The 57,671-nt window shown below is 57.7% G+C and carries 45 protein-coding genes and 1 tRNA gene (1 of these 46 running past the window's edge); 24 read left to right on the top strand and 22 right to left on the bottom strand.

Going from position 1 to position 57,671, the window contains the following annotated elements; translation table 11 throughout:
* The 7 genes from AC2D8U_RS03950 to AC2D8U_RS03920 all read right to left on the bottom strand — a co-directional run.
* On the bottom strand, positions 1-767 hold the 5' portion of the coding sequence (locus tag AC2D8U_RS03950; RefSeq protein ID WP_484617747.1) for a class I SAM-dependent methyltransferase. Its footprint begins 58 nt before the window's first position; the window shows 767 of its 825 coding nt (coding positions 1-767); it begins with the start codon at positions 765-767; its stop codon lies off the left edge, out of view.
* Positions 768-824: 57 nt separating this feature from the next.
* Positions 825-1,112 carry a hypothetical protein gene (locus AC2D8U_RS03945; protein WP_484617746.1) on the bottom strand — a complete coding sequence of 96 codons (288 nt, stop codon included), beginning with the start codon at positions 1,110-1,112 and terminating at the stop codon, positions 825-827.
* Positions 1,113-1,145: 33 nt separating this feature from the next.
* The gene (gene tsaB, locus AC2D8U_RS03940; protein ID WP_484617745.1) at positions 1,146-1,835 is read right to left on the bottom strand and encodes a tRNA (adenosine(37)-N6)-threonylcarbamoyltransferase complex dimerization subunit type 1 TsaB; all 690 of its coding nucleotides are present in this window, start codon (positions 1,833-1,835) and stop codon (positions 1,146-1,148) included.
* 42 nt (positions 1,836-1,877) lie between these two features.
* A complete protein-coding gene (gene yoaA / locus AC2D8U_RS03935) occupies positions 1,878-3,788 on the bottom strand; it encodes a DNA repair helicase YoaA (RefSeq protein ID WP_484617744.1) in 1,911 nt (636 codons plus the stop codon).
* A 136-nt stretch (positions 3,789-3,924) separates the two neighbouring features.
* Positions 3,925-5,457 (bottom strand): sulfatase-like hydrolase/transferase, encoded by a 1,533-nt coding sequence (locus AC2D8U_RS03930; RefSeq protein WP_484617743.1) that lies wholly within the window; start codon positions 5,455-5,457, stop codon positions 3,925-3,927.
* A gap of 226 nt (positions 5,458-5,683) precedes the next feature.
* Positions 5,684-7,204: a sulfatase-like hydrolase/transferase gene (locus AC2D8U_RS03925; RefSeq protein ID WP_484617742.1), complete on the bottom strand. Its 1,521-nt coding sequence runs from the start codon at positions 7,202-7,204 to the stop codon at positions 5,684-5,686.
* A gap of 190 nt (positions 7,205-7,394) precedes the next feature.
* Positions 7,395-10,796, bottom strand: coding sequence for a PAS domain-containing hybrid sensor histidine kinase/response regulator (locus tag AC2D8U_RS03920; protein ID WP_484618381.1), 3,402 nt, complete (start codon positions 10,794-10,796; stop codon positions 7,395-7,397).
* A 173-nt stretch (positions 10,797-10,969) separates the two neighbouring features.
* On the opposite strand from AC2D8U_RS03920, the gene acs reads away from it, so the two are divergent.
* On the top strand, positions 10,970-12,928 hold the full coding sequence (gene acs, locus AC2D8U_RS03915; RefSeq protein ID WP_484617741.1) for an acetate--CoA ligase: 1,959 nt from the start codon (positions 10,970-10,972) through the stop codon (positions 12,926-12,928).
* A gap of 338 nt (positions 12,929-13,266) precedes the next feature.
* Here the strand turns inward: acs and AC2D8U_RS03910 are convergent, their stop codons facing one another.
* Positions 13,267-14,613, bottom strand: a complete 1,347-nt coding sequence (locus AC2D8U_RS03910; RefSeq protein ID WP_484617740.1) for a lysozyme inhibitor LprI family protein — start codon at positions 14,611-14,613, stop codon at positions 13,267-13,269.
* Between the two features lie 381 nt (positions 14,614-14,994).
* Here AC2D8U_RS03910 and AC2D8U_RS03905 point away from each other — a divergent pair, with 381 nt between their 5' ends.
* A complete protein-coding gene (locus tag AC2D8U_RS03905) occupies positions 14,995-15,624 on the top strand; it encodes a GNAT family N-acetyltransferase (protein WP_484617739.1) in 630 nt (209 codons plus the stop codon).
* A 75-nt stretch (positions 15,625-15,699) separates the two neighbouring features.
* On the opposite strand, the gene AC2D8U_RS03900 is transcribed toward AC2D8U_RS03905, so the two are convergent.
* Complete coding sequence (locus AC2D8U_RS03900) at positions 15,700-16,239, bottom strand: type II secretion system protein (protein ID WP_484617738.1); 540 nt, start codon at positions 16,237-16,239, stop codon at positions 15,700-15,702.
* A gap of 345 nt (positions 16,240-16,584) precedes the next feature.
* Here AC2D8U_RS03900 and AC2D8U_RS03895 point away from each other — a divergent pair, with 345 nt between their 5' ends.
* The 3 genes from AC2D8U_RS03895 to AC2D8U_RS03885 all read left to right on the top strand — a co-directional run bounded on the left by AC2D8U_RS03895 (position 16,585) and on the right by AC2D8U_RS03885 (position 19,124).
* On the top strand, positions 16,585-16,971 hold the full coding sequence (locus AC2D8U_RS03895; RefSeq protein WP_484617737.1) for a LysR family transcriptional regulator: 387 nt from the start codon (positions 16,585-16,587) through the stop codon (positions 16,969-16,971).
* Positions 16,972-17,096: 125 nt separating this feature from the next.
* Positions 17,097-17,990 carry a LysR family transcriptional regulator gene (locus AC2D8U_RS03890; RefSeq protein WP_484617736.1) on the top strand — a complete coding sequence of 298 codons (894 nt, stop codon included), beginning with the start codon at positions 17,097-17,099 and terminating at the stop codon, positions 17,988-17,990.
* A 96-nt stretch (positions 17,991-18,086) separates the two neighbouring features.
* Positions 18,087-19,124 carry a linear amide C-N hydrolase gene (locus tag AC2D8U_RS03885; RefSeq protein WP_484617735.1) on the top strand — a complete coding sequence of 346 codons (1,038 nt, stop codon included), beginning with the start codon at positions 18,087-18,089 and terminating at the stop codon, positions 19,122-19,124.
* Positions 19,125-19,466: 342 nt separating this feature from the next.
* On the opposite strand, the gene AC2D8U_RS03880 is transcribed toward AC2D8U_RS03885, so the two are convergent.
* Positions 19,467-21,746, bottom strand: a complete 2,280-nt coding sequence (locus AC2D8U_RS03880; protein ID WP_484617734.1) for a peptidoglycan DD-metalloendopeptidase family protein — start codon at positions 21,744-21,746, stop codon at positions 19,467-19,469.
* Between the two features lie 355 nt (positions 21,747-22,101).
* Between AC2D8U_RS03880 and AC2D8U_RS03875 the strand changes: the two genes are divergently transcribed.
* The 6 genes from AC2D8U_RS03875 (at position 22,102) to AC2D8U_RS03850 (ending at position 30,870) form a co-directional block, all read left to right on the top strand.
* On the top strand, positions 22,102-25,833 hold the full coding sequence (locus AC2D8U_RS03875) for an ATP-binding protein (protein WP_484617733.1): 3,732 nt from the start codon (positions 22,102-22,104) through the stop codon (positions 25,831-25,833).
* Positions 25,830-26,462: a condensin complex protein MksE gene (locus tag AC2D8U_RS03870; RefSeq protein ID WP_484617732.1), complete on the top strand. Its 633-nt coding sequence runs from the start codon at positions 25,830-25,832 to the stop codon at positions 26,460-26,462. Before AC2D8U_RS03875 ends, AC2D8U_RS03870 begins: the two co-directional genes overlap by 4 nt.
* The gene (locus tag AC2D8U_RS03865; RefSeq protein ID WP_484617731.1) at positions 26,459-27,676 is read left to right on the top strand and encodes a phosphoenolpyruvate carboxylase; all 1,218 of its coding nucleotides are present in this window, start codon (positions 26,459-26,461) and stop codon (positions 27,674-27,676) included. Before AC2D8U_RS03870 ends, AC2D8U_RS03865 begins: the two co-directional genes overlap by 4 nt.
* A 67-nt stretch (positions 27,677-27,743) precedes the next feature.
* Positions 27,744-28,418, top strand: a complete 675-nt coding sequence (locus AC2D8U_RS03860) for a GDSL-type esterase/lipase family protein (RefSeq protein WP_484617730.1) — start codon at positions 27,744-27,746, stop codon at positions 28,416-28,418.
* The gene (locus AC2D8U_RS03855) at positions 28,415-29,272 is read left to right on the top strand and encodes a DUF7281 domain-containing protein (RefSeq protein WP_484617729.1); all 858 of its coding nucleotides are present in this window, start codon (positions 28,415-28,417) and stop codon (positions 29,270-29,272) included. The genes AC2D8U_RS03860 and AC2D8U_RS03855 overlap by 4 nt, the downstream gene beginning before the upstream one ends.
* Positions 29,273-29,403: 131 nt before the next feature.
* Entirely contained in the window at positions 29,404-30,870 is a 1,467-nt protein-coding gene (locus AC2D8U_RS03850; protein WP_484617728.1) for a pyridoxal phosphate-dependent decarboxylase family protein, read from the top strand.
* A gap of 610 nt (positions 30,871-31,480) precedes the next feature.
* Here AC2D8U_RS03850 and AC2D8U_RS03845 read toward each other — a convergent pair.
* Entirely contained in the window at positions 31,481-32,620 is a 1,140-nt protein-coding gene (locus tag AC2D8U_RS03845; protein ID WP_484617727.1) for a glycoside hydrolase family protein, read from the bottom strand.
* A gap of 376 nt (positions 32,621-32,996) precedes the next feature.
* Entirely contained in the window at positions 32,997-34,688 is a 1,692-nt protein-coding gene (locus AC2D8U_RS03840) for an amidohydrolase (RefSeq protein ID WP_484617726.1), read from the bottom strand.
* Positions 34,689-34,798: 110 nt separating this feature from the next.
* On the opposite strand from AC2D8U_RS03840, the gene AC2D8U_RS03835 reads away from it, so the two are divergent.
* Positions 34,799-35,686: a LysR family transcriptional regulator gene (locus AC2D8U_RS03835; protein WP_484617725.1), complete on the top strand. Its 888-nt coding sequence runs from the start codon at positions 34,799-34,801 to the stop codon at positions 35,684-35,686.
* Between the two features lie 197 nt (positions 35,687-35,883).
* Here AC2D8U_RS03835 and AC2D8U_RS03830 read toward each other — a convergent pair whose 3' ends face one another.
* On the bottom strand, positions 35,884-36,642 hold the full coding sequence (locus tag AC2D8U_RS03830) for an MBL fold metallo-hydrolase (protein WP_484617724.1): 759 nt from the start codon (positions 36,640-36,642) through the stop codon (positions 35,884-35,886).
* 430 nt (positions 36,643-37,072) lie between these two features.
* On the opposite strand from AC2D8U_RS03830, the gene AC2D8U_RS03825 reads away from it, so the two are divergent.
* The 3 genes from AC2D8U_RS03825 (at position 37,073) to AC2D8U_RS03815 (ending at position 41,097) form a co-directional block, all read left to right on the top strand.
* Complete coding sequence (locus AC2D8U_RS03825) at positions 37,073-38,836, top strand: hypothetical protein (RefSeq protein ID WP_484617723.1); 1,764 nt, start codon at positions 37,073-37,075, stop codon at positions 38,834-38,836.
* A 174-nt stretch (positions 38,837-39,010) separates the two neighbouring features.
* Positions 39,011-39,871 (top strand): M48 family metalloprotease, encoded by an 861-nt coding sequence (locus AC2D8U_RS03820; protein WP_484617722.1) that lies wholly within the window; start codon positions 39,011-39,013, stop codon positions 39,869-39,871.
* Between the two features lie 206 nt (positions 39,872-40,077).
* A complete protein-coding gene (locus AC2D8U_RS03815) occupies positions 40,078-41,097 on the top strand; it encodes an acyltransferase family protein (RefSeq protein ID WP_484617721.1) in 1,020 nt (339 codons plus the stop codon).
* Here the strand turns inward: AC2D8U_RS03815 and AC2D8U_RS03810 are convergent.
* A complete protein-coding gene (locus tag AC2D8U_RS03810; protein ID WP_484617720.1) occupies positions 41,094-41,870 on the bottom strand; it encodes a methyltransferase domain-containing protein in 777 nt (258 codons plus the stop codon). The two genes, AC2D8U_RS03815 and AC2D8U_RS03810, sit on opposite strands and share 4 nt — an antisense overlap.
* A gap of 171 nt (positions 41,871-42,041) precedes the next feature.
* Here AC2D8U_RS03810 and AC2D8U_RS03805 point away from each other — a divergent pair, with 171 nt between their 5' ends.
* The gene (locus AC2D8U_RS03805) at positions 42,042-43,232 is read left to right on the top strand and encodes a class I SAM-dependent methyltransferase (protein ID WP_484617719.1); all 1,191 of its coding nucleotides are present in this window, start codon (positions 42,042-42,044) and stop codon (positions 43,230-43,232) included.
* A 368-nt stretch (positions 43,233-43,600) separates the two neighbouring features.
* Complete coding sequence (cspE, locus tag AC2D8U_RS03800; protein ID WP_484617718.1) at positions 43,601-43,810, top strand: transcription antiterminator/RNA stability regulator CspE; 210 nt, start codon at positions 43,601-43,603, stop codon at positions 43,808-43,810.
* Between the two features lie 71 nt (positions 43,811-43,881).
* Here the strand turns inward: cspE and AC2D8U_RS03795 are convergent, their stop codons facing one another.
* A complete protein-coding gene (locus AC2D8U_RS03795; protein WP_484617717.1) occupies positions 43,882-44,358 on the bottom strand; it encodes a putative ATP-dependent zinc protease in 477 nt (158 codons plus the stop codon).
* 127 nt (positions 44,359-44,485) lie between these two features.
* Positions 44,486-44,839, bottom strand: coding sequence for a hypothetical protein (locus tag AC2D8U_RS03790; RefSeq protein WP_484617716.1), 354 nt, complete (start codon positions 44,837-44,839; stop codon positions 44,486-44,488).
* Between the two features lie 196 nt (positions 44,840-45,035).
* Between AC2D8U_RS03790 and yfcE the strand changes: the two genes are divergently transcribed.
* Together yfcE and AC2D8U_RS03780 are read left to right on the top strand one after the other, a co-directional pair.
* Positions 45,036-45,581 (top strand): phosphodiesterase, encoded by a 546-nt coding sequence (gene yfcE / locus AC2D8U_RS03785; RefSeq protein WP_484618380.1) that lies wholly within the window; start codon positions 45,036-45,038, stop codon positions 45,579-45,581.
* Complete coding sequence (locus AC2D8U_RS03780) at positions 45,578-46,156, top strand: VOC family protein (protein ID WP_484617715.1); 579 nt, start codon at positions 45,578-45,580, stop codon at positions 46,154-46,156. The genes yfcE and AC2D8U_RS03780 overlap by 4 nt, the downstream gene beginning before the upstream one ends.
* A 6-nt stretch (positions 46,157-46,162) precedes the next feature.
* Here the strand turns inward: AC2D8U_RS03780 and AC2D8U_RS03775 are convergent, their stop codons facing one another.
* Positions 46,163-47,290 (bottom strand): MalY/PatB family protein, encoded by a 1,128-nt coding sequence (locus tag AC2D8U_RS03775; protein ID WP_484617714.1) that lies wholly within the window; start codon positions 47,288-47,290, stop codon positions 46,163-46,165.
* 23 nt (positions 47,291-47,313) lie between these two features.
* Complete coding sequence (locus AC2D8U_RS03770) at positions 47,314-48,120, bottom strand: M23 family metallopeptidase (RefSeq protein ID WP_484617713.1); 807 nt, start codon at positions 48,118-48,120, stop codon at positions 47,314-47,316.
* Positions 48,121-48,204: 84 nt separating this feature from the next.
* On the opposite strand from AC2D8U_RS03770, the gene AC2D8U_RS03765 reads away from it, so the two are divergent.
* Positions 48,205-49,551 (top strand): dihydroorotase, encoded by a 1,347-nt coding sequence (locus AC2D8U_RS03765; protein WP_484617712.1) that lies wholly within the window; start codon positions 48,205-48,207, stop codon positions 49,549-49,551.
* A 63-nt stretch (positions 49,552-49,614) separates the two neighbouring features.
* On the opposite strand, the gene AC2D8U_RS03760 is transcribed toward AC2D8U_RS03765, so the two are convergent.
* On the bottom strand, positions 49,615-50,478 hold the full coding sequence (locus AC2D8U_RS03760) for an OmpA family protein (protein ID WP_484617711.1): 864 nt from the start codon (positions 50,476-50,478) through the stop codon (positions 49,615-49,617).
* Between the two features lie 144 nt (positions 50,479-50,622).
* Between AC2D8U_RS03760 and rnt the strand changes: the two genes are divergently transcribed.
* Positions 50,623-51,282, top strand: coding sequence for a ribonuclease T (gene rnt / locus AC2D8U_RS03755; RefSeq protein ID WP_484617710.1), 660 nt, complete (start codon positions 50,623-50,625; stop codon positions 51,280-51,282).
* 59 nt (positions 51,283-51,341) lie between these two features.
* On the opposite strand, the gene AC2D8U_RS03750 is transcribed toward rnt, so the two are convergent.
* Positions 51,342-51,947 carry a peroxiredoxin C gene (locus AC2D8U_RS03750; RefSeq protein WP_484617709.1) on the bottom strand — a complete coding sequence of 202 codons (606 nt, stop codon included), beginning with the start codon at positions 51,945-51,947 and terminating at the stop codon, positions 51,342-51,344.
* A 607-nt stretch (positions 51,948-52,554) separates the two neighbouring features.
* Here AC2D8U_RS03750 and AC2D8U_RS03745 point away from each other — a divergent pair.
* The 3 genes from AC2D8U_RS03745 (at position 52,555) to AC2D8U_RS03735 (ending at position 56,091) form a co-directional block, all read left to right on the top strand.
* Positions 52,555-53,910, top strand: coding sequence for a Na+/H+ antiporter family protein (locus tag AC2D8U_RS03745; RefSeq protein ID WP_484617708.1), 1,356 nt, complete (start codon positions 52,555-52,557; stop codon positions 53,908-53,910).
* A 134-nt stretch (positions 53,911-54,044) separates the two neighbouring features.
* Positions 54,045-55,781 (top strand): DNA repair helicase RadD, encoded by a 1,737-nt coding sequence (gene radD, locus AC2D8U_RS03740; protein WP_484617707.1) that lies wholly within the window; start codon positions 54,045-54,047, stop codon positions 55,779-55,781.
* Positions 55,782-55,827: 46 nt separating this feature from the next.
* Positions 55,828-56,091: a GrxA family glutaredoxin gene (locus tag AC2D8U_RS03735; RefSeq protein ID WP_484617706.1), complete on the top strand. Its 264-nt coding sequence runs from the start codon at positions 55,828-55,830 to the stop codon at positions 56,089-56,091.
* A 68-nt stretch (positions 56,092-56,159) separates the two neighbouring features.
* Here the strand turns inward: AC2D8U_RS03735 and AC2D8U_RS03730 are convergent, their stop codons facing one another.
* Positions 56,160-57,326 carry a DcaP family trimeric outer membrane transporter gene (locus tag AC2D8U_RS03730; protein ID WP_484617705.1) on the bottom strand — a complete coding sequence of 389 codons (1,167 nt, stop codon included), beginning with the start codon at positions 57,324-57,326 and terminating at the stop codon, positions 56,160-56,162.
* A 252-nt stretch (positions 57,327-57,578) separates the two neighbouring features.
* Positions 57,579-57,654 (bottom strand) — tRNA-Lys (locus AC2D8U_RS03725).
* Between the last annotated feature and the right edge of the window lie 17 nt (positions 57,655-57,671).

Raw genomic sequence — 57,671 nt, 5'->3', positions numbered from 1 at the left:
TACCTGGCCCGATCCTGTTCGCCCAGTCGCAGCGAGGGAGGCAGGGTCCAGACCCCCTTGGGGTGGTCTTTGGGATCTTTGGGATTGGCGTTGATCTCACTGGTGGCCGCCAGGTGGAAACCCACGTCTTTGGCCAGAGCGATCACCGCCTCCTGCTCCATATAACCAGAGCGATAGTTTTCACCCGGATCGCCCCTGTGCTCCACCACGCCGAACACGCCCCCAGGGGAGAGTACCTCCCACACCGAGCGAAACACCGTTTCCAACTGCCCCTCTTTCGCCCAGTTATGCAGGTTACGGAAAGTCAGCACCATGTCTGCCGTGGCCTCGATCCCCAACTCGGTTTTCCGCGGCGGATCGAACGGGATCAGGGTCACCGCGCCATAGTGAAATGGATCCGCCTCCAGCTTCTGCCGGTACTCCCGGCCGATGCGCAGACGATAGGTCGGTGTCTTCACACCGGCAGGAGGGGAAAGTTCAAAGCTGGCCGCGGTAAAACGCCCCTGCTCTTTCAGGAATGGCGCCAGGATCTCACTATACCAACCATTGCCCGGCCACAGCTCTATCACCCGCATATGAGGATGCAATCCAAAAAACGTCAGGGTTTCCACCGGGTGGCGGTAAATATTCCGGTCGATATTGGCCTGACTCCGATGGGGGCCATCGACCAGTTGCTGCAAGTGCAACACATGGGGATCCGTCGGCACGGCGAATGACAGGCAGGAAGAAAACAGCAGAGAGACAAGGAGCAGGGTTTGGCGTTTCATGGGCTATCTCCTTAGAGGTGTGTGCCCAACCTACCAGCTTAGCGCTGCCAGGCAAGCTCACACGTAGAGATCGACCCCAACCATCTGTTGCAGCCTCTGTCTGAGGCCATCATCGGCAATGGCTTGGTACAGATCCAGCCCAGCATGTTCAGGCCTGTCCTGCTGCAGTCGTGCCCGGCCACTTTGCCAATCCTGCCAACCTTGTGCATCGGCCGGCAACAGGACCTGCGAGACGGGACGATCCAAAGCCCCCCGCTCTGGCGGGGCTTTGGCGATCTGAGTCGAGCTTCGGCCCGACTCAGGTTTTAGCGGGATCAGACTGCTATGAAGCGGCGTCGTTTGCATCCTGGAAGCTCATTAAGGGCACCTGGTATCAGTTTACTCTCGACCGGGCAGTTTTTTCCAGGCCACTGTGTTTCGCAGGTAAACCGGTTCAACATCCATCACATCCATCGCCCCACCACGGCGCCACTGATCCAGGGCCAATGGCAACATCATCTCGGCCGTGGGCAGCCGACACTCGGTGTTGATGGCAAGACCCGGCTCACTGGCCAACTCTGGGTAGGCTTCAAAACCGGTGCCAACGGCCACCACGTCCTTGCCTACCTGCCACTGCTGCTTCAATTGTTCAGGGGAGAGGACCTGCTCCTCCCCCTTGAGCACGGCGAGGCCGTCCTGTGCCACATAGTGGCCAAAATACACCTCGCCCATGCGGGCATCGATGGCCGCGACCACCTCGGTGGCCCCCTGATCAATCGCGCCCTGGGCCATGGTGGCCAGGTTGGACAGAGGCAACACCGGCAACTGAGCCCCCATGGCCAGTCCCTGCATCATAGAGGTGCCGATCCGAATGCCGGTAAAACTGCCCGGGCCTCGGCCAAAAGCGATGGCATCCAGGTCCGTCAATTTCAATCCGGCCTCGGCCAGTAAACCATCCACCATGGGCAGAATACGCTGGCTGTGCTCTCGGGGCGCTTCGGTGGCCTCGGCGCTTACCACGCCATCTACATACAGGGCCGCCGAGCAGTTCTCAGTGGCGGTGTCGATCACCAGGATCTTTTCAGACATCAACTTTCTCTCAACTTGTCACCCGCCTTACCGCGGGCCACATCAGATCGTATTTAACCGGCTCAGGGCCTGGGCCAGATCCCGGGTACGGCGCATCGGCGGCAGGCTGGCCAGAAACAGCTTGCCATAGGGCCGATGGACCAAACGGGGATCACAGATCACCAGGACACCTTCATCGCCTTCTCCCCGGATCAAGCGACCGACACCCTGTTTGAGGGCGATCACCGCTTGGGGGATCTGCACCTCGTGGAAGGGATCACCGCCCCGCAGCAAGACCGCGTCGCTACGCGCCTTAACCAAGGGATCATCCGGAGAAACAAAGGGGAGTTTATCGATCATAACACAGGACAACGCCTTGCCTCTAACGTCGACCCCTTCCCAGAAACTGGCGGTCCCCAACAGCACCGCATTGCCTAACTGAGTAAACCGGTCAAGCAACATGCGTTTGGAACCCATACCCTGCACCAGTATGGGCCGATCGAGCCGTTTCGCCAGAAGAGCGCCGACCTCGTGCATCATTCGGTAACTGGTGAACAGAAGGAAGGTCCGTCCATCCGCCGCTTCCACTAACTTTTCGGCCACCTCGGCCAAGGGCCCGGCCACCTCTACCCTCCCCGGCTCCGGTAGATAACGCGGCACGCACAACAGCGCCTGTTTGGCATAATCAAAGGGGGAGTCCAAGACCAGCTCGGTGGGCTCACCCAGCCCCAGTTGACTCTTGAAGTGGGCAAACTCTCCGGCCACCGTCAGCGTTGCCGAGGTAAAGAGCCAACTGCCCCGATACCGGCCGTAAAACTCCCGACATTTTTGCGCCACCGACAGGGGACAGGCCCTTAGGGTGAAGTGTCCCCGATGACACTCTACGGTCAAGGAGTGATGGTCCGGAGAGAGAAAATGGCTCAGTCGGGCCAGCAGGGGATCCAGCCGTTCGAACGTCAGATCCAGCATCTCATCCCGTCCCAACTGGCCTTCCAACACTCGCCGGGCAAAACGCAGCCCTTCGTCCAAGGCCGCCAGCGCCGAGGCCACCTGTGGCTTCTCTTTTAGCACCCGCCAGTCCCGTCCGCCGTCGCGCTCCAGCAGATCCAGCAGATCCGCCGTCGCCGCATCCAGCCGGGTGGCACACCCCTGCAATTGGCGGCAGTCACGCAGGCGGGTCAGGTAGGCCCGCGCCATCTCCCGGCTCAGATCCCGGATCTGTCGGCTCGACACACTTTCGGCAAAATGGCTCAGGGCGATGTCCGGCAGCTGGTGCGCTTCATCAAATACGAACAGCTCGGCGGACGGCAAGATCTCGGCAAATCCTGTCTCCTTAAGCGCCATATCGGCAAAGAAAAGGTGGTGGTTGATCACCACAAGATCCGCCTCGGCGGCTTTCCTGCGGGCCCGCTGCAGACAGCAACGATCATACTCCGGGCACTTCTTCCCCAGGCAGTTATCGTTGTTGGAGCCCGCCATTGCAATGGCGATGCTGCCTTCGGGCACGGAGTTAAGCTCGGCAAAGTCTCCGCTGGGCGAACCATTGGCCCACGCACGGATCCGCATCAGGTGATCCACAATCTGGGGATCGTCCGGCAGATCCATCAAGCGACGGCCCAGGTGGTAATGACACAGGTAGTTGGCCCGCCCTTTAAGCAGGGCGACTTGGGGGGGCCGCTCCAACAGGGAAAGGATCGCGGGAAGATCTTTAAAATAGAGCTGATCCTGCAGGTTCTTACTGCCAGTGCTGATCAGGGCCTTGCGTCCACTGAGCAGGGCCGGGATCAGGTAGGCAAAGGTCTTGCCGATCCCCGTGCCCGCCTCCGCCAGCAGAGTGCCCCCACCGCTAATATTGGCCGCCGTGGCAGCGGCCAGTTGCTGCTGAACGGCGCGGGGGCGGAACCCCGGGATCCCCTGGGCCAGCAGCCCCCCCTCGGACAGGGCCAGGGCCACCTCTTTCTCTAAACGACTCATGCTCTTCCCAGTCAAAATTCGCGAGCATTATGGCATACCCCCGGGTCTGGCCCTAATATCGTGGCCACCCAGCGGCGCCACTGGCAGACAGCAAAAAGCCCGCCGAAGCGGGCTTTTGACACTCTACAGCCGAGCCTCACTGAGCCTCGGCTTTGGCATCGATGATGGCCCGGGCCTTGGCGCGGCGAACCTCATTGGCCGCCTCGGCCTCTTGCCGGGCGGCTTTCCCCCGGGCACGGCGCTCTTCTACTTGGTGGTGGCCATTGTAGTAGGGGTATTCGGCACGATTACGACCCCATTGGGAAGGCATGTTATCGCCATCCCACGCATCAAAGGCCGCCTGCAGGCGCTCCAACTGTTCAGGGTGCTGAGCGGACAGCTCATGCTGCTCCTCCATATCCTCCAGCAGGTTGAACAGCACCGGAGACTGGTCGTCACGACGATAATTTTCGTTATGCAGCTTCCACTCTCGATCCCGTACCGCCCAGCCACGGGTATTGGCCCAGAACAGGAAACGGTCATCCAGTTGATCACGCTTGCCAGTCAGCAAGGGCAGCAAGCTTTCTCCTTCCAGTTGCCAGTTCTCCTCCTGTTCAATGCCTGCAGCGGCCAGGAAGGTGGGCAGAATATCCAGAGCGATCACCGGCTCCTCGATCACCTGACCAGCCTCAATGGTGCCTTGCCAGGTTGCGGTGAAGGGAATTCGGATCCCGCCATCCCAATAACTGTTCTTCTCCCCCCGCAGCGGCGTATTGAGGGAGGAGTTATCGTTGAATTTGCCACCGTTATCGGACAGGAAGACAATGAGGGTATCCTCCATCAAGCCTTCGGCTTCCAGCTTGTCGAGGATCTTGCCGATGTTCTCGTCCATGTTGTAGTTCATGGCCACCGCCTTTCGACGACCTTCATCTTCAATATGGGCAAAGCGATCCATATCGACTTGCTTGGGCTCCATGGGACTGTGGATCGCATTAAAGGCGACGTAGAGGAGGAAGGGCTCCTCTTTGTTGCGCTCGATGTAGTCCACCGCCTCATCGCCAAACTTATCGGTCAGGTACTGATCAAAGTTGTCGACCAGATCGCCGTTGCGATAGATGGCCGCTTCCCGCTTGTAGTCAAACTTGGCTTGGTTCATCGGCCCGACATAGTAGGTGGCCGCGCCATTGTTGAAACCGAAGAACTCATCGAATCCACGATTATGAGGCCAGTACTCTTCAGGCTCAGCATCATGCCACTTACCAATGATCCCAGTCCGGTAGCCTTCCTTGGACAGATAGCTGCCCATGGTTGGTACGCGGGGATCCAGACCGACGACCCCTTCGGCATTGCGGGAATAGGGCGCAGTATTATCCAGGTAACCAAAACGCTGCTGATAGCGACCGGTCATCAGGCCGACTCTAGAGGGACCGCAGACCGCAGCCGTCACATAGCCAGCCGTAAAACGGACTCCCTCCATGGCCAGGCGATCCATATTGGGGGTTTCCACATCCTGACTGATGTTCTGGAACCCGGCATCGGCATAGCCGAGATCATCGGCAAACAGGAGGACAAGATTGGGGCGGCGTGGTTCTTCAGGCGCCTCGGGGGATTGAGTGCCAACAGAGCACCCCGCTAAACCCAGCAACGCGGCACTGCTGATCAGGGTCGGCTGCCATCGAGGGAAGGTCATAGAATTTTCCTTACTGCATAGAAATGGAAAGGCCTGGTTCTTGGCTCTTGTTCTTGTTCGTACATGGCTGAATATTTCAGTGCGATGACACTAATCTGGCCGCCACAGGGAAACAAGTGGTTTTACCCAACTGACTAGAGCCACATACATTTTTACAAACAGCAAAGGCCAAAACGAAACAAAAAAAAACCCGCCGAAGCGGGCACGTGATGAAACGTTTCAGGGACTAGCGCATGGCCTTGCTATCAATAATCGCACGGGCCTTGGCGCGGCGCCGCTCATTGGCCTCATCTTCCAGCACCCGGGCCTGGCCCTGAGCACGGCGCTCAAGATGACTGTGCAGCCCATTGTAATGGGGGAACACCTTAGGATCTCTCCCCCAGCGCGGCAACTCATTGTTGGCGTCCCAGGCTTGATATGCCGCCAGCAGTCGTTGCGCCTGCCCTGGATGCATTGCAGACACCTCGCGCTGCTCGGCCATATCCTCACTCAGGTAAAACAGTCTGGCTGTCTGTGCGGAACCGGCTGCTTTGGGCTGATGGAGTTTCCAGTGGCGATCCCGTATCGCCCAACTGCGGCTGTCATTCCAATAGAAGTATCGGTCCGCCAGCCGTTTGCGTTCGCCGGTCAACAGGGGCAACAGGTTCTCCCCTTCCAGTTGCCATTGTGGCTGTGCCTCTACCCCGGCTGCAGCCAAAAAGGTAGGAAGAATATCCAGTGAGATCACCGGCTCATCGATGCGTTGACCCGAGGGAATGACACCCTTCCAGGTGGCGGTGAAGGGGATGCGGATCCCCCCCTCCCAGAAACTGTTCTTCTCGCCCCGTAACGGCGTATTCAGGGAGAAATTATCGTTCGGCTTTCCGCCATTGTCGGACAGGTAGAGGATCAGGGTATCCTCCATCAGGCCTTCGGCTTCCAGTTTGTCCAGGATCTTGCCGATATTTTCATCCATGTTGTAGTTCATGGCCAGAGACTTGCGACGGCCTTCATCTTCGATGTGGGCGAAACGATCCAGATCGACCTGGCGCACCTCCATCGGACTATGGATGGCGTTAAAGGCCACATAAAGGAAGAAGGGCTGCTCCTTATGTCGGTCGATGTATTCCACCGCCTCATCACCAAACTTGTCCGTCAGGTACTGATCGAAGTTATCCACCAACTCGCCATTGCGATAGACCGCCGCTTCCGGTTTGTAGTCGAACTTAGCCTGGTTCATCGGCCCGACATAATAGGTTGCCGCGCCATTGTTAAAGCCGAAGAATTCGTCGAAGCCACGGTTGTGAGGCCAATACGCCTGCTGCTCGGCATCGTGCCACTTACCCACCATTCCGGTCTGATAACCGGCGTCCTGCAGATAGTTCCCCATGGTCCTAACACTGAGATCCAGCCCCAGGGGTTTGTCCTGATCCCGGGTAAAGGGCGCGGTGTTATCGTGGTAGCCAAACCGCTGCTGATAGCGGCCGCTCAACATCCCGGCTCGTGACGGTCCACACACACTGGCGGTAACATAGCCTGAGGTAAAGATCGCCCCATCCGCCGCCAGCCGATCCATGTTTGGGGTGACGACATCCCGGCTCAGCTCCTGAAAACCTGCATCGGCATATCCCATGTCATCGGCGAACAGCAAAACCACATTGGGCCGACGCGCCTCAGGTTGTTCCGCTACCTGCGGGTTACTGCAGCCACTTAAGCCGATGGCCGCTGCCGAGGCCACCAAAGTCCATTGCCAATGGGCGATTGTCATCCCTACATCCCTTAGATCATTGCCACGATGAGCCCAGACCCTCACCGGCCCGGGGCTGCCGTTTAAGCATCCACTTGCGCTACTATCACCTTCATTCCGAAGCGGTGCAATCCTGTGGACGTAAAACGCGATAACGTTTTGTAAACAAACATCAGGGACTGGAATCCCCTTATCGCTCCCTCCCGCTCTATCATGATTTTAATGACGCCGAGATCATGGCCCTCAAAGCGGCTGGCCTCACCATCTTGGCCATAAAGCCAAAGCCTTTGGACTCGACTTCCTCCATCAACTCCTTACGGGTATCGGCGGTGATCAGAATGCCCGGCAGAGTGTCCCCGTACAGCTCCCTTAACCGCTCCATCGCTGCCAATCCGGTCTGGCCGTGATCCAGATGGTAATCCGCCAGCATGATGTCCGGTGCAAAGCCCTTGAGACCCAGCTGGATCCTGGCTTCGCCCAGATCTTTCGCCGTTACCACCTGACACTGCCAACGATTGAGCAAACTGGACAGGCCCGCCAGAATGGCGTCCTCGTTATCGATACACAGCACCTTGACCCCTTTGAGTGGCAAGGAACGGGCCGTCAGGTGTGCCAACCCCACCGCTTCCACCTGGTATTGAGCCAGAGGCACCCGGACGGAGAACATGGAACCGCGGCCCAGTTCGGAGCGCACATTCAAGGGATGAGATAACACCTGAGAGATGCGATCGGCAATGGCCAGTCCCAGCCCCAATCCAACCCGCTCTCCTTCCGTATCGAGCTGACGAAACTCTTTAAAGATCTCGGCCACACTTTCCTGAGCGATCCCACACCCGGTATCAAACACTTGGATCTCCACCTCCCCGCCCCGTTTTCGACACGCCAGCAGGATCCGTCCCGTCTTGGTATAACGCAGGGCGTTGGTCAGGAAATTTTGTACGATGCGCCGCAGCAGGGTCGGATCCGTGTCCACGGACAGATCCCTCAAATGATGACCAAAACGCAGCCCTTCATTGGCTGCCATGGCATCAAACTCCACCATCAATGGGCGCAACACAGTTGTTAGGTTAACCACCTTACGGTTGACCGCCATGGTACCGGCTTCAAGCTTGGAGATATCCAACAGATCCGAGAGCATCTCCCCCGCCCCCTTGAGCGAGCCCGAGATGTAAGCAACGGTTTTACGATCCTCATCATTGAGGGTATCGCCCTGCATCAGGGACGCGGTAAACAAGCGGGCGGCATTGAGTGGCTGCATCAGATCGTGACCCACGGCAGCCAGGAAACGGGTTTTTGACTGATTCGCCTTTTGCTCCGCCGACTTAGCCTCCAACAAGCGAGCATTGAGTTGCACCAGCTCCGATGTCCGCTCGGCGACCCGGGCCTCCAGGTTTTCATTGGCCTCCTTAAGTGCCGCCTCGTGGGCTTTAAAATCGGTGATGTCGGAGAAAGTCATGACGAACCCCCCTCCAGGCATCGGGTTGCCCCGCATACGTATCACCCGACCATCTCTTCGCTGTCGCTCCGACGTATGGGCCGAGCCCGAGCGCATATAGTTAACCCGCTTGGCGACGTGATCATCTACCGCTCCTGGGCCACACCGTCCCAGCTCCGCGTTATATCGGATGATCTCGGCCACCGGCATGCCCATCTGCAGATACCCCTCAGGATACTCGAACAGCTCCTCGTAACGCCGATTCCAGGCCACCAGGTTCAGATCGGCATCCACCACACTGATCCCTTCGAAGGCATGCTCGATGGCACCACGCATCTGATCCTGACTCATCAGGATCTTGGCACTGGCCTCATCCACCAGGGAAAACACCTCGTCCAACGCCAGATCCCGCCCCTGGGTTACGCTGTCGAGCACAGTGGCCGCCGACGAGGCCCCCAGCACCGAGGCGATCAAACGCTCGGTATGCTCCACCATGCGCGGCTGCGCCGCCTTGTTCCAGGTCTCGCGGGCAATGGCCGTCGGAAAATCCCGGGCGAAGGACTGGTAAGCCCTTCCCGGGCCGACAAAGCGGCTGGCCAGCAACAGCAGATCCTGTTGGCTGACATTGCCGTTACGACGCTGATTGTTACGGCTTCGTCCCGGTTGCTGAGTAAAGGCTGAGGCCTGGATCCGCTCACTCATCGAGGCATGGGAAACCATGGAGACCAACACAAAGGTGCCCCAGTTAAGGAGCAGCACCAGCAAGACCTGACTCATATCCTTACTCAGCCCCAATAACTCTATGCCGGTAAGCCCCAGCATCGGCTTGAGCATGACAAACGACCAACCGGCAAAGCCCACTGCCAGCCCCGCCAATACGCCGTTTCTGTGGCCTCCCTTCCAGTACAGGGCCCCCACCAACCCCGGGGCCAACTGAGCAAAAGCACCGAACGCCAGCATACCGATCCTCGCCAGGGAGTCCTCGTTACCTATGGTCTGATAAGCGCCAAAGGCCGCCAACAGCAGGACCACAATGATCACCCGTCGAGCGTTAAGCAGGCGGGCGGAGAACTGATCGAAGTTCTTGCCTCGGATCCGGCCTGCCCGCAACAGCATGGGAACCAGCCATTCATTGCTGATCATGATCGACACGGTCACCACGGCCACAATCACCATGGAGCTTGCTGCTGAGATGGTGCCCAGGAGGGCGATCACCGCCAACCAGTCTGCCTCGATCGCCAAGGGCAAATTGATCACATAGGTGTCAGAGGGCACCAGATCCGCCAGCAGCACTCGGCCCGCCAGGGCCAGGGGAATGACAAAGATGGCTATCGCGACCAGGTAGAGCGGCAGCAACCACCGGGCCCGTTCGATATGATCGCTGTCATCGCACTCGACCACCATTACATGGAAGATCCGCGGCAGACAGACAAAGGCGGCCATGGAGATCATCACCTCCGGTGCCAGCTCCGCCAGATCCAGCTGCATTGGTGGCGCAACACCCAGGCTGCGTGCCTGTTGCAGCACGTCCCAGGGGCCATCGAACACTGAGAAGATCAATACGATCCCCACCGCAATAAACGCCAACAGCTTCACCACAGACTCAAACGCCACCGCCAGGATCATCCCCGGATTGTGCTCGGTGGCGTCCAGCTTTCGCGTGCCAAACAAGATGGCAAACAGTGCCAGGGTCAAAGTGATCGCCAACGCCAACACATTGTCGTTCAGTCGCTCACCGGCATGAAACAGACCCAGCGACACCACGGATGCCTTGAGCTGCAGCGCCATATAGGGCATCAAGCCCAGGGTGGCGATCAGGGTCACCAGGGCCGCCAGCAACTGGGACTTGCCATACCGGGCGGCGATAAAGTCCGCCACCGAAGTGATGTTCTGGGCCCGGGCCACGGTCACCAGCTTTCGGATAAAGCCAAAGCCCACGGTAAACAACAGGATGGGTCCGATGTAGATGGGCAGAAACGCCCAGGGCTCCCGGGCCGCCTGGCCGACCGTTCCCAGGATACTCCAACTGGAGCAGTACACCGCCAAAGACAGGCCGTAGATCCACACCGCCGTACGCCCCCGGATCCGTCCCATGAAGCGGTCCCCGCCCCAGGCGACAAAAAACAGCAAGGTGATGTACAACAAGCAGATAAGCAGAACACTGTAGTTGGAGAGCATGGGCCGTTCACTGGCAAAGTTTCCTTGCCGACAGTGTGCCAGCAAAGGCAACCGGGTCAAAGGATGCACGCACCTGGTAGTACAACTTGGCGAATAGACCATGGTCTAATGGCTGGCTTTCCCCCTGGCTGAAAGACTTGCTACACACCATTGGAACGGAGAGGGAAACCCGAATGACGACGCAGTCTCTCTATCCCGTCAGCCCCCAGCTGGCCGGATCGGCAAAAGTCAACGAAGAGCAGTATCGCAAGATGTACCAGGAGTCCATCGTCAACCCGGAGGGGTTTTGGCGCGAGCATGGACAGAGGATCAGCTGGTTTAAGGACTACAGTAAGATCCGCAAGGTCTCCTTTGACGATCATAACCTGTACATCAAGTGGTTCTACGACGGCACCCTGAATGCCAGCTATAACTGCCTCGATCGCCACCTGGAGCAGCGCGGCGATCAGACCGCCATCATCTGGGAAGGGGATGATGCCAGCGAGCAGCGCACCCTCACCTATACCGAGCTGCATACCGAAGTCTGTAAGTTTTCCAATGCCCTCAAATCCCAAGGCGTCCGTCGCGGCGACGTGGTCACCATCTACATGCCCATGGTGCCGGAAGCCGCCGTCGCCATGCTGGCCTGCGCGCGGATCGGCGCCGTTCACTCGGTGATCTTCGGCGGTTTCTCACCGGACTCCATCGCCAGCCGCATCCAGGACGGCCAGTCCAAGATCGTGATCACCGCCGACGAAGGGGTTCGTGGCGGCCGCGTGATCCCGCTAAAGGCCAACATAGATGTCGCACTGGAAAGCCCGGACGTCACCACCATCGAGAAGGTGATCGTACTCAAGCGCACCGGCAACGAAAGCGTCAATCACGAACCGGGCCGGGATATCTGGTGGCACGACCTCATGGCCCTCTCCTCCGAGCATTGTGATCCGCGGGAAATGGGCGCAGAGGACCCCCTCTTTATCCTCTACACCTCAGGCTCCACTGGCCAACCCAAAGGGGTGCTGCACACCACCGGCGGTTACATGGTGTACGCCTCCATGACCCATGAATACGTCTTTGACTACCGGGAAGGGGAAGTCTATTGGTGTACCGCCGATGTCGGCTGGATCACCGGTCACTCTTACATGGTATACGGCCCCCTGGCCAACGGGGCTACCATGCTGATGCACGAAGGGGTCCCCAACTACCCATCTCCAGCCCGCCTCGGCGAGATGATCGACCGCCACCAGGTCAACACCCTGTATACCGCCCCCACCCTGATCCGGGCACTGATGGCCCAGGGGGCCGAGCAATTCAGCGATTACGACGGCTCCAGCCTGCGGATCATGGGCAGCGTCGGCGAGCCGATCAATCCGGAAGCCTGGCGCTGGTACCACGAGGTCATTGGCAAAGAGCGCTGCCCCATTGTCGACACCTGGTGGCAAACCGAAACCGGTGGCTGCCTGATCACTCCCCTGCCCGGGGCGACCGATCTCAAGCCCGGCAGTGCCAGCCGACCCTTCTTCGGCGTACAACCGGCCCTGGTCGACAACATGGGCAACCTGATCGAAGGCCCCGGCGAAGGCAACCTGGTGCTGCTGGACTCCTGGCCAGGACAGATGCGCAGCGTCTACGGGGATCACGACCGCTTTGTCCTGACCTACTTTAAAACTTTCCGCGGCATGTACTTTACCGGTGACGGGGCCAAGCGGGACGAGGACGGCTATTACTGGATCACAGGCCGGGTGGATGACGTGATCAACGTCTCCGGCCACCGTCTGGGCACCGCCGAGATCGAGTCCGCCCTGGTGGCCCACGAACTGGTCGCGGAGGCTGCGGTGGTGGGGTATCCCCATGACATCAAGGGCCAGGGGATCTACGCCTACGTCACCCTGAATCAGGGCGTAGAGCAAACGGAAGAGCTGCGCCAGCAACTGCGCCAATGGGTTCGCTCCGAGATCGGCGCCCTCGCCTCACCGGATCTGATCCAGTGGGCACCCGGCCTGCCCAAGACCCGTTCCGGTAAGATCATGCGCCGCTTCCTGCGCAAGATCGCCGCCGACGAAGTCAGCGCCTTGGGGGACTCCAGCACCCTGGCCGACCCATCCGTCCTGGACGATCTGATCGGCACCCGGCTCAATCGCGCCACCGATTAGGCCCACAGAAAAAAAGACCAGCTCTAAACGACAAACGGCCCGCGATTCGGGCCGTTTGTCGTTGCTTAAAGTTTTGCGAACTAACAGAGATCTTTCTTCACTGTTAATCAAAGTCGGAAAGTCCGGTATGCGACAGCTACTTGAAATGCAAGCCAGCAATATAAAGTGCCTGTAGCGGAACATCCGCCACAGGCCATAAACAGCTCTGTAGAAACAAACCGCGCACAAATAAGACTAAAGAGAAACGCAAGTCCGAAAGTGCATTTTAACTCTACTGCTCTCAACCTGCCTTATCAGCGCCCATTTTCTCCTACATTACCCTGTGTCGACACCGTCAGCTAGGGCTCGGATGAGTATTTTGGTGTTGCCGTAAGCCTCAATGCGCTGATATAGACCGGACTCTCCCCTCCCAGTCGATATAGGAACATGAGCTGGTCATTGCTCTGGCGCCATCCACGCTCGGCATTACTCCAGTACGCCATGTAAAGCGCATCGCCGTCGACAAAGAACAGGTATTTGGCGCTATAGATGTTCAATGCGGAGTGATAATGGCTAGAGCCTTCAACCCACTTCTTTAGCTCCCAATATTCATTGAGAGGAGTAAAATCTCCCGACAGCATTCTGATGCTTAACTTGTCATCCACAAAGGTAAACTCATCCAGTTGCCCGCTACCGCTGACATCCAGGTAATAGCTCTCGCCGTTTTTCCACTCCGCCACCTTCTCTAGCTGCAAAGCGGAGTATTCGACCTGCACTCTCTGATTGATCGCATGCTCAATGGCATCCAGATTATTCAATACCCAAGCGAATGACGTATTGACATGGCTCCTCTTAGGAGCCTGGTAGCTCAGTTTCGCGACATATCGCCTTGTATAGATAATGTCCAAGTCGCCGTTGACGTAGCCATAAACATCCAGGTTTATCCAACTGTTGGTGCGAGTGAGATTTAGCAGCTTATGGCCTTTGCCAACTTGCATCAACATCAGTTTGCTGCGACAAAAGGCCGACTCGCCACCCTCTAAGGAGGCTAATGGCGTGGCCCTCAACTCACTTGCCTGCTGAGTGATCACAAAGGGCCGCAAGCACTTTGCCCCACCTTGGCTTTGAAATACCAGATGCTCGTCAACGCCATCGCCACTGAGGTCGGCACTGATCTGATAGACACCAATCCGACTGCTCCAATACTCTTTGATCAACGCCTTGCCCTGCCCGCTGATCCGATTGAACGGCTCTGAAGCGACAAACTCATCGTAACTCGTCGAACTGCCCGCCTCGATCAACAGGCCCAATGATCTCAACGGCCCCAGCTCAAAGTTGTTCTGCTCCAACTTCGATGTAATTGACTCTTTTTGATTGAAAAAGGAAGAAGCCGCACTCAGATAAGCAATTTGCTGGCGATATAGGGATATTAAACACCTAGGTTGCGCTTGGGAGCAGGTTTGGTTTCTTACTCGGATCCACTCCTTCTGCTTGGTTTTGATCAATGATTTTTGCAAGTCCTGAGCCACATTAAGCAGAGCCCAATATTGCGATGCCATTTGACTGTCCAGTTCAGACAGCGCCACATTTTCGCAAATAGCAAACTCTATCTTGCTGTAAGCCATCTCACAGTCGAAACTGGCAGAATTAGCGTCAATGGACAGCAAGCCCAATAAAACCAGTCCGAACGCTCTAATATATAACATTGAAAGTTCCCTTTCCGCGGAGCGAACACGGCTCCCTGCGGGTTGATTCGATATCCTAGGCTGCAAACTATCCGATAAAAAGCTGAAGGGGAACGTTTTTCAAGTCAACCTCTCAGTCCGCAATATAACGGCCACAGCCCAAATCTTCCATTGCTATAACAGGAAGTCAGTTGCTTCCACAAGGGGTCGGGACATACAGCGTTTACATAGGAGAAATACAGTGATCCTCTATGCGCTATCGCTGGCGGCACAGGCCCCCTCTGCGCCGCCGACCATGGCGTGACTAAATTTTCACCACACCGCTGCCAAATTGGGAGGAAGATCCCGTTAACATTCCACCAACAGTGACTATACTGCCCCCGTACCCATTTGGAGACTCGTATGCAGGCGGCCGAAACGACCACAGATCCCAGCGGACTCGAACCCAGCCGGATCTACCTTAACTGCCAAACACGGCAAGGCGTCCCCGTGGTGATCCGCAGTATTCAGCCTGATGACAAATACGAGATGCTCGAGATCTACCCCACCCTCTCCCAACGCACCCTCTACATGCGTTTCTTCCGCGTGATCCAGCAACCCAGCCTGGAACAACTGGCGCGCTACACCGACGTTGACAGTGACACCCACCTGGCCCTCGTACTACTGTGGGGGCCGGAACAACGCCTGGCCGCAGCCGGTCGCCTGATCCGTGCAACCGCCGATTCCGATGTTGCCGAACTCTCCTGCCTGGTCGTGGATGAGCTGCAACACAAAGGGCTTGGCCGTCTGCTCAACAGCCAACTCATGGCCATCGGCCGACAATGGGGAGTGACCAAGGTGATCGCCCTGGTCCACTCGGAAAATCACCCCATGCTACGCCTGCTCAAGGGCCTGGGTTACCCCTGTGAACTGGTCTACGACGAAGGGGAATTCACCGTCACCCTGGATCTCCACCATCCGCCGCTCGAAGATAATGCCAGCCACCATGCCACCGTCTCGGCCATGCATCAGGGGATCGACAACCAGTGCTGATAGCAAAGGTTTTGGACAAACAACCTTCCCAGGGCAGCGCAGCACAGTTTACATAAACGCCATCGGCGTCGGCACTCAACAACCGGTAATGACCTTGCCAATCAGTGGCTCACTGCCATCTCCCAGATTGTAATAGTAGGCGTAGCACTGCTCAGCCACGGTGCGGTCCTTAGGCCAGATATACACGCCTCTTCCCCCCAGGGCCTCAGGTAGATCCGCCATGTGGGTGACATTTCCCCGGGTACAGAAACTTGAGATACAGGGATCCGTGATCTCCAGTCCTGTGGTCACATCAGTGATCTCGACAGCCTTGAGTAACGAACTGCGTCCCAGGCCAACCATATAGCCCTGTTCAACCGGCACGATCTCGCCGCCGATATCGATATCACCGGTCGTCACCCCTTGCACCATCGCCTTCATTGAAACAAGCGAGGATGCACCGGAGATCGCCCCGACCAAACCCTCAAGCGACGCCTCTTGAGCATCGCTGCGTAGCGAGAGAAATTTGGGCAGGGCCGTCACCGACAAGATGCCCAGCAACAAGATCACAATAACCAGTTCAATCAGAGTAAAGCCCGTGGCGTGATGAGCACGCCGATCACCGAGTACATTCATGTTCGATTTCCTACAACATCCCTTGCAATCCCAAAAGCAACCCGCCCGAACCCGAACCCGATCGTTGCCCTGGGTTCCTATCCCTGGAACCGTCCTGTCGAGATATCACACAGGCTGACAATGTCAGATTTCGCTGAAATCCCATTCAAGTCAACAGGCGCGGGCAAGCGCATCAATAAAACACACACTCACCCCAGAGCCTCGCAACTCGAAAGGCACCACTCCTTTGGTTGAATAGAGCGCCAGCGAAGCTCAACCTTGTTGAAACTGCCTGGGATGGGCTGATTTCGCCACAAAGGAGTCACTGGGAATTTCAATGACTCTGACCCCTTGAACCGAGTTAGAATGATTTACCCCCTAACTCAACCAATCCAGTTGATGATATCGATAGAGCAGAGCCACGCCTTTACCCTGGTGTTTCAACATGGCTCCTACAGCGCCGCCGCCCGCGCGACCAGCAAGGAGCGCAGTACCATCCGAGAGCATGTAATGACACTGGAGGACACCATAGGCGTGGCCCTGTTTACCGTCGAAGGGCGCAAAGCCACGCCGACACAGGCCGCCCATAAGCTCTATCCACGGGCTGCCAGTGTCACCAAGCAGTTGCGGGCAGCGACACGAGATTCCTGCCAGGGTATCTGCCTGTTTTTCGCGCAGGGGGACGAACTCAACGACGAGATCGCCAGTGCCTTGGCGCTCCTTAACCTGCAGGCAGACAGCTTAGTCATGTGATCGCTGCAAAGCCCTCACGGACACCGAGCATCACGCCGATTCCGAAGCCCTGACGAAAGCAGCATTCGTCAACGGAAAAACAAATCAAAATCAGAACTGATTGCACGACTCAAGGAGTATCGGCCATGTTTTCCTACGAGCTTCTGGTGGCATTTTGTGCCACCTACGAAGAGAAGAGCTTTAGTGCCGCAGGCAGAAAGCTGCACAAAGATCGAACCACCATCCGCGAACAGGTTCGGGCCATTGAGGACACCTATGATGTCTCCCTGTTCGAGATCGTCGGTAAACGCGCACAACCGACCACCGCGGCCGACCATATCTATGCCCAATCCAAGCACCTGCTGCACAGCACCGAGAAGCTCACCCGCTCGTTTGAATTGCTGTTCAATGAGGCCTTGCTGGAGTTAACCATCCACCACGATGGTTTTTTACCCCGATCACTGGCCATCAAGATAGAGCAAGCGATCACGGCACACTCCCCCAACGTTCGGACAAACTGGCTATTGGGTGAAAGAGAGGCGGTGTTTGAACAACTACAGCGCAGTCCCAATGCCATCGCCTTTATGCCCCATAACAACGCCAGCTACTTCCCCCCGAAGGAGATCGCCTTTCGCCATGTAGGCTATAGCCAGATGGGGTTTTATGCCGGTAGTGGCAGCGACTTGCGCAACGTGCCAAGACTGTCCATCGAAGATCTCGCCGCCGAAAAACAATACGTTTGTGAAGACTACGTCCGCTTTGCCCCGGCGCTGTTTCGGCTCTCACCGCAACATCACCTGATCAGTGATCCCGACATGCTGATCGAGATGGTGAAACACAGTGGCTGGACCGTCATCCATCGCGAACTGGCCCAGCTCCATGTGTCCAACGGCACACTCCATGAGCTGAAAATCGACGAGATCGCCACCCCGCCTTCGCTCGGGCTATCCCTGTTTTATCCCCATAAGTTGAGGGAGAACGCCCTGATCGGCGTGATCCAGGCCTGCGCCGAGCAGCATTTTCAACCAAGGACCACTTGATGGGGATTATCGTTCATTGTGCAGTTTGATCGGTCAGCTTTGTGGGGCATGCTTGGGCCAATACCCTAACAATCCCCAGAAAGAGAATTGGTCACCATGAAACCCAACCTGTTAAAAAGCATGATCTGTGGCGTCTTCGCCGTTGGCGCCACCACCGCTGCCGACGCCTGTACTCGAGTACTCTGGGATACTCAAGAACACGGCACCTTCGTCAGCCGCACCATGGACTGGCTGGAGCCCACCGGCGTTACCCTGATCAACTACCCAAAGGGCACCACCTACAAAGCCAACCTGGGCGGCGACTACACCTACGACGCCAAATACGATGTCACCGGCCTGCTGACCTATGGCGCCCTGTCCAACGCCACCAACAGCGCGGGTCTGGGCGGTAACGTTCTGTTTGATAACAATATGGTTGTTAAGGATAGCAAGCAGCCGAGTGATGTTGGCGTGATCCACTACCTGCAGCACCTGATCTCTCAGTTTGCCAATGTCGCCGAAGCGGTTGAGTACATTCAGGCCAACCCGGGCGTGACCGAAACCATTCCGGGTATCGATATGGCGTTGAACATCCATTTCAGCCTGCAGGATGTCTCCGGCGATTCCGCCGTCATCGAATTCCGCGACGGCGGATCCAAGATCTGGCACGGCCCACAATACAACGTGATGACCAACCAGCCGGACTTCGATGTGCACCTGGCCAGCCTGGACCGTGCTCAACGTAGCTGGGGCGCAAAAGAGGAGCAAGGCCTCTACACCAACCTGCACACCGGCGGCAACATCAACCCGGAAGACCGTTTCATCCACGCCTCCTACTACACTAGCCACCTGAAAGAGCCGACCAGTGTGATGAACGGCCTGATCAAACTCAATGGCGTGCCGGTAACCGTTCCTCACGATGCCCCTAACCGTGTCGTTAATGGTGTCATGACCGGTTACGCCTCCGAGTACAACATTACCGAGCACCTGCAGTCCGGCCAGACTCTGTTTGGCTACCAGTGGGGGGATGTGATCTCCCAGCTGCACTTCAACGTCAATGAGATCAGAAAGTCCGGCAAGCAAGTCAGCTTCCGTCTGGATCAGCCGGGCCTGGCCGGCGACATCACCCAGTTGGTCATCGACTCCGCCCAATAACCCCTTTAGGCCCCTGTTGAGCCGTTCGCTTTGCTAAATACAAACCCATAAAAAGGCCTCTGAGCACGTGTTCAGAGGCCTTATTGTTGCCGGCTCTTCCCCCGGTAGAGTTCAAGGAGAGTTCAATGAGTTCAAGGGGTCAGAGTGATCGAAACCCCGAATGACTCCTTTTGGCCAACTTGCTGCCGTTCGATCGGGCTCTGCCTAGCAGCGCAGCAATCCTAAAACCTAGCAGCGCCTTCGGAACAAGAGCCCTCACCGCATCCCCTTCCCGAACAGAAACAAAAAAGCGTAAGCCGGTTAAGGCTTACGCTTTTTTCTCTGTTAGGCCCAACAACTGGCTCAGTCGGCGCGCTGCCGATTGTCAGGCTCCGGTCCCGGGCGCTGGTTAACCTGGGCAATCAGATCCGTCATCTGGCTCTGGTACTGGTACACCTGGGCCAGGAACGCCTGACGATCCTTAGAGGGCACCGAGGTGGCCATGGGGATGTTAGCGGTCATGGAGTCCACCGCCCGGCCGTTAATATGCAGCTCATAGTGCAGGTGGGCCCCGGTGACCCGCCCGGTGGCACCCACGGCACCGATCCGCTGGCCCCGCTCGACACTTTGACCACGACGAACGTCGATCCGCGACATATGCAGGTAGCGGCTTCGGTACTTGTTGCCATGATCGATCACCACATATTTACCGGCAATGGGATGGTTCTCTACCCGGCTGATCACACCATCCCCCGCCGCCAGGATAGGCGTGCCCGTGGGCGCCGCATAATCGGTCCCGTTATGGGGAGAGACCCGCTTGGTCACCGGATGCAAACGCCTTGGGTTGAAGCGGGAGCTGATCCTGTGATTACCGCTGATCGGATGACGCACAAAAGCCCGATTCAGGCTCTGACCATCTTCATCGTAGTAACTGCCGTCATTGTGCAGATAGGCGGTCGAACTCCAGTTACGGCCGAGAAACTCCACGGCGAGCAGACGCTGCTTACCGGTCAGCTCCTGCTCGATGAACTGGGCTTCGCGCAACACGCGAACCTTGTCACCGGCACGCAGTTGGCGGCGAAAATCCAATTTGTCGTTAAACAGACTGGTGATCTGCTGCACCTCACTGCTGCGCAAGCCGGCGCGAGACGCCGCACTGGAGAAACTACCGTGGATCTCGATCTCGCTGGAGGTGGCGATCCACTCACCCTCGAGCAGAGTCTCTTCAACCTCGTAGGTGTCCTTGTGCCGCTGATAGCTGATCTGGTGAGAGCGATCAAACACGACCTCAAGTTTCTCCAGGCTGTTATTCGCTTCATCCACCCAGAATTTCAGATGGTTGCCCGGGTTGATAGTATCCAGGGCCAGATAGGCGTAATCCGCCTCGATCACCTGGTACATCTGTCGTTGGCCCAGGCCAAGACGACTGAAGATCTGACTTAGGGTATCGCCCTTTGCTACCGTATATTCCCGACTTGCCGGGTGCAGGGTCAATGGCAGGTGATCGAACTCACCCAGTTCCAATGCCACATCCAAAAGCTCCGAAGTTACCCCTTCGAACGCGACCGACTCCTCTACCAGGGGTTCCTCTGGAGTCCACAGCCAGCTAAACCAACCGCGCTCGGACTCCACCTCAGGCAGCGCTTCAGAAACGACGTTCTCAGCCTCCTGAACCGACGGTTCCTCCTGCGTCGAAGCAGCAAGCTCTAGCTCAGGCATCTCCACAGATCCCTTCATATCATCAGCCTTGATGATCCCTTCATCTGGCGCATCGGACTCGGACTGAACATCGACCGCCAGCTCAGAGTCAACCTCCCACTCAGCCGACTCATCGACCTTAGCCTCCCCTCGTCCCAACAGACGGCTCAACAAGCCGCGCTCCGACACTTCGGAAACCGGTTCAGGTTGGAAGCTATCACTGCCCTGAGCAAGCAGAGCCTCATCCGTTAGGGCTGCGCTGTCCTCATTGCCAGCAGGGATCGGTTCGCCCTCCGCCGCATCCGTCGCACCATCAGACTTTACTTTACGTGCGGGAAGCTCTGTCTGTGCCGTGACATCAATGACGTCGCGAGTCACTTCGACAGATCCAGCCACGGGCTCTTGAACCGCCAACTCATCAACCAGAGGTTCATCCCGTCCCCACAGCCAGCTAAACCAACCGCGTTCGGAAGCTGTCTCACTCTCTTCAAACGCTTCAGGAAGCGGATCCCGGTCTGCGTCCTTCGCCAGGAATGCTTCATCCACGCTCTCCGCCGTTTCACCGACCTCAAGAATGGGCTCCTCGGACTCAACAGCCTGTACCAACTCGTCCTTCGTTGAACTTGAAGGGATCTGACGTGGCTGCACAGTGGGATCCTGGCCAGGTAGGATCAGGGGCGTGCGCCCGACAACCTCAGGACTTACTGCCCTGGGCTCACCGTCGAGCACCAGATAGGCACCGGCGCCAGTAAGGGTGAGAGCGCAAAACAGCGCCAAACTTTTGGGGCGGAATATCGCGGGTAAACCACTTTTTTGAGATGCACCGATCCGCCGGGCCTGAGGCCGGTAGGGGGAGGCGCGCCGCCGGTTCAGCTCACTTTGCAGGCGGCGGTGCTGGCGCCGGATCCGATCCGCTTCATCACCGCGTTTTCCAATTCCGAACACAAAAGGGTCCCAAGTCGACAAAATGGGGCCCAAAATGCGACGTTATGCGTTCCAAGTCAAATTGCAGATGGATTTATTGGATCTGCGCCGCAAGCTGCCAGCTTTCACTTGCAATGTCTTATCTAACTGATTTTGTTTTAGTAAATAATTTAGCCGCCTACCGTTTGGGCAAAGATAAACCAATCGTTCAAGGATTTACTGCGAAGCCACGTCAAGGTGGTAATATGGACTTTTGCGAACTTTGCAGGCCGCGTGACGTAAAGTACATAAACGACTCGGTCGCACAGCGTTAAAAGGCTCCCGGAAGCTATCGCCGGTATCGAGCCCCTGCATTTAATAACCAGGCAAATCAATTATGTCGACTCTGAATCGGATCATTCTGATCAACACCCACCTGCCCGGTGAGGTAGAGCTGAAAACTAACGGCCATACCAACATCTGCGGCACCAATGCCTCGGGGAAAACCACCCTGCAGCGCCTGGTTCCCGTCTTCTACGGCGAATACCCCAGCCGGGTCGTGCCCGCCACCCGTGACAGTTTCGAGCGTTGGTACCTGCCCACCGAATCCAGCTTTATCATCTACGAATACATCCGCCCGGATCAAAGCCTGGCGCAAGCGGTGATGAGCTCCGCCGGTGATGGCAAAGGCGTACAGTACCGCTTCGTCGCCAAGGCGTTCGATATGGACGACTACATCAAGGCGCGCACCGATGACAACAAGGTGGTGTGCTGGAACGCCACCGAGCTGCGTCGTGTGTTCCGTGAGCAGGGCGTCGCCTTCTCCAACGCCATCAGCAGCGTCAAAGACTACCGCGCGGTGATCCAAAACGATCGCAGCCTGATCGCCACCGCCAGCAACGGCGGCGAGCTGCGCCGCCTGGCCGAGCAGTTCTCCCTGTGTGAGTCCAATGCCACCCTGCGCCACATGGAAAAGCTGGTGCGCGCCGTGCATTCCAAAGAGGGCAAGATGGAGACCATCCGTCAGATGGTGGCCGCCATCCTGGAAGAGGATGGTGTGGAAACCCCTCAGACCCGTCTCAACCCGGCCCGGGTCGAGGAGTGGATCAAAGAGAGCCAGCTGGTGGCTCACTTTGAGACCATCCGCCCCCAATTTACCAAGCTGGAGCAGCGCTTCGATCAACTCGAAGTGTGTGAGCTGCAGCTCAAGGGTCTGGCCGATGGCTTTGCCAACGACAAGATCGGCCTGCAGACCCGCCTTGAGCAACGCAGCCGGGAGAAGCGTGAAGCGGAGTTTCAACTGACTGAGCTGGCCAACAACTACGAAGCCGATACCGCCGAGAAGAAAGCCGCCCGCTCCGATGCCAAGGCCGATGCCGACACCCTGGAAGCGCGGTTGGAAACCATCGAAGATGAACATCAGCACTGGCTGGATCTCGACATCGAGCAGATCAAGCGAGATCTGGATGCCCTGCCCCAGTGGCGGGCCGATCTCCAGTCCCTGCGCGAACGTGCCAAGCTGCTGACCGAGAAGCACAGCGACATCGAGGCGACCTATAACGAGCGCCGAGGCCAGATCGAGATCAGCAACAACGCCGCCCTGGAAGCCCTGCGCGAGCGTCAGGATCAGGCCCGCAGCCAGCAGGCCGATCTGAAACAGCAGCAGCAAAACCAGATGAGGGAGCTGGAGGACGGCTTCCGCAACCAGCGCACCGCCGCCGAGCAGCGCCACCAAGGAGAGCTCAAGACCCTGGAGCTGGATCAGCAGAAGCTGCAGCTGCAGATCGACGGTGCCGGTTTCAATACCGACGAGCGCCGAGCCCTAGATGTTCTCGAGTCCCGCACCGATCAGGCCTACCAACAGCAACAACAGGCCGAGAAAGAGCTGGATCAGGCCCGTGATCAGGAGCAGGCCAAGCGCACCGAGCGGGCACAGCTGCAGGAACAGCTTAACGGCCTGCGTCGCAACGTCAGTCAATGTCAGTCCCAGTTCGACGCCATCGACGCCCTGCGCTTCCCCAAGGATCATTCCCTGCTGAAGTTCCTGCGTCAGGAGCAGCCGGACTGGATCCACACCTTAGGTAAGGTGATCCGTCCTGAGTTGCTGGCCCGAGGTGATCTCAAACCGGCGCTGCTCGACAATGCCAGTCAAGGGGATGCCCACGGCCTGTACGGCGTGGCACTGGAGCTGGCCAACATCGACGCGCCAGATTATGCCCAGGACGAGCATGCACTGGAGCAGCAGGCCGAGCAGGCCCGCATCGCCCTGGAGCAGGCCCGCACCGCCCAGGCCGAGCAGGAAACCCAGATCGGCGCACAACAGGCCGAGCTGCAAGCCCTGTCCGAGGCGGTGATCCGCGCCCAGACCCAATATCAGAACAGCAAGTCCCAGCACACCCGTCTCATGGACGAAAAGAAGCAGCAGACCGAACAGTTCCGCGCAGCCGTGGCCGAGCGCAAACTGGCCAGTCAAAAGCAGCTCAAGGCGGTCCAGGCCGATCTGGCCCGGCTGCGCAGCGAGTTCGAAGGCTATATCGAGCAGCTCAAAGAGCAGCAGCTCGAAGCCCGCATGGACAAGGAGACCTTCTGGCAGGATCGTCTCGGTGGCGTCGAGCACAACCTGCAACAGATCAGCGCCGACCTTACCCGCCGCCGCGAGCAAAAAGCCGAAGAGTTGGCCGAGTGCGAGCGCTGGTACCAGAGTGAGCTGAAGTCCCGGGGCGTTGACGACAGTCAGATCAGCGCACTCAAGCAGCAGATAGGCCAGCGCGAGCAGGCGATCGCCCGAGTGGATGCCATGCGCGATGAGGTGAAGAACTACGAGATCTGGTTCAAGGGCCCCTTCTCCGTGGAGAAACCGCAGAAACTGGCGCAGCTGGCCAAGGCACGCCAGGAGGTGCTGGAGCTGGATCAACTCCTCTCGGCCCTGGAGCGCAACTTCAAGTCCATCCGCAAAGAGCTCAAGACCGCCCAGGCCGAGGCCGAGCGCGATCTCACCCAGGGCAACGAGCAGATGGCCAGCCTCAACGAACTGCTCAGCGAACTGACCAAGCTCAATCTCAAGGGCCCCAAGGGCGGCGAGCCCCTGCCCAGCGACTACCTGCCCAGCGGCGAACTCGACGAGCGCCTGCGCGATGCCCGCGAAAAGCTGGAGCAGCGCGACGGCCATCGTCGGGTGATCCGCGAACAGATCGATCACTTCGACGGCCAGATCGGCCAGAAGGCCGGCCCCGAGTTGGCGGCCAACTGGGAGCAGTGGCGCAGCGACTGCATCGAGCCCTCCGACAGCGGCGTCGCCAAGCTGGACCACATCAAGATGATGGGCCACCTGCGCCATATGATGAACCACATCGTGCCGCAACGCCTGGAGGTGCTGCGCAGCACCGGCCAGACCTTCGGCATCGATCTGGAAAGCTACTACTCGGTCCTGGCGGATATCGATAAGCGGATCGGCACTCAGTCCAAACGGATCACCCGGGAAGTGGGTGAAGAGCTGTTCCTCGACGGCGTCTCCGGCTCGGCGGTACAGATCCGCTCACGGATCTCCGATCTCGACTTCTGGGACGAACTCAGTGAGTTCATTCAGGCCCACCAGGCCTGGCGGGATCAGGACTTTGCCGGCCTGCCCGGTGAAGAGTACGCCCAGTTGCTGCGCCGCGCCCTGGAGGTGATTGGCCGTACCGCCCTCACCGGCTCCGTCGCCAAGCTGCTGGAGATTGAGCTGCGCCTGCGCGAAGGCAACTCAGATCTGGTGATCCGCACCGATCGCCAGCTCAACGAATCCTCCAGTCACGGCATGGCTTACCTCATTCTCTGTAAGTTCCTGCTGGCCTTTACCCGGCTCTTGCGCGGCAACTCCACCGCCATCGTTCACTGGCCCATTGATGAGCTGGGCACCCTGCACCATGTCAACGTGAAGAAGATCTTCGACGCCTGTGAAAAGAACTACATCGCCGTGCTCGGTGCCTTCCCTAACCCGGAATCCGAGGTACTGAGCCTGTTCGAGAACCGCTACATCATCAATAAACAGACCCGGCAGCTGCAGGTGGTGCAACCCAAAGTCAGCCCCATCGCCGCCCGACTCAAAGCCCGTCAACACGCCACCACCGAGCAGGAGCAAAGCGCATGAAAACCGAAACCGGACGCGTGGTCGAGGCCCTGCTCAAGGGCGACTTTATCTGTCGGATCAGTGACGAGGCGGCCTGGGAGCTGCTGAAGAACGACGACAAGCGCCAGCAGATCAAAGAGCATCTGGCGATCCTCAATCGCACCGTTACCAGCGCCGCTGGCGACACCGTGTTCTTCTGCAGCTACATCGATCTGGGTGAAGACGAACGCAAGGTGATCGGCAGCCAATTCAATGAGCTGGTAGGCTCACTGCAGCCACTGGTGAACTGGATGGTGCTGGTGCAGGAAGCCGGCGCCGGCGACGAACCGCTCAGCGAAGGGGTGCGCGTGCGCCTCAACGAGCTGCAAAGCACCATCGAAGACGTGCCCGCCCTGTCGGAGCAGCTGGCCAAGATCGCCCGTTACCGCCTGTTCAACTCCACCTCCACCAGCGTCGACGGCCAGCTCAAGCAGGTGTTTAAGCGCCTGTGTGAACTGGGCTACCTGATCCGCCCCAACGTCGAGAAGCAGATCTACCAGGCCACCGGCAAGATCGAATACCTGTACGAGGTGCTGCGCTTTATCGACGAAACCGAAAGCCTTGCCCTGGAGCAGAAGGCGGAGGCGATGCAGCAGGAGGACCTGCTGTGAGCAGCAACCTGCACAAGATCGGCAAAGCCTTCCTCAACCAGCTGGCCCGAAACGCCGATCTGCTGATGGACACCTACCTGTCCGGTACCGTCGATGAAACCGCCGACAACGCCAAGGCGGTGGCCAAGCTCACCGCCGCCGGTGTGCTGCGTCGCGGTGAAGCGGACGAGCCACTGCGCCTGGCACCCAGTATCCGCACCATGCTCGAGGAAGCGCTCAAGGATGAGAAGGGCCGCCAAGTCGACACCAACGTCGGCTCCGCCCTGGCCACCATCAAAACCCTGGCCCGCCACTATAAGGAAGCCCAGCATCTGCACGACTACCCGGCCGCCGATGCCTACCTGGCGGAGCTGGCTGAGCTGGTGTTTCACCTTAAGGAGAGTCTGCGCCACAGCACCCGCTCACTCTGGTCAAGGATCAACAACGAGTTTGGTTATGTCGGCACCATGGACGCCAAGATCCGGGAAAACCAGCTGGCTCAAGATCAGGTCACCGAGCTGCTGGGCAGCCTGGAGTTGTTCCGTTTCGATGAGCTGACCGAGCTCGCCGGTGACGCCCGCGAGCTGCGCCGCCTATTGGTGGTCAGCCTGCAGCACACCATGGTGGAGTGTACCGGCGAGCTCGCCGTGGTCCAGAGCCGCTTGCTGGCACTGCTGGGCCGCTTTCGCGAGATCCAGGGGCGTACCCGCCTGCTCAAGGGCTTCCTGCTCCACTGCGAGCAGCACCCGCACTACCAGGTGGACGATCACGTAGCTCGGGTCAATGTGCCGCCCCTGCTCAATCAGGGGCAGCGATGCCTAGCGCCCGCCGCCGTCGATGTCGCCGACGGCAACGAGGAGCGTGCTCTGATCGAGTTGGTGGGCCTGATCCGCCGTCGCGAACGCACCGCCGCCGAGCAGAAACAGGCCCAGGCCGATGCCTTTGCCCTGGGCCAGGCCGCCGCGTTTGAGCTGACCGACGAAGGACTCAAGCAGGATGTGGACGCCTTCTTCTGCGCCGTCATCGACCAGGCCAAGCAGCTCTCCGCCCTGGAATACCACGAACAGCGGGATCTGGCCTGGCCCCGGGAAGCCTGGCTCTACCAGGTGATTGGCAACTTCGACAGCCTGCCCGCCGAGCAGCGGGAACATTTCGGGCTGGATCCGGATTTGCGGGACGATCCCATCTTCTCCGGCGTTAAATACATCGAAGATGTGCGGATCTGGCTGCAGTAAGAATTTGGGAGGCCAATGGCCTCCCTTTTCTCAACATTTCAGGACGACTCAGTTAAGGAAGACACAAATGGGACACACACGTTTTACCGCTTTGTTGGTCTGGGCCTGCCTCAGCCTGCTTCCCTTCGGCGGCTTTGCCAAAGATAAGATCCCCCTGGCCTGCGTCGGTGACTCCACCACCTGGGGCATGACCATTGAAAACCGCGTGGGGGAAAGCTACCCGGCCGTGTTGCATCAGGCCCTGTCCGACACCCATTGGGTCCACAACTTTGGTGCCAACGGCGCCACGGCGCAACGCGATACGCCCAAACGCACCCCCTATACCACCCGGGAAGCCTACCCGGAGAGCCTGGCCTGGCAGCCTGAAGTGGTGATCCTCACCCTGGGGGCCAATGATTCCAAACCGGCACTGTGGAACGCCGAACGCTTTGCCGCCGATCTGAGCCGGTTGATCCGCGACTATCAAACGCTGCCAAGCCAGCCTCAACTCTATCTCGGCATCCCGGTGCGATCCTTTGATACCAGCGGCAGCCCCCATGCGGTCAATGAGCCAAACCTCAAGCAGGCTCGAAAGATCATACGTACCCTGGCCTCGGAGCTTAACCTTCCGCTTATCGATTTTCACAGCGCCCTGATCAGCCCCCATGACTTCCACCAGGATGGGGTCCACCCCAATGCTCAGGGGGCCCAGAAGATGGCCCAGGTGGCGCTGGCCGCGATCCAGGATATGGATCAACCATGAAACGGCAACAACTGCTCGCCCTGGATAAGCTGCTGCGGGATCGCAGCGGCACAGCCCGACTGACCAAGAGCCTTGAACAACTGCACCGGGATTACGAATTTGGCCGAGTCGATCCCGTCGGCAAACGCCTACTCTACCGTACCGACGAGCTCGAGCGACTGGAGGCCGAGTGCAAGCAGCTGCTGCAAACCGACGAACTGCGCACCCTGGCCAGCCAGAGTGCCAAGGCCAGTCGCACCCAGGTGGCCGCCCTGACCGGCAGGGAAAAACTGGCCAGCGACGCCCCCGGCGAGCACCTGCTGCAACTGAGTTGGGGCAACGGCCTGCTCGAGGGCAGCGGTGCCGAACTGCCCTACGGCGCTTCCCTGCTGGTGGACTGGCGCACCCTGCCCGCCTTTGAACAGATCGTGCTGGTGGAAAACTGGGATACCTTCCTTGGGCTCGGCCAGTATCGGCTCCCTGGGCCCCTGGCCGCACTTCCGGCACTCTACCGGGGACATGATCGCCAGGGGCGTGCGGTGAAACGCTATCTGGCACGCCATCCCGCCTGCCAGGTGTTGATCTTTGCCGATCTCGATCCCAAGGGCCTGCTGCTCGCCGCCGAGTTTCACGCCAGCGGCCTGATCGCCCCGGCACTGACAGACTGGTGCCGAGCCCGGCCCGATCCCGACGCCTGGGCGCGACAGTGTTCGCTGCACGCCCAACTGGATCCCCTGCCCGCCAGTCCGTTAAAGGATCTGTGGCAGCAACTCAGAGATCGTCGCCTGGCGATCATGCAGCAGCAGTGGGCGGCGCACCGGCTGGCCCTGCGTCTCCATCCCCTCTCCACCCCAGACGCTCAAATCACCCTCTAGTCCATCCGCAGGTAGGCGATACTGGACTAACGGGGTCTACTCAGCATCACACCGATCCCCCCTTTGATACCCAAGGCGGGATCAGAACATCAGAGTTCGTGATAGAAAATCGCTGACCGAGGGAGCCAAAAATGTCTGCAGAGAGAGCCGAAACCGCCCAATTACAGCGCTTGTTGGAGAAGCTCGGTGCCGGACTGGATCAATACCTGGAGTTCAATCACCCGGATGCGCTGCATCCGGCTCAGCAATGGCGCCAAAGCCTGGATATCCCCCTGCCCGAGCAGGGCGTCGGCATCGACCAGGTGCAAGAAGCCTTGCTGACCCAGGTGATCCCCGGCGGCTCGCCCGTGCCCAGGCCCGGTTTCAGTGCCTACATCACCACGGGGGCCACCAGTGCCGCGATCCTGGCCAGCACCGCCGCCAGCCTGGCCTCCCCCCAACGCTATATGCACACCGCCTTTAACTTCCTGGAGGGGCTCTCCCTCAAGTGGCTGGCACAGCTGTGCGGGGTCCCTCAGATGGAGGGGGTGTACAGCAGCGGCGGCTCGGTGGCGAACCTGGTGGCACTGGGGGCCGCCCGTCAGGCGACCTTCGAGGCCCTGGGAAGGGATCCCGCCGCCGACGGCGTTGACCGGCCCGTCCGCGTCTATGCCAGCGATCAATGCCACCACACCATCCAGCGCGCCTGCGGCGTCCTGGGACTGGGCCGCAATGCCGTGTGCGCAATTGCCACCGACTCTGGGCAACGGATGCGACTCGATGATCTGCACCGCCAGGTAGAACAGGATCTGGCCCAGGGGATCTTGCCCATGGCGATCGTCGCCAACGCCGGCACCACCAACACGGGCGCCATCGATCCGCTGGAGGCGATCGGCCAGTTCGCCCACGAAAACGGGATCTGGTTTCATGTCGACGGTGCCTATGGCCTGCCGGGCATTTTGGATCCCCAAGTCGCTCCCCTCTATCGGGGACTGGAGCTGGCCGATTCGGTGATCGTCGATCCCCACAAGTGGCTGGGTGCCGCCGTGGGGGTGGCCGCCACCTTTGTCAAAGATCGCACCCTGCTGGCCCGCGCCTTCACCCAGGAGCCGGCGGACTATCTGGAAGGGACGGTGGAAACCCGGTGCAGCGAAGGGATCGCCCACTCCCTGGATGACTTTGGCGAGCCCTATTTCGATTACGGCGTGGAGCTCAGTGCCCCCTGTCGTGGCGTGGTGGTATGGGCCCTGCTGCGGGAGATCGGGGTCGAGGGATTCCGTGAACGGGTGATCCGCCACAACACCATGGCCCGAACCCTTGCCCGGCTCGCCCACCGGCACCCCAAGCTGGAGGTACTGTCCGAGCCGGTGCTCTCCATCTGTGGCTTTCGCTATACCGCGCCGGACATTGCCGATCTCAACCAGTTCAACCAGCGCTTGCATCGGCGCCTGGTGCGCGAGAACACCTACATGCCCTCCACCACCCGCATTGCCGGTGAGCTGGCCCTGCGCCCCTGCTTTATCGGTGCCCGGGCCAAGGCCGATCAGGTTCAGGGATTGATCGACGCCGTGGTGCGGATCGGGCATAACCTCGCAGAGGAGGAAACTAGGTCCCAGTAAATCCTCATCGCGATCAGTACCAAACCGCTTTGCGTGCGAGTCGGCAGGGTACTGAACATCGCCATATCATCGCCATACTGACTGCATGGAACGCCTCATTGTTGCAGGTCTAACGTCTGATGATTGGCGTAATCTACGGTGCTGATTCAAGGTAAACCGAGGCTATGCCACTGGTCGTGTATTGATGTGGATGATGCGGGAACTGGGTATCCAACTGGACGATTTAACGTCAGTCGCCCGATGCCGATGTCGAGACGAAGGCACTGAATATGGCTGCGCAGCTGCGAGATTGTCCCTGCAGTATGATGTTCCAATCAGGCCAAGGCTGACAATATGCCAACCGGAAGTTCAGACAGCACACCTGGCGTTATCCAATGACACAGAGCATGAGTCGCGCGGTAATTGCCGGAGCGGCGGCTCCGAAGCCTAAAAACAGAATGGACCCCATCAACTGGGTAGATGATCGCTCGGGAAGCCAAGCATGATGTTGCTACAACCCTGATGGATGTCGACAACCGGCGGCACTTCACCAACACGATGATGAGCTGCCGCCTGCAGAAGCCGAGAATCGGTCGAAACAAGTGACCGGATGTCGTTGACTACGACAGAACTACTCAGGGGGGACAAACTCGTCAACCGGATAAACCAAGATGTAAGGGTTGGTTTCATAGTCTTCAAGCGCCGTCGTGAGCAGCGCGATAACCGCACCATCATCGTTGAGCACGACATTGGGCCGTTCCATACGGATGTACTCCTTAACCGAGCCATCGGCAAAAGTCACCGGGGCATCCTCTATCACCGGGATATCACTGTACAGATGATATCGTTTGCCGTCCTTCGAGTAGTAATGCAGCATCGGCTTGCCGGGCAGATAGGAGGCTTGCTTCCAGTCATTCATCAGCAGGTTATACTGCCCCCCCGCATACCAGATCACGCTGTCCTCGTGCTCGTAACCATTGGGCAGCGCGTTCACATCGCCGGCAGCCAGGGTATAAGGCCCGCTCAGTTCGGGGGCTTGCCAGGTGATCATGCGACAGATCTGACGACCGGTTGGCGATTTCAGCCGTTTGTTTTTGCCGACGGCGGTGATGGTCCCATCCTCGTTAACCCAGATAGCCGGGTTATTAATGGGCGCAATAGGTTTGTCGCTCCGATCCCACGGGCCATCTATTGACTCTGAGAAAGCCATTCCCAACTGATAGCCCCCTTCACCCTTCAGATACTCTGGAGACTTCGTGTAGTCACTATCGGGGATCATGATGTAGTAAAGGACGTATTGGTCGCCATGCTTGATGATTTTCGGGTTATGAATGCCCCGACTGTCATGGACAGGTTGGCCGGTGCGGGGCTCCATCACGATTTCGGCAAACTCATACGGGCCCAACAGGTTTTTCGACGTTGCCCGCACAATTTGGCTCTGTCGCCAGAGCGGCATCGACCGATTCTTGTCGTCGGATTGCCAGCGCGAAGCAAACATATGGTAGGTGTCGTCCACCTGGATAATGGAGGGATCCCACAGGCTGTAGCCTTCCATTTTAAAGCCGCCATCGGCTAACGGCTTGCCTAACGTTTCCTTCAATGGATTGGTGCCCTGATGGGGAGTCACGCTGTCGTCCAGCCAGTAGGCTGCGGGCATATCTTGCTTTAAACGGACTTCCTCAGTCCAATCATTATGTGTGCCATTGGCCAGTGCACCTGTGCTAATGACAGTGGCGATAAGAGCGAGCGGCAGAGCGTTTTTTATATGCATAAGTGGGCTAAAAATCGTACGACGAACACACAGATTAAGCCTGCATAAAAGTTAAAAAAACAATAATAACAAAATATTACAAAAGGGTTATTCAAGGACGCAGAGGTTAACAAATAAGCCATTCAATGCTCGGTCAGCTGCTATGCTAGGCCGACTTATCACGGATGCGTTATTGGTGCCTGGGCCGAGGCCGATCAGGTTCAGGGATTGATCGACGCCGTGGTGCGGATCGGCGACTGCCTGAAAAGTAAGATGAACACCCGGTTCAAATAAGCATCAGGCCATCGCGATCGATAGCGACTCGGCAGGGCAAGGGATCTTCCACCTACAAAAAGGGGCCTCCATCGGAGGCCCCCTCACAAAATGGCAAATCCTATCAGCGGGTAAAGATCGTCTTGCCATCCTTGATGGTGGCCAGCACTTCAATGTCGGTGATGGCCATCGGATCGACCGCCAGCGGGCTGTCGGACAGCACCACCAGATCGGCCCGTTTGCCCACTTCGATGCTGCCCTTGCTGTCCTCTTCAAAGCTCTGATAGGCCGCATCCAGAGTGATGGCGGACAGGGCCTGGTACGGCGTCAGCTTATGGTGCTCACCCAAGACGTCGCCGGTGCGGGTCACCCGGTTTACCGCCGTCCAGAGATTGCGCATCATGTCCGGCAGCAGCACAGGAGCATCCATGTGGATGGTGTAGCGCAGGCCAAACTCGTTGGCCCAGCCGGTGGGAGAGAGGTTCTGGGAGCGCCAGTTACCCAGGGTGGAGTCGCGATGGTAGTCGCCCCAGAAGTAGGTGTGGGCCGGGAAGAAGGAGGCCATCATGCCTTGTTTCTCCATCTTCTTGATCTGATCCAGGCGCGCGGTCTGGGCATGGATCATCACGGTGCGGCGATCGTCCGTCCCATGTTCGGCATTGGCCTTTTCAATGGCATTGATCAGGATATCGGCGGCGGCATCACCGTTGGCATGGCTGATGATCTGGATATTTTCCCGGTAAGCCTTGTCGACAAAATGATCCATCTCGGCCTGCTCCAGCACCGGGTAACCATGGTAGTGGTAGGCATGGCTATGGGGGGGCACAAAGTAGGGGTTGGACAGGTACGCGGTTTTCCCCTGGGGCGAGCCATCGCCCACCATCTTCACCCCGGCCAGCTTCAGGCCATTGACGTATTCGCCAGGCTGTTGCATCGCCAGCAGTTCATCCAGCTCCGTCCACTTGCCGTAGGCCACCAGATCCAGGTAGAGGGCCCCGTGCTTGGCGGCACTTTGTACCAGGGGAAAAAGGTTCGCCAGCATCAGGCCTTCCTGTGCCGTGGTGATCCCGTAACCCGCAAACATCGCCTGAGTCCGGTTCAGTCGTTCGAGTGCTTCCTCCTGACTGTCCATGCCAATGTGGGCAAAGATCGCGTAGATGGCGGATTCCTCCAAAACCCCGGTCAAGCGGCCCTGGTCATCCTTACGGATCACGCCCCCCGGAGGGGCCGGAGTGGTTTCGTCATAACCCAGTTTGGCCAGGCCCGCCGTGTTACAGCTGGCCAGGTGGCCGGAGATATGGACGATACACAAAGGCAAGTCCGCACGGATCGCATCGAGATCCTGTTTGGTGGGGTGGCGCTGCTCGACCAGCTCGGCATTGTCATAGCCAAAGGCGATCTGCAGTTTGTCCGTGTCCTGCTTTCCTTTCAGGTGCTCCGCCATCACCCGCTTCAGGGTTGCTAGGTCGTTGACCTCCCCCAAGGGGGCCGGGTAGAGGAACGGCGCATCGATCAAGGGCAGGTAGTTCATCAGGTGACCATGGGCATCGAAGAATCCCGGTGTCACGGTTTTGCCTTTGAGATCTTGTACCTCGGTCTGTTTGCCCTTTAACGCCATCACGTCTTTGGCGCTTCCTACGGCGGTGATCAGGCCATCTTTAACGGCGATCGCCTCGGCTCGCTGCGTTTCTCCGGTCATGGGGATCACATTGGCATTGGTGAGGATCAGATCCGCACCAGCCACCGCCGGGCCACACAGCGTCGCCATCGTCAGTGCCAAAAGCGTCGGTCGTAATTTAGGGGTAAACAAGGACATGAGTTTTCCTTTTGGTTTGCAACGAAGTCCAACATACGCCACCATCCTCGTTGATAAAGTCAAATCTAAAAAGACAGTTATGTAAGGGAACACCTTACCAGGAGGGCTGCGTGCACAGCTTAGAGCAACTCAACGCCTTCGTGACCGTATACGACCAAGGCTCCTACAGCGCTGCCGCGAAAGCGTTGAAAAAGTCCAGAATGACCGTTCGAGAGCAGATCCTTAGCCTGGAGGACAATCTTGGCTTTGAACTGTTTGAGATGGTGGGGCGCAAAGCGATGCCCACCGCCAAGGCTCAGCGGATCTACCCTCGCGCGTTGTTTTTGACTCGTCAGAGCCAGGAACTGACCCTTTTTTGTCAGCATTTTTGCGAGGCAGACCTGCTTGAGCTGACCATTTACCATGACACCTGCGTACCGGTGGAACTCCTGGCCGACATTGAGCTGACCGTGCGCCAGCACTTCCCCCAGATCCAGATGAACTGGCTCCACCGTAGCCGGGAGGAAAGCTTTTCGGCATTGCTCAATAGCGAGGCGCATCTGGCCCTGCTGCCCAACAGAGGGCGGGCACGGGCGGAAAAGGAGATCAATTTTACCTCGCTGGGCAATCTGGAGGTGGGCGCATACGTTGGCATCGAGTCACCGCTGCGTCAGGAAGAAAAAGTGACCTTCGACCAGTTGCGCTGTGAGCTGCAATACATCAATGAAAACTTTCTCAGCCAGAGCGAGGTCTATCTGCTGGGTCATGAGCATCAGATCGTCAGTAACAATGATCTGCTGTGTGAACTCGTGAGCCGAAATGGTTGGGCCATACTGCCCAAGGCATTGGCGCAGCCTCATGTCGACGCCAAACGCCTCTTTGAGATCCCCCTAGAGGCGCTCAATCGTCCTTTCGCCATTGGCCTGTCGGTATTTTTCCGGGGTGCCGATGCCCAGCATCCACAGCTCAAGCCGATCATGGAATGGATAGGCCAGTTGTCCCTAAAATATCTCAAGTAAACCATCGCTTGCTCGATAGTGCCTGTCGCTCACAACCTGGCGATGGTTAATTAGAGCTGCCGGCCTAAGCCCCACGGGCGGCTCATTCAGGCGGTCGGCCCTAACCACTGCTCTTAGGGCAAAGAGGTGCCAGACCCTGTTAAAGATCCCTGGCACCCCATGCCAACGTTCCAGCGGGATCCACCCCATCATTAGGTTCATGCTAAAGATCCGGGCACCAGTGCCCTGCGCAACCGGGACTTAAACGCGCGCCAGTGGGTCTTGGGCTGTTCCGGTGCCCGCCGGAGCAACCCCTGATAATCCCGGTCGGTCAGGCTCACCTCCCCCCCGTGGGCCAGGATCACCGACTCAGGCTGTAATGCCTGGATCTTCTCCAGGGAGGTTCGAAAGCGGTTGGGATAAAACACGGGAAACGGAGGGATAAACCGGCCTTTGACCCGGATCATCAGATCCGCCACATACACCCGTTTTTCGTCGTGATGATAGAGGGAGATATCCCGATCGGTATGACCCTGGGTCGCCAAAACCTGCCAGTCGGTGAACATGGGCAAAGGCTCCCCATCTTTGAGATAGTGGTCCGCCCTTAAACGGGCCGGGTACCAGATCCGGCGAAACCGTTTTTTCAACCTGTGCGCCACATATTGGGCCAGTATGAGATCGGTCAGGTGCATCAAACGTCCGGCCCAACCCCTGTACCACTGGCCCGGGGCATCGCCGGTGGCAATTTGACAGCCCGTCAACGCCCTAAATCGCGTCGCCCCGCCGGCATGATCCGGATGCATATGGCTCACCACCACCAACTGAAGATCCTGAATTGGCCGATGAAGCCGGTCGGTGATAAAGCGCAACACCACGCCGACATCTGCCCGGCACCCGCCATCGAGCAACAGCAGGCCATGATCGTATTCCACCAGGTAGAGACTCTGGATATAGCCTTCAATTTGATGTAGCCGCATCAACCACCAAGATAAATGGGTCAAGGGCCCCAGTATGGGCAGGGGAGTTCGCTGCAGGCAACTGGAAATGCTCCCCAAGCCCCGTCTCCTTTTTCAGCTGGGCACCTGATGACTCCCCGGATCAACCTACTCGCCAAAATGAAAACACAATGTTGCCATTTTGTGACACAGATCGACACCGAAAAATGAGCAGTTGCTAAATTAATATCACCTAATCCATTGATAAGTAAGTAACAAACAAAGCGGAGGTGCCCCTAACAGAATTTCCCCATAGAAGACAAGAGAAGAGAGAGCCTCATCTTCACTGGCCACACTGACATGGCATCAGGAAAGGACACCAATGCCATCTCACCTGCCAACACGCTTAAACGGCGTGCTTCCGGTGAGCTTGACGCTCTACGCGACTGATAAGCGCTTTAGGAGCAACATGATGGACACCAAATGGAACTTAGCCAGGGCAGCTCTGCTTGCCCTAATCTTCACTTTCCCCCTGCACGCCGCCAAACCCGTCGATCAGGACGGCGATGGCGTCAAGGCGAGCGCCGACTGCAACGATCTCGATGCCAGTGTCTGGCAACTCAACAGCTGCGGCCAATGTGCCCCCGAGCCGGTTGGCGGCTGCCTGGCCTCTTCGCCCCATGCCGACCTGCTGTGGAGCGACTACCCGGTGGCCTGCCAAAACTGCCACGACGGCGGCGAAGGCGGTGCGCAGTATGACGCCATGTTCGGCTCTACCCACTACCAGTGGACTGGCCAGGCACCGGACATGACCAACCAACCTGGGCTGCTGCAGGGCAAGCTGACCAATGCCGTTAACAGTTACTGCATCAATATCGAGGGTGACTGGCCGGTCTGTGGCTCCTGTCACGCAGGGCGCGGCATTAAGCCCGGAGAGGGGGATACCTCCGCCAATGTCGATTGCCTGGTCTGCCATAACGCCGATTACGCCATGAACCGGGTCCGCCTGCCCGATGGCAGCATGGGACCGGCGACTGGGACGGCGCAAGCGGATCTGGATGGCTATGTGCAAAACATCGCCGCCCCCACTCGGACCAACTGCCTCAAGTGCCACGCTTACGCCGGTGGCGGTGACGGGGTGAAGCGGGGCGATCTCTCCTCAGCCCTGATGAGCAATGGTACGCCGCATTTTGATATCCATATGAATGTCACCGGCGCCGATCTGCAGTGCCAGGATTGCCATAAGTTCATCGATCACAAGGTGATTGGCAAAGGGTCCGATCTGCGTCCCACCGATGATCTGATCCGGGGGGCCGAGATCACCTGTGCCAACAGCAACTGCCACGTTGGCATGGACTCGGGAGCGGGACACGCCGCCGTGGGACGACGCAGCGAGCCCGATCGCCACGTTCCCCGAGTTGCCTGTCAGTCCTGCCACATCCCCACTTATGCCAAGGATCTGGGCGATCCTTCCCATGTTCCCACCGAAACCCATAGAGACTGGCAATTCCACCACGATGGCACCCCCGCAGACGGTCTGTCCGGCCCGGGCCACCCCCATACCGACAAAGCCGCCAACCTCCTCCCGCAGTTGCGTTTCTGGAACCGGCTGAGCGACAACTACCTGCTCGGCGATCCGGCGGTTACGGACCCCCAGACCGGACGATACCCCACCTCACGGCCTCTGGGCGATGTCATGAGTGGCAAACTCACTCCATTCAAATACAAGACTGCGCTCCAGCCCATGACCCAGCTCGATCAGCGTTTGATCGCCCTGGACACCTTCGAGTACATCAAAGGCTCAGGCGATGCGACCAGTGCCATCCAGTCTGGTCTGATCAACATGGGATATGGTGCCGATGAGCCCTATCAGTGGGTCGAAACCGACACCTTCCAGATGCTCAATCACGGGGTCAACCCCGCCAGCGACGCGGCACAGTGCAGTCAGTGTCACGAGGAAACCCTGGATCTGACCACTGAGTCCAAACTGGATGCGCTGGGCTATGCCCTCAAGGGTCCCAAAGAGCAGGTTTGTAGCCAATGCCACGATGGAACGAAAAAGTTGCCCAGGAGCTGGGACCGAATGCACAGCCATGTAGCCAAAGGCAGCACAGGGATAGGCTGCTACTTCTGTCACGATCTGGAGCGACCTGAGCGCAACCTGTGCAGCCCTTGTGACACCAGCTGCGCCTCGGAATACGTCGACAATGTGCCCTTCCCTCACCAGTGTGAATAGGCCCTGTTCGCTCATCAGACGAGCGACATGAGCGGAAAGCCCCGGCACCTTCACGGGTACCGGGGCATCGTTTTACCCTCTTCGCTGAGATCCGGTGCAGGGCTTTGCCACTTGAACTTGAAAAGGTTTGCCCCCAGCCTATAGGTATCTGAAGCACACCGGAGAGGATAGGCTTTGGACCCAGACCATGTCCTGCGTTTCCAGCTAAGAAATTTGCTGCACACCGCCATCCTGCTGGGGGCAATGGCCCTGCTGCTGGCCCTGGCCAGCAGGCTGGTGTTTGGCCCAGGTACCGAGTTGTTGATCCTCATCGCTCTGTTGCTGATCAGCGTCCTGCTGCCCAGCCTGCCTACCGACTGGCAACTGCGACTACACCGGGCACAGCCTTTCCTGATCCCCAATGAGCTTCACCCGATCATTCGGGATCTGGCCCGGCGGGCCGGACTGCCGGTATTGCCTCGACTCTTTTATCATGCCAGCCCCGCTGCCAATGCGTTTGCCCTGGGGCATCGGCGCGATCCCGCCATTATACTGTCCGTTGGCTTGCTGCATCGCCTCAGCCAGAGAGAGTTAACCGGCGTACTGGCCCATGAGATCGCCCACATCGCTCATCGGGATCCCTTCTTGATGCGCATGGCCGATCAGATCACCGCCCTGTGTCGCCTGTTGGCCAACCTGGCCCTGCTACTGGCCCTGCTCACTCTGCCTCTGGTGCTCTTGGGCATGGCGTCATTCTCCCTGCTGGCCCTGTTACTGCTATGGTTCACTCCACTGCTGGCCAGCCTGTTGCAGCTGGCCCTGTCCCGGGTCCGTGAATTTGATGCGGATCGACTGGCCGCCAGCCTGCTCGGTGATCCCAGGCCACTGGCTTCGGCGCTGATCACCATCGCCGACAGCCAACGATCCATCTGGCAGCGCTGGCTCTGGCCCAATCCCTACGACGAGGGACACCCCTGGTTACGCTCTCACCCCTCCACTCGAGAGCGGGTAGAGCGCCTGATGGCGTTGCGTGCAGCCACGGGACGTTTACGCTGAACCAGGCGTTTGCGTCCATCCCAGCCAAACTGCCCGTTCTGAGCCGGCGAGGCCCACCGCTGGAGGCGAAACGATGGTGACGCCTTTTGGCGACTTGACGCATTTTCGCCCCTTCCAGTGATCGCACCAACACTTGACGATGACCGATCCCCCACAACTGACCAAGCAGGATAAACTCACCGCTTTTTCAAACAGCTCCAAGGGTTATGCAACGAATTACCAGTTTTGATCTGGCCAGGGCAATCGCCATCATCGCCGTGATCACCCTGCACGCCACCGCCATCGCGGGTACCCAGTTTCTCGGTGGACAAGCAATGCTTGGCGAACTGCTCAATCAGGCCGCTCGCTTCGCCGTACCGCTGTTTTTCCTCCTTGCCGGTTACTTGCTGCAAGGCAAACTGGCACACGCTCCCGTGCGCCAGGGATTGCGTTACTGCAGGCCCCTGCTCCGCCTTTGGCTGGTGTGGTCCCTGCTCCTGCTGCTACTGCCAACCAACCTGCCGCTCTTCCTGTCCGAGGGCTACCTGGCTGAGCGGGCGGGCTACTGGTCCTGGGTCTTTCGCGATTGGTCTTCCCCCCTGTTTGAGGGGGGACAGATCCACCTGTGGTACCTGACTGGCCTTGCATGTGCGGTGGCGATCTGTGCGCTGGCGTATCACTTTAAACGCAGCGCCTGGCTGTTACCGGCAGCCTTGGGCCTGTATCTGCTTGGCCTGATGGCCGGTAGCTATCAACCGCTAACCGGCTGGCATTGGCCTATGGACTCACGAAACGGCCCCTTCTTTGCCACCCTGATGCTGGTACTGGGCATGGAGTTCAAGCGCCATACCTGGCGCCCCTCGCTGCCCGTCGCACTGGGGCTCTTGCTGGCAGGCATGTTATTGCATTTCACCGAAGCCGTTTGCTTGGCCCTTTACTTCGAACAACCCCTGAGCCGTCACGACTACCTGCTGGGGACCCCCTTGTGGGCCGGTGGCCTGTTTGCCCTGTTGCTGGCCCGGCCCGAACTGGGCAAGCGTCGCTGGATCGACAACCTGAGCCGACACACCCTGGGGATCTATCTGGTGCACTTCTGGGTCATGATGCTGCTATTTTCCTTGAGTCGGCATTACCACCTGCCCACGTCGATCCGAGATCTGTTGATGGTGCCCCTTGTCCTGCTGATCAGCTGGGGGATCACCCTGGGGCTGATCCGCACACCTCTGCGTACCTGGCTATTACGTTAAACGGGTTTGCGTACGAGCAGATGGGTGTAGCGACCGATCTCCCGGTACAGGGGACGGTCGCAATACTGCAGCTCCAACTCTATCAAGCGGTCAAGCTGGGTGCGCTGCAAGGATTTATCTCGCAGGTAATCGTGGATCACCCTTACCCCACACTGGTGCTCAACGTTAAGACCTAACTCGGTCAGCCAATGGATCACATCCTCATTACGCTGGGGGTTTTGTGGCACCATGCGCACCCGACGCGTTTTCTTACGGGTCATCGCCTCTCCCAGGTTATCGAAGTTGCCTGCCACCAAGTTGTGCATTTCGGCGCCCTGATAGTTAAAGAAGGCCAGCGACAGGTATCCACCGGGCTTAACCTGTGCCGCCAACGCCTGTACCACCTCACGGGGATCGACACACCACTCCAGCACCGCATGGCACAGCACTGCTTCAAATTGGCCCAGTTGCTGGGCACCCAGTTGCTGAATGGGTCCTTGCAAAAAACGAAAGCGTTCGGTCAACTCAAGCTGCTCAGCACGCACAGCAGCCAGGTCCAGCATCTCCTGGGACAGATCCGTTAACACCACGGAATGGCCAGCCAGGGCCAGTCGCATCGCCATCTGCCCCTGGCCGCCTCCCGCATCCAGGATAGGGGTCCCGGGAGTGATCTGCGGTAGCAGGCGTTGGCTCAGCTGATGCCATAACACCGCTTCACGCACCTGTCCCTTACTGGTGCCATAGATATTGTTGGCGAACTTGGCCGCACGGCCATCAAAGCTGGTGTCTTTCACTTAAACGTCTCTGATCGATTGAACCTGAGTATTGTGCCACAAACCCCGTATGAACGACCGAGAGACTAAACTGGCTGTTTGATAGGCATTTTAAATCTTACTGCCTTGCCAGTGACCGGCGGCGAGCCTACAATCCGCCCTCTTTCATTTTCTGCACCCGGATCTCAAGCCATGACCGCGAAAATCATCCTGAAACGTTCCCGTGAAAAATCTCTGCTGCGCCGCCATCCCTGGGTGTTCTCCAACGGCGTCGCCGATGTCCAAGGCAAACCAGGCCTGGGCGACACGGTGGAGGTGTTGGCCAGTGACGGTCGTTGGCTGGGCCGGGGCGCCTACTCGCCGGAGTCTCAGATCCGTGTTCGGATCTGGACCTTTGAACAGGACGAACAGATCGATCAGGCATTCTTCGACCGAAAGCTGGCCCGGGCCCAGGCCGGTCGCGATGAACTGATCGAGCGAGACGGGCTCACCGGTTACCGTCTCGTGGCTGGCGAGTCCGATGGGCTGCCTGGGATCACCATTGATCGCTTTGCCGATGTACTGGTCTGCCAGTTGCTCAGTGCCGGTGCCGAGGTGCACCGTGATGAGTTGGTCGCGGCCATGAAGGCCCAATACCCACAATGCGCCATCTATGAACGCAGCGACGTGGACGTCCGTAAAAAGGAAGGCCTCAAACCGGTCAAGGGCCTGCTTCATGGCGAACTGCCACCTCAACCCATGCCGTTTGAAGAGAATGGCTTAAAGTTGCTGGTGGACATTGAGAATGGCCACAAGACCGGCGCCTACATCGATCAACGCGATAACCGCCTGGCCGCCAGTCGCTACGTCAAGGGCAAGCGAGTCCTAAACTGTTTCAGCTATACCGGTGGCTTTGGTACCTACGCCCTCAAGGCCGGGGCCGCCGAGGTGATCAATGCCGACGTCTCCAAGCCGGCACTGGCTATTGCCCAGCAAACCGCAGAACTCAACGGGCTCGACACCCAGCGCCTAACGAACCTCGACGCCGATGTATTCAAGCTGTTGCGCCGATACCGCGACGAAGGCGAACTGTTCGACGTCATCGTGCTGGATCCCCCCAAGTTCGCCGACAACAAGGCCCAACTGCCCGGTGCCTGCCGGGGCTACAAAGACATCAATATGGTCGCAATGCAATGTCTCAAGCCCGGGGGGATCCTATTGACCTACTCCTGCTCTGGCCTGATGGACGCATCGCTGTTTCAAAAGATTGTGGCAGACGCCGCTTTGGACGCCGGAAGGGATGGCCAAATTATTGAAAAACTGACACAGGCTGCGGACCACCCCATCGGCAGTGCCTACCCGGAAGGTTTTTACCTGAAAGGGCTGGCCCTTCGTATTTGGTAATCGACAGTTTTTTGGCTAAATTTTCTTATGGTCAAGGAGATAGCGAAAACAGGGCTACCTCTTTACCATCACTATGTTATAGTTTCATCAGTCACTCGCGGGACGCGAACGACGGAAATTTGGCACGAAGTTTACAACGACTCCGAGCCGGGTAATTCCCCTGTGAAATACCAGGCCCTGTGTTATAGTGCTCTAGTCCGCCAAGGACAAGGCAACGACAATTTGATTTTGAACACTTCCGCTCAACAGCTTCATCTGCAAGTCTTGTCGTCGAGAAGCGATTCACAATCTTGGCGATATGTCCACGACATATCCTGAGTACAAATTGCGTGCATTTAGTTACAACTATTCTCGATTCAGGAGAGACCATGTCTCAAGCAACAGGCACCGTTAAGTGGTTTAACGACGACAAAGGCTACGGCTTCATCAGCCAGGACAATGGCGGCGGCGATGTATTCGTACACTTCCGCGCTATCCAGGGCGACGGCTTCAAATCTTTGGCGGAAGGCCAAGCAGTTAAGTTCGATATCGAACAGGGTCCTAAAGGTCCCCAAGCTGCTAACGTAACCCGCATCTGATTCAGAGCGGATTACGACAAACAGGACGCCACGGCGTCCTGTTTTTGTTTGTCTGGTTCCCGCTCTTAATGTTACTCCGGCAACTCTACGTCCACCAGATAATCCCCCTGCAACCAGTTACGGCCAATCAACAGTTTGTAACTCATCGGCGTCCTGTCTTTTAACGTCACCAGGACCCGCTTCTCCTGCCCCTTAGGCCCAATAGACAGCCAGACCACGTAACGATCCTCACTGCCTTGAGAGTTGCGAATGTGACTGACCTCGGCGATGGTTGCTTCGATCGTGGCGGCTCTGCCCGCCGCGTTTCGCGTGACGAACCTCAGGGTCTTGCCGATATTACTGTCCCAGTCCTCAATCCGGCCTCCCAGAACCCGCATCTGCTCCGCATGGATAGATGTCTTGGAAGCACCCGTATCGATCCGTGCGTTCATCATCATCCGGGCTTCTTCAACATGAAGCTTGGCCACCGGGCCAATAATGCTTTTATCATTCGCCATGACAGCATTTCCCAGAAGCACGGCCAGCAAGCCAACTAAGATACGTTTCATTGAAGCCCCTTCGGCATTTGAATCCCTTTCGAGGATAACAACACCCAGGTGCTCTTGCGAATTCAGGCGGGCCTCAAGTGGGCAAATAAACAACGTTCACCCGTTCAAACGAACGTTTCCTGCGCACTCAATGGATCTGATGAAAGGCTTGCTTGGATCTCTGATAGCTGGCCTCAACCAAACCGGCGATCTCTCGGCTTGGCAGGGAGATATCTAATTTATCATTATAAAACTCAAATACCTCAGCAATCAGTTCGGCAAGCGGAATGAACTCCTCCTCGGCTACCTGCACGGCGATCCCAAGATCAAATGCCACCGCCATATTACAGTCACCAATATCGTCCAGGTGCTCCTGCTCGATGCTCGCCAGCATGCACAGCCACATGGTCGCAACCAGCGCGCTAGGCATTTGATCCTCGACCTCTTTGGTACTTTGATACCAAGGTCCGATCAGCGCGTCGCTATCGATGTTTCTGTTCATTGATGCCTCCCTGGCTCACTGCGCAATGTGTTAATATTTTGTTGTTTTATTCGTTAACGTTACACCAGCACGGCACCCTTTAACAGTGATATTTATCCTCACCAGGGGATGTATACACTTTGTAGGCGCGTTCTCCTGGCCGAATTCACTAACAATCAGTAAACTCCCTGTGAAATCCACCACCCCTTTATCTTCTATGCTGTTTATTTCCGATATTCACGGTTCCATCACTGCACTGGATATGGCCCTCGCCTGGAAACAAAAACTGGGAGCTAATACGCTTGTTTTATTGGGAGATTTGCTCAATCATGGCCCACGAAACCCGATCCCCGAAGGGTACGATCCTCAAGCCGTGGCAGAGCGATTAAACGCCGAGTCCAACTGCATCATCGCCGTTCGGGGAAACTGTGACAGCGAAGTGGACCAGATGTTGTGCCATTTCCCCCTGCTGGCCGACTACAACTGGTTGGTACTGGATGGTCGCCGTGTGTGCCTGACCCATGGCCACATCTTCAACGGTGACAATCTACCACCGCTGGCCAAGGGGGATGGGATTGCCTATGGTCATACCCACCTGCCGGTCGCTGAGTGGAAGGAGGATATCCTCCACTTCAACCCTGGCTCCATCACCCTGCCTAAAGGCGGGCACGTGGCCAGTTTTGGGCACTTTGACGGCAATCAGTTCCGGGTCATGGATCTAGCTGGCAATGTTCTTGCCAGCGCATGCTGGAAGCGAGAATGAATTATCAAGAACTGATGGACGGCCTGCCCGCATTCGCCGAGCAGGTCAGTAAATTGGCAGATCGGCTCGGATTTGTCCGTGCCCGCCTGCACGCTGACCATATCGCCCTGCGCGTGACGGAACTCGACGACGCCGAGGCGCTCAAAGCGGCATTCCTGACTCAGGGGCGTCTGTTGTCTGAAAAACAGATCAATGGACGACCTATCCTGCTGATCCAGTTAGAGACTCCTATACAGGTTGGGCCCTGGGCCATCGATCTTGTGGAACTTCCCTTTCCCGACGGGCGAAAGCGAAGGGAGGGTTGGGAACATGTGGAACTGGTGATGCCCTGTGCCGCCCGAACACAGGAGCAGATCCTCGAAGCGGTCAAGCAGGTCCCGGCCGTGATCGCCAAATGGCCAGTGCTCAAAGACGGCACCCTAGGGATCGAGATCAAAACCAGTTGTCCCAAAGGCGAAGGTGAGCCGGTGGATAACCCGACTGTGGCCTTCACACTCGATGGGGTGACCGTCAAGATCCACCCCCACGACATCCGTGAAGTCGTTGGCTTGTCCCTCAAGTCAGAAGCGAGTTAACTGGCCCTAAGGCTTTTCCTTCAGGGCCTGACGGAACCGCTCCAGGCCCTGCATCAGGGTCTCTCTGGGGCAGGCAAAATTCAGCCGGACAAAACCCGGCGCTCCAAACTCCGCACCATCCGATACCCCCAGACCTTTTGACAGCAGATGCCGTGCCGGATCTGCAATGCCACTGTCCCGACAATCTATCCAGGCCAGGTAGGTCTGATCAGGCCGATGTACCCGAATCCCGGAACAATCCGAAAGCTGCGACAAAACACAATCCCGATTCCCCTTGAGATAGGTCAACAAGGCATCCAGCCAAGGCTCCCCCTGCCGCCATGCCGCTTCGGTCGCCACCATGGAGAGCACATTGGGCGCAGGCGCATGGCCCTTGAGACGTGCCTTAAGGCAGCGACGCCAATCCGGATCCGGCACCACGGCAAAGCCAAAGGGAAGTCCCGCCAGGTTAAAACTCTTTCCCGCGGAGATCAGTGTTGCGGTTCGAGGCGCCAGCAAGGGATCTTTGGCCAGGGGACGGTGGGCCACACCATCCAGCGAGAGATCGCCGTGGATTTCATCGCTGATCAACTTGGCATCATATTGGTCGAGCAAATGAGCCAGCTGGTCCCGCTGCTGAGGCGAAAATCGCTGGCCAATTGGGTTTTGTGGAAAGCTTAACAGGACGGTTCTTACGCCCTGCTTTAACTCCGCCTCCAAGGTATCCAGATCCCAGCCCAGACCGGGCCTGACGGGAAAAGAAACACACTCCAGTCCCAGATTAGGCCCGACTTGAGCAATGGGCCCATACACAGGAGTCGGAACCGCCAACCTGCCCGGGTGTGACAAGGCTCGAACCAGGAAATTCAGGCCCGGCACCACAGCAGGTAAGGCGACCAGGTGCTGTGCGGGCACCGTCCAGCCCCAACGCTGTTGCAGCCAGGCTTGTGCAGCCTGCTTGAGGCTATCGGGCACCCCTGCATAGCCATAGATGGGATGTTTAATGCGCTGCTCCAGAGCCGCCTGTATGGGCTGAGCCACGGCAAAATCCATGTCTGCCACCCACATGGGGATCACATCCCGGTTTCGGAAGCGCCGCCATTTTATGCTGTCGCTATCCTGCCGAGGTGGTGCCTGATCAAACCAACTGTCCATGTTTTGCCTTATTGATTATCGCCCTACTTGGGCATGGGACCGACCAGCAAAGCAGGATCCAGACGCTCCTGATGCCAGTTCAAGCGCCAATCGAGGTGAGGGCCGGTGACTCGCCCTGTAGCCCCGACCTTCGCGACGATCTGACCCTGTTTCACTTCGCTGCCGACCGGCACCAGCAGTTCGCTCAGATGAATAAGGGTGGAGCTGACGCCATAACCGTGATCGATGATCAGCGTCCCGCCGGAATAAAACATGTCCGGCACCGCAAGGGTGATCAATCCATCCGCCGGTGCCACCACGGGCGTGCCAGTGGGCCGAGCAATATCGACACCAAAGTGGGGGTTGCGGGGCTCGCCATTGTAGACACGCTGGCTGCCGTACACCCCGGAGATCCGACCGGTCACCGGCCAAATAAAGCTCTGTTGCCAGTCAAGACGCTCCTCGAAACGTTGCCGGGCCAGGTAGGTTTGTTCCGCATCCTGGGCGGCACGCGCCTGGGCTTCGGGATCCGGTTTCATGATCCGCTGAGCGATCCCCTCAATATGCTGGATCTGATACTCGCGTTTCGCCAGTTCAATGGTCTCCTCACGGATCTGACCGTCTACGCCTGTGATGGTCACCCTGTGGTGCAATGGGGCATCCCGGCCAAAACCCACCACAAACGCCCCTTCCGGCGTGATCGGCAGGGCCTGATCATTCAAGGCCACTTTTGAACCCGCCTCGACCTGTCCCCGGACCAAGCTGCCCTGGGTCAGCTCCCCCTCAAGCTCCAAGGCCGACGAAGCAAAACTACCAAAAATCAAAAAGAAAAGAGAAACAAAACGGGCCATTGGAGCGCTCCATGGATGGGCTTTAGTGGACTAAAACGCTATTATTAGCACCGCCCTATCCGCTACCACAAGACGTAAACTCCTATGACATGCACTTTGATCACCAATGCTGAAATTCTGAACGAAGGGATCCGCCAACAGGGCGACCTGCTGATCAAGAATGGCCGAATCGAACAGATTGGCGGCCAGATCACGGCACCCGCCGACGCTAACGTTGTCGATGCTTCCGGCAAGCTTCTGATCCCGGGTATGATCGATGATCAGGTTCACTTCCGTGAGCCCGGCCTGACCCAGAAAGGCGACATGGCCACGGAATCCCGCGCCGCAGTGGCCGGCGGGATCACCTCCTTTATGGAGATGCCCAACGTCAAACCACAGACCACCAACATCGAAGCGCTGGAAGCCAAGTTCGCCCGGGCCGCCGAGGTCTCTGTGGCCAACCACTCTTTCTATCTGGGCGGCACCAACGACAACCTGGAAGTGATCAAGTCGCTGGATCCTCACGCGGCTTGTGGTATCAAGATCTTTATGGGCGCCTCCACCGGCAACATGCTGGTGGACAACGAAGAGATCCTGGCTGGCATTTTCGCCAATGCGCCCGTGCCGATCACCACCCACTGTGAAGACAGTCCGATGATCGCCGCCAACGAAGCTGCGGCTCGCGCCAAATATGGTGAAGCGGTGCCGATCCATCTCCACGGTGAGATCCGCTCCCGTGAAGCCTGCATCAAGTCCACGAAGCTGGCCATCGATCTGGCACGCACCCACGGCGCCCGCCTGCATGTGCTGCACATCTCAACGGCCGAGGAATTGGCTCTGTTTGAAGCCGGTAAGAAACTGGCCGACCTGAGAAATGCCAACATCACCGCTGAAGCCTGTGTTCATCACCTGACCTACAGCGATGCTGATTACGCACGTCTGGGCACCCAGATCAAGTGCAATCCCTCCATCAAGACCGAACGGGATCGCCTGGCACTGCTGGACGCCGTACGTCGTGACATCATCGACGTGATCGCCACGGATCATGCTCCGCACACCTGGGAAGAGAAACAGGGCACCTACTTCAAAGCCCCATCAGGTCTGCCCCTGGTACAGCACGCCCTGCTCTCTTTGTTCGAGCAGTACCATGCCGGTGCCCTGAGTTTGGAAACCATAGTGCAGAAAACCAGTCACGCCGTGGCCGAGCGTTTCAATATCAAAGAGCGCGGTTACCTGCGTGAGGGCTACCACGCCGATCTGGTACTGGTGGATCTCGAGCAGCCCTACAAGGTGAGCAAAGAGAACCTGCTGTACAAGTGCGGCTGGTCTCCCTTTGAAGGCCAGACCCTGCGCAGCACCATTGCTGGCACCTGGGTCAATGGTGTGCAGGCCTTTGATGGCACTCATGCCACCAGCCAGGTCTTGGGCCAGCGCCTGGCCTTTAACCGCTAAGCATGCGCTTATAGAAAAAGCCCCGTGTTGAAACACGGGGCTTTTTGCTGAGTGCGCACTATCTCAGGGTTCGATCCGCACCATGACTCGCCGATTCAGTTGACGATCCCTGTGGGTCCGGTTACCGGCGATATGGCGTTTTTCCCCATGGCTTTGGGTCAAGATCCGCCCCTCCGGGATCCCAGCACGCACCAAACGCCCTTTCAGATCATCCGCCTGCTTTCGGGTCAGTGCCATATTGGTGGTTTCCGTGTTAAAGCTGTCGGTGTAAGTATCCAGTAACACCAGCTCCGTACCCTCATCCAACGCCAGAAACTCCACAATACGCTCGAGCCTCTGCAGTGAATCCCGTGTCAGGCTGCCATCCTTCTCATGATGCAACACAGTAAAGGCAATATCCTCAAAGCTATAAGGCAGGAGCCCATCAAGGCACTGTACAAATGCCTGATACTCATGGGAAAAATTAGCCGACGAGAGGCTTACCGACATTGGGGCTTCACTGTGCCAGTCCTGATAAAAGAAGGTTGGCTGCATCCCCTGCTCCAACTCGGACAGCACCAGCCAGGCATCGGAGGTTTCCAGTTCGCCATCGAAATGGCTGTAGTACTGCAATTCGGTCAGTTGCCGAGACGGCGTACCAGGCCGCCATAGCGGGGCTATCGAGCGCAGAGATACCGGGGTGGTCTGTTGCGGTTTACGTAACATCTCCAGAGTAAACTGCAGTCCCAGTGTTTTGCTGGCCCGACTGACAAACACCGCCTTACCGTAACGTGGGATCTCATGACTGAGGACACATTGCAACGGACTGGCACGCTCAAGCTGCCAGTGGGCATTATCAATCGACGCTGAGTAGTGGCGGATCCCGCCGCTAGCCGCCGCACTGCACACAACCGAAAGCACTCCCAGGAGCTGGGGCCATTGTCTCATCGCACACCTCAAAAACACACTTACTCACAGGGTATCGACACACGCCACCAATCCTTTAGGCCGATCTTCTCTGACACTTCGATTCCAATCATCCAATGGGTTTGCGATAATGCCCGACCCTTTTAGACGGCCAATGAAAGATCCATGAGCAACACTGAAACCAACCTGCTGTGCCAACGATTCCGGGGCTATTACCCGGTCGTGATCGACGTCGAAACCGCCGGCTTTAACGCCCAGACCGACGCTCTGCTTGAGATCGCCGCCGTCACCCTGAAAATGGACAGCAACGGCTGGCTGCACAAGGATCAAACCTTCCATTTCCACATCACTCCTTTCGAAGGGGCGAACCTGGAGCAGGCTGCCTTGGAATTTAATGGCATTACCGAGCCGTTCAGTGCTCTACGAGGGGCCGTCTCGGAAAAAGAGGCCTTGAGTGAGATCTTCAAGGGCGTGCGCAAGGGGCAAAAAGAAGCGGGATGTAACCGCTCCATCATCGTTGCTCACAACGCGGCCTTCGATCACGGCTTCGTCAACGCGGCAACCGAGCGGGCCAAACTCAAACGCACGCCATTCCACCCCTTTGCGACCTTCGACACTGCCGCCCTGTCCGGCCTGGCACTCGGACAGACCGTGCTGGCCAAGGCCTGCCGTGCCGCCCATATCCCGTTTGACAACAAGGAAGCCCACTCCGCCGTGTACGATACCGAGCGGACCGCGGAGCTGTTTTGCCATATCGTCAACCGTTGGAAATCTTTGGGTGGCTGGCCACTGGCCCCTGAGCAGGACAACGCGCCCTGTAGCTGAAGGCTTCCACTCAACAACGAAAAAGCCCCGCAATGCGGGGCTTTTCTTTCTTCTGGAGCTTACAGGGCGTCAGCATTCTCAGACAGGAATCGAGCAACCCCGTCCGGAGAGGCATCCATCCCTTTCTTGCCCTTCTCCCACTGAGCCGGACACACTTCGCCATGCTCTTCGTGGAACTGCAGAGCGTCGACCATACGCAGCATCTCGTCGATGTTACGGCCCAGTGGCAGATCGTTGACCACCTGATGGCGTACCACCCCTTCCTTGTCGATGAGGAAAGAGCCACGGAAGGCCACACCGGCTTGTGGATGCTCAACGTCATAGGCTTGGCAGATCTCATGCTTCACATCGGCCACCAGGGGGTAGCGAACCGGACCGATACCGCCATCTTCCACGGCGGTGTTACGCCATGCATTATGGCTGAACTGGGAATCGATGGAGACACCGATCACTTCGACGCCGCGGGCCTTGAACTCCTCAATGCGGTGATCAAAGGCGATCAACTCAGAGGGGCAAACGAAGGTAAAGTCCAGAGGGTAGAAGAACACCACGGCAGGCTTACCCGCAATGGTCTGAGCCAGGTTGAAATTGTCGACGATCTCGCCATTACCCAGAACGGCAGCAGCGGTAAAATCTGGCGCGGGACGACCTACTAATACACTCATGGTAACTCTCCAATGTGTTGATTTACTTTCCATATATTGGCCACCCGGCCAATCGATGAGTCCATTATAGAGAGGTATGGATCACACACAAGGGCTTGGGCGTCTTACTTTTCCGATTACCCTGTTAGGAAATTTTCCCTTGGTCACAAGCCAGCCTGTGGTAAGGCATTCGAAACCTTTGGCGTCTGCCGGCCGATTCAGATTTAACGCCCTGTATCAGTCAAAGAAAAGGAGGGACTCCCCAGCCCTAACGGTTTCCAGAAACCAAAAGTTCTGCCCAACAACAGACGAAGAACCGATTCGCGACGATGGGGCAAACCAAGAACCTGCGTCTGCAATGGCTGCAACCAAGGCCAAGCTCCTTGCCATATCCCACGACAACAGGTGTTAGCCCCCTCAGCCATAAGTCAGTGAGTGCAGTGCCACCTTATCCCTGGCGGAAAGATGAAAGCGTGAATATTCCTCCAGTCGTAATGGAAACATCTATTTTTGCTCACTTTGTGCGCATGATTGTTTGTCAGGCTGGACAGGATGCAAATATGCCTTAACATGGCGGGTCGAAAACAATATTCCTATAAAAAACGTTAAGCGAGAACCTTCCTTTACTATGAATGCTGTCATTGTGGCTGTAGTGCTGATGCTGGCCTTGAGCCTGGCCCGTGTGAATGTGGTCATTGCTCTGATCATCAGTGCCCTGGTGGCCGGTTTAACCGCCGGCATGGGGATCAACGAAACCATTTCTGCCTTTAATACCGGTCTGGGTGGCGGAGCCGAAGTGGCCTTGGCGTACGCCTTGCTGGGGGCGTTTGCCGTCGCTCTTGCCCATACAGGGATCACCGATCTGCTGGCACGCACCATCATCCAGCGCCTGGGTAAAACACCGGATGCCAAGGCGATCATCAAGGTACGGATCCTGATGTTGATGGCCATTCTGGCCATGGCCGTGATGTCCCAGAACGTTGTGCCCGTACACATCGCCTTTATTCCCATCCTGATCCCGCCTCTGCTCCATGTGATGGAGTCCCTCAAACTGGATCGCCGCCTGGTGGCCTGTATCATCACCTTCGGCCTGGTTACCACCTATATGGCGGTGCCCTTCGGCTTTGGTTTGATCTTCCAGGAGGGCCTGCTGCTGCAAAACCTGCTGAGCAACGGCCTGGGTGAACTGGTCGACAATGGCAGCATCGAGGCCCTCAAGGTAGGTGATGTCGCCTCCGCAATGGTGATCCCTGCCATGGGGATGATCGCAGGCCTGCTGATCGCCATCTTTATCAGCTACCGCAAGCCCCGCGAATACAGCGTCGCCCAAACCCTGCAGGCCGAGCCGGAGCATACCGAACTCAACCCACGTCGCATCGCCGTTGCCTTCGGTGCTATCGCCCTCTCCCTTCTGGTTCAGCTGTGGACCGGCTCCATGATCTTCGGTGCCCTGATCGGTTTCGTCGTGCTCTCCATCGGCGGCATCGACAAGGCCGAGATCAGCGCACAGGACGCCTTTACCCGTGGTGTGCACATGATGGCCAACATCGGCTTCATCATGATCGCTGCCAAGGGCTTCGCCGAAGTAGTGAAAGCCACCGGTGAGGTTTCCATGCTGGTAGATTCCGTTCAAGGCCTCATCGGCGACAACAAGCTGCTCGCATCGGGTCTGATGCTGATCGTCGGTTTGGTGATCACCATGGGGATCGGTTCCTCCTTCTCTACCATCCCGATCATCGCCACCATCTATGTACCCCTGGGCCTGAGCTTCGGCTTCTCCGTACCGGCGATCATCGCTCTGGTCGGCACCGCGGCCGCATTGGGTGATGCCGGCTCCCCGGCGTCCGACTCCACCCTGGGTCCCACCTCGGGCCTCAATGCCGATGGCCAGCACGATCACATCAATGACACAGTGATCCCAACCTTTATCCATTTCAACCTGCCGCTGATCGCGTCCGGTTGGATCGCGGCAATGGTACTGTAACGCCATTTACCCGCCCAATGCCCCGCGCCTGTCGCGGGGCATTTTTTTATCTCACTTTTACGAAAATCCCTCGCCGGGCTTTGCTATCCTAGCGCTCCCTGTCTTTGTTCTAGCCAACCACTCTTCATCGCTCTATGGCCTACAAACTCCGTCCCTATCAGCAAGAAGCCGTCGACGCGGTGATTGCCCACTTTCGCGCCCAACGTACTCCCGCCGTCGTCGTCCTGCCCACAGGGGCAGGAAAAAGCCTGGTGATTGCCGAGTTGGCCCGTCTGGCACGCGGCCGAGTGTTGGTATTGACTCACGTCCAGGAGCTGGTGGCACAAAATCGCGAGAAGTTTTCCGCCTACGGTCTGCCCAGTGCCCTCTACTCCGCCGGCCTAGGGGAAAAAAATAAAGACGGCAAGGTCGTGTTTGCCTCGGTGCAGTCCCTGGCCAAGATCCAGGACACCCTCACCGATCCCTTTTCCATCGTCATCATCGACGAGTGCCACAGGATCAGCCTGGAGGATGATAGCCAATACCAAGGTCTACTGAGCCGACTCGGCGCGCTCAATCCCGCGCTCTGTGTGCTGGGCCTGACCGCGACGCCCTACCGCCTCGACGGTGGCTGGATCTATCAAAGACACGCCAACGGCACCCTGCGCAGCACCGAGCCCAAGCCCTTTGCTCACTGTATCTATGAGTTGCCCATAGGCCAGCTGATTAAAAGTGGCTTCCTCACCCCCCCAAAAGTGGTCGACGGTGCCCTCGCAAGCTGGCTGCTACCGGATCCCGATGGCAAACTGCCCGAGATCCATCCCGAGCATCGCGGGCGGGCCACCACTCTGATCTGTCAGCAGATCATCGAGCAGGCCCAAGCCCGCCAAGGGGTAATCGTCTTTGCAGCCACCGTCGTGCACGGTAAGGAGATCACGGCCCGCCTGCCGAAGGGCCAGGCTGCCCTGATCACCGGTGACACCGCCAAGGCCGAGCGGGCCGAGATCATCGAGCGCTTCAAATCTCGGGAACTGAAGTACCTGGTCAATGTGTCAGTGCTCACCACGGGCTTCGATGCGCCCCATGTGGATCTGATCGCCCTGATGCGGCGCACCGACTCCGTCGCCCTGTTTCAGCAGATGGTGGGCCGTGGCTTGCGGCTGAGCGAAGGCAAGAGCGAGTGTCTGGTGCTGGATTATGCGGGCAATGGCTACTCCCTCTATTCCCCCGAGGTCGGTGAGCCCCGACCCCATAAGGACACGGTGCCCGTCGAGATCCCCTGCCCCAAGTGCGGCCATGACAACGCATTTTGGGGACGCACCGATGAAGCCGGCCTGGTGCTGGAGCACTTCGGACGCCGCTGCCAGGGCAGCGAGGAGATTGACGGTAACTTGGTGCAATGTGACTATCGTTTCCGCTTCAAGGAGTGCCCGGACTGCCTGGCCGAGAATGATATCGCAGCCAGAGTCTGCAACGGCTGCGGCAAGCAATTGGTCGATCCCGATACGCGGCTCAAAGAGGTCCTCAGGCTCAAAGATTATAAAGTGCTGCGCTGTAGCGGCCTGCTACTGGAGTCAGGCCAAGGCAAGGGTGGGCAACCACAACTGACGGTGCGCTGGTTTGATGAAGATGGCGATGAGCTTAATCGACGTTTCTCCTTGGACACTACGGGGCAAAAAGGGCATTTTTATCATCAGTTCTTACGAAACCACCTGAAGAATCCGGGTCAGCGCCTCAGGATCGATTCGGTTGAACAGGCCGTTGGCCAACAGGCGCTGTTCCGCCATCCCGATTTCGTCATTGCCCGTTGGGAAAAGAAGCGATTCTGGAAGGTGATTGAGTGCGTATTTGATTACAAAGGACGCTATCGCACCGCAGACAGCGCCTACTGAGTCCGCTGTGTGGTATAAACGTCCTAAAACCTACTGGAGTACCCTTATGTTTGTTGTCATTTTTGGCCGCCCAGGCTGCCCTTTCTGTGTTCGTGCCAAGAAGATCGCCGAAACCCTTACCGAGACTCAGGAAGATTTTAAATTCCGCTACGTCGACATGCACGCAGAAGGCGTTTCCAAAGAAGATCTGGAAAAGACGGTCGGTAAGCCGGTAGCAACCGTGCCGCAGATCTTTGTCGATCAGAAACACGTCGGTGGTTGCGACGAATTCGAGGCCTATGCCAAAGAGCACCTGGGTCTGTACGCGTAAAAGCTCGCCCCTAGGACGAAATAGAAAAAGCCAGCTCAAATGAGCTGGCTTTTTATTAGAGCGAGAGTCTAGAGCACGTATTTAAAGGAGATCATAAAGCGATTGAGCTCTCCCTCTTTGCCACCACTGGTCTGCTCGTTCTTGGCATAGAGGTACTCAACCCCTACGGTCAGAGGCTTCACCGGCGAATACAACAGGTTGATATTGCCGCTGTAACTGCTCTCATTGGCATTGCCGGTCAAACTGCTATCGTAATCCGCCTCGAAGGCCGAGAGGGTAGCATTGGAGCGCCACTTGCCGCTCCACCAGTGTTGGTAACTGACAAAGCCGCTGACCGAGGAGATGGTATCCAGATCACCGTTATTCACATTTAAAACGGCACCATTGGCGTAGTTCAAGGCGATGTAACGCCCGACGCCGTCACCATAGTTGAGCATAAATTTGAGCTTGTCGCTGCCCATGGTGGGGACCACCCCCGCCACCGAGAGGCCATAGCCAAACTCGCTCTCATCTATATAGTTATCCCCTACCTTCTCATCGATCTGCAACTGGCGCAGCAAACCCGCCACGGAGAAGCTGGCGTCGCCGGACTTAAAGTTGTAGCGCACCACAGCATCCGGGATATAGCTGGAATCGGACTCGATCCGTGCGCCACTTCCTGAGTTGGTGAAGGTCGCCTTGGGATTTTCGATGGCGAACTGCCAGCCTCCCATGGTGTAGCGGATCTGGCCCTGACGGATAAAGGGGGTGCCTTCCGCCGCACCGACGAAATCCAGCGCTTCCGGCAAAGCGCCCGGGTTCTGGAAGGTACTCCAGGTTTGCCCGGCCAGCCAGTTATCGAAGCTGACAAAGGCGTGGCGTAAGCGCGGCGAATAGGAGTTGGAGACCCGCTGGTTACCATCGGAGTGAGTGAAGAAATCCATCTCCAAGAAGAACTTCAATTTGTGGCCGTCAATGTCACTGGCCGAGGTAAAATTGAAACGAGTTTCACGGGCATGGAAGTCGGTGACGTTATTTCCCCGATTTGGATCCCCATATATGGTGCCCGGCACATAAAACTGGCGCGACAGATCACTGTCACCGGGTGCACCGTTATCATAGTGGCTGGAGATCAGATCCGCTTTAACGTAGCCCCCAAAGCTAAAATCCGTTGCCGCCGATACTGAGCCACTCGCCGCAACCAGTGCCAATACCAAAGGGGATAATGCCGCTTTTATTGCATTTGATTTGTTCACTTCAATCTCTCCCTGTCATCGTGATCTTGCTCGACAAATCAGTTCTACTATCTAGCAGTCGCCAGTGACTTCGTATTAGCAAAAAGTCGAAATGCTATTCAAACCAAACTGGCTGCCAACAAAAACATAGTACATAACGGGCAAGCCGTTCAGATCTGGGAAGAAAAAAGCGAAGTCGAATAAACGGCAGATACAACGAAGCCGCCATTGCGATGCAATAACGTGACGATATAGAGGGAGGAATAAATGAAGTGGTGGGTCGTGAAGGATTCGAACCTTCGACCAATTGGTTAAAAGCCAACTGCTCTACCAACTGAGCTAACGACCCATATTGTGGTGTTGCGC

The sequence above is a fragment of the Ferrimonas sp. YIN67 genome (genome assembly GCF_057219095.1).
This window is presented reverse-complemented; position numbering and strand designations above follow the sequence as displayed.

Coding starts and splice junctions, on each gene's coding strand:
- AC2D8U_RS03750 (WP_484617709.1), bottom strand. CDS start 51,947: ATGAGTGTATTAGTAGGTCGTCCCGCGCCAGATTTTACCGCTGCTGCC.
- AC2D8U_RS03765 (WP_484617712.1), top strand. CDS start 48,205: ATGACATGCACTTTGATCACCAATGCTGAAATTCTGAACGAAGGGATC.
- AC2D8U_RS03890 (WP_484617736.1), top strand. CDS start 17,097: ATGTTTTCCTACGAGCTTCTGGTGGCATTTTGTGCCACCTACGAAGAG.
- AC2D8U_RS03790 (WP_484617716.1), bottom strand. CDS start 44,839: ATGAACAGAAACATCGATAGCGACGCGCTGATCGGACCTTGGTATCAA.
- AC2D8U_RS03735 (WP_484617706.1), top strand. CDS start 55,828: ATGTTTGTTGTCATTTTTGGCCGCCCAGGCTGCCCTTTCTGTGTTCGT.
- AC2D8U_RS03905 (WP_484617739.1), top strand. CDS start 14,995: ATGCAGGCGGCCGAAACGACCACAGATCCCAGCGGACTCGAACCCAGC.
- AC2D8U_RS03770 (WP_484617713.1), bottom strand. CDS start 48,120: ATGGCCCGTTTTGTTTCTCTTTTCTTTTTGATTTTTGGTAGTTTTGCT.
- cspE (WP_484617718.1), top strand. CDS start 43,601: ATGTCTCAAGCAACAGGCACCGTTAAGTGGTTTAACGACGACAAAGGC.
- AC2D8U_RS03795 (WP_484617717.1), bottom strand. CDS start 44,358: ATGAAACGTATCTTAGTTGGCTTGCTGGCCGTGCTTCTGGGAAATGCT.
- acs (WP_484617741.1), top strand. CDS start 10,970: ATGACGACGCAGTCTCTCTATCCCGTCAGCCCCCAGCTGGCCGGATCG.
- AC2D8U_RS03920 (WP_484618381.1), bottom strand. CDS start 10,796: ATGCTCTCCAACTACAGTGTTCTGCTTATCTGCTTGTTGTACATCACC.
- AC2D8U_RS03845 (WP_484617727.1), bottom strand. CDS start 32,620: ATGCATATAAAAAACGCTCTGCCGCTCGCTCTTATCGCCACTGTCATT.
- AC2D8U_RS03760 (WP_484617711.1), bottom strand. CDS start 50,478: ATGAGACAATGGCCCCAGCTCCTGGGAGTGCTTTCGGTTGTGTGCAGT.
- tsaB (WP_484617745.1), bottom strand. CDS start 1,835: ATGTCTGAAAAGATCCTGGTGATCGACACCGCCACTGAGAACTGCTCG.
- AC2D8U_RS03775 (WP_484617714.1), bottom strand. CDS start 47,290: ATGGACAGTTGGTTTGATCAGGCACCACCTCGGCAGGATAGCGACAGC.
- AC2D8U_RS03805 (WP_484617719.1), top strand. CDS start 42,042: ATGACCGCGAAAATCATCCTGAAACGTTCCCGTGAAAAATCTCTGCTG.
- AC2D8U_RS03815 (WP_484617721.1), top strand. CDS start 40,078: ATGCAACGAATTACCAGTTTTGATCTGGCCAGGGCAATCGCCATCATC.
- AC2D8U_RS03830 (WP_484617724.1), bottom strand. CDS start 36,642: ATGCGGCTACATCAAATTGAAGGCTATATCCAGAGTCTCTACCTGGTG.
- AC2D8U_RS03900 (WP_484617738.1), bottom strand. CDS start 16,239: ATGAATGTACTCGGTGATCGGCGTGCTCATCACGCCACGGGCTTTACT.
- AC2D8U_RS03840 (WP_484617726.1), bottom strand. CDS start 34,688: ATGTCCTTGTTTACCCCTAAATTACGACCGACGCTTTTGGCACTGACG.
- AC2D8U_RS03875 (WP_484617733.1), top strand. CDS start 22,102: ATGTCGACTCTGAATCGGATCATTCTGATCAACACCCACCTGCCCGGT.
- yfcE (WP_484618380.1), top strand. CDS start 45,036: ATGCTGTTTATTTCCGATATTCACGGTTCCATCACTGCACTGGATATG.
- AC2D8U_RS03895 (WP_484617737.1), top strand. CDS start 16,585: ATGATTTACCCCCTAACTCAACCAATCCAGTTGATGATATCGATAGAG.
- AC2D8U_RS03855 (WP_484617729.1), top strand. CDS start 28,415: ATGAAACGGCAACAACTGCTCGCCCTGGATAAGCTGCTGCGGGATCGC.
- yoaA (WP_484617744.1), bottom strand. CDS start 3,788: ATGAGTCGTTTAGAGAAAGAGGTGGCCCTGGCCCTGTCCGAGGGGGGG.
- AC2D8U_RS03910 (WP_484617740.1), bottom strand. CDS start 14,613: ATGTTATATATTAGAGCGTTCGGACTGGTTTTATTGGGCTTGCTGTCC.
- AC2D8U_RS03825 (WP_484617723.1), top strand. CDS start 37,073: ATGGACACCAAATGGAACTTAGCCAGGGCAGCTCTGCTTGCCCTAATC.
- rnt (WP_484617710.1), top strand. CDS start 50,623: ATGAGCAACACTGAAACCAACCTGCTGTGCCAACGATTCCGGGGCTAT.
- AC2D8U_RS03850 (WP_484617728.1), top strand. CDS start 29,404: ATGTCTGCAGAGAGAGCCGAAACCGCCCAATTACAGCGCTTGTTGGAG.
- AC2D8U_RS03870 (WP_484617732.1), top strand. CDS start 25,830: ATGAAAACCGAAACCGGACGCGTGGTCGAGGCCCTGCTCAAGGGCGAC.
- AC2D8U_RS03925 (WP_484617742.1), bottom strand. CDS start 7,204: ATGACAATCGCCCATTGGCAATGGACTTTGGTGGCCTCGGCAGCGGCC.
- AC2D8U_RS03945 (WP_484617746.1), bottom strand. CDS start 1,112: ATGCAAACGACGCCGCTTCATAGCAGTCTGATCCCGCTAAAACCTGAG.
- radD (WP_484617707.1), top strand. CDS start 54,045: ATGGCCTACAAACTCCGTCCCTATCAGCAAGAAGCCGTCGACGCGGTG.
- AC2D8U_RS03780 (WP_484617715.1), top strand. CDS start 45,578: ATGAATTATCAAGAACTGATGGACGGCCTGCCCGCATTCGCCGAGCAG.
- AC2D8U_RS03885 (WP_484617735.1), top strand. CDS start 18,087: ATGAAACCCAACCTGTTAAAAAGCATGATCTGTGGCGTCTTCGCCGTT.
- AC2D8U_RS03930 (WP_484617743.1), bottom strand. CDS start 5,457: ATGACCTTCCCTCGATGGCAGCCGACCCTGATCAGCAGTGCCGCGTTG.
- AC2D8U_RS03745 (WP_484617708.1), top strand. CDS start 52,555: ATGAATGCTGTCATTGTGGCTGTAGTGCTGATGCTGGCCTTGAGCCTG.
- AC2D8U_RS03860 (WP_484617730.1), top strand. CDS start 27,744: ATGGGACACACACGTTTTACCGCTTTGTTGGTCTGGGCCTGCCTCAGC.